The following is a 55,750-nucleotide window of genomic DNA, read 5'->3' as shown; positions in this document are numbered from 1 at the left end:
CCCACAGGGGGCTCTGTTTGGGGGTCTTCCACACCACCTGCGGGTCGGGGCGGATGAGCAGGGTCTCTCCCCAGCGTTCCAGCCGGTTGCCGTCGGTGGCATCCAGCAGTTCGTAGTCTTTCCAAGTATCTGCAGGGCGCATAGCGTCCTCCTTCCGTTTACTGCTTCAATGTTTCTTTATATAAAAGTCAGAACAGGCTCTGCTGGCCGTTTTCCTCGGCGCTGCCGGTCTCCGGGGCTTTCATGCCCAGATGCTCGTAGGCAAGGCGGGTGGCGCAGCGTCCGCGCGGGGTGCGGGTCAAAAAGCCCATCTGCATCAGATACGGCTCGCACAGATCCTCCAGCGTGACCGCCTCCTCGCCCAGCGCGGCAGCCAGCGTTTCCAGACCCACCGGCCCGCCGTTGTACATCTCGATGATGGCACGCAGCAGGCTGCGGTCCAGCTCGTCCAGACCCAGCGCGTCCACGTCCATCCGCTTGAGCCCCAGCAGCGCCACGTCCCGATCGATGATGCCGTCGCCCAGCACGGTGGCAAAGTCGCGGATGCGCTTCAAAAAGCGATTCGCCACACGGGGGGTGCCACGGCTGCACTTTGCCAGCTCATAAGCGCCCTCCGGGGTGATGGGCTGATCCAGAATGCCCGCCGACCGCATGATGATGCGGGAAAGCTCGTCCGGGCTGTACAGTTCCAGCTTGAGCAGCACGCCAAAGCGGTCGCGCAGAGGGCCGGTGATCTGTCCGGCGCGGGTAGTAGCGCCCACCAGCGTGAACCGGGGCAGGTTGATGCGGATGCTCTGGGCACTGGGGCCTTTGCCGATCATGATATCCAGCGCGTAGTCCTCCAGCGCGGGATACAGCACCTCCTCCACCTGCCGGGACAGGCGGTGGATCTCGTCGATGAACAGCACATCGCCCTCCTGCAGGTTGGTCAGCAGGGCAGCAAGGTCGCCGGGCTTTTCAATGGCAGGGCCGCTGGTGATGCGGATCTGCACCCCCATCTCGTTGGCAATAATGCCCGCCAGTGTGGTCTTGCCCAGACCCGGCGGGCCGTAGAGCAGAATGTGATCCACCGGCTCGCCCCGGCGCTTGGCGGCTTCCAGATAGATCTTCAGGTTCTGCTTGGCCTTTTCCTGCCCGATGTAGTCCTCCAGATGCTGCGGGCGGAGGTTATTTTCCTCACTGTCCGCCGGGGTCATGACGGGCTGCATCATTTTTGCGCCGTACAGCGCGGTATCGTCCTGCATTGCTTACCTCCTGCCTGCCATGCTGCGCAAGGCCAGCTTGATGATCTCTTCCACCGGCAGCGTGGCATCGATCTTTGCGATGGCCAGCGCCGCCTCGCTCTGGCTGTACCCCAGCGACACCAGCGCTGCAATGGCCTGTGCGCTGCTCTGGGTCGCGGGCGTGTCGGCGGCAGTGCCCGCCACATCCTCCAGTGAGATGCCGTCCACAAAGCCCTTGGCCACCTTATCCTTCAGTTCCAGCACGATGCGCTGCGCCAGCTTCGGCCCCACGCCGGAAGCGGCCTTAAACGCCTTGTGGTCCCCCGCCGAGATAGCCAGCGCCACCCGCTGCGGCTCCATGACGCTGAGGATGGCCAGCCCCACCTTGGGGCCCACGCCGGACACGGCAGTCAGCATCTCAAAGCAGGCCTGCTGCTCCTCGGTGGCAAAGCCGTACAGGCTCACATCGTTCTCGGTCACGCTCATCACGGTGTACAGGGTAGCTTCCTGCCCCACACCGGGCAGTGCCCCCGCCACACTGGCCGGGCACTGGGTATAGTAGCCCACGCCGCCGCAGCTGAGCACCACGGCGTTCAGGCTTTTTTTCACGATTTTTCCAGTCAGACAGTAGATCATAGAATCCTCTCAGTCAAGACCCGCCGCCCCGCAGGGCGGCTGTGGTATGCGGTCAGATGGGGCCCGCCACCCGGCGGGTGTAGCGGTTGAGCTGGTTGCCGTTGGTGTGGCAGAAGGTAATGGCCATGGCCAGCGCATCGGCGGTATCGTCCGGCTTTGGCACGGCGGGCAGATGCAGCAGCACCCGGGTCATCTCCTGCACCTGCTTTTTCACGGCCTTGCCGTAGCCGGTGACCGCCTGCTTGACCTGCATGGGGGTGTACTCGTAGATGGGCAGCCCCGCCTGCGCCGCCGCCAGCAGAATGACCCCGCGCGCCTCGGCTACGCCGATGACAGTGGTCTGGTTGTGCTGGTAGAACAGCTTTTCGATGGCAAGCACCTCGGGCTGCGTGCGCGCAATGACCTCCTTGATGCCGATATACACCTCGTCCAGCCGCCGCTCAAACGGCACGCCCGCGTCCGTGCACACCGCGCCGAAATCCACCGGCGCAAAGCGGTTGCCCGCATACTCCACCACGCCCCAGCCCACGATGGCGTAACCGGGGTCGATGCCCAAAACTCTCATGCTGCGTTCCCTTTCCGACACTACTCCTATTATAGTTTTCTATTATAGCACAACGTCTGGTTGGGGGCAACAAGAAAGCTGTCGCCCACCGCCCCAAAACCCGCGCTGCACCGCACAGAAGCCGGGTTTCGGGCTGCTTTTTCAAAAAAGTTTTACAATTTTTGAAAAAAGGCCTTGCTTTTTGGCATCGGGTATGGTATTATAATCTAGCTGATTTCGGCAAAACAGAATATGGACGGTTAGCTCAGCTGGTAGAGCATCTGCTTGACGTGCAGGAGGTCACAGGTTCGAGTCCTGTACCGTCCACCATACAGTTCGTACTCGAACCCGATTCTTTACGAAAAAGGGTTCGGGTACGTTTTTTGTTTACAGGAAGTCCTACGGCGAGAGTACGCAGAACGGTAAACGAGTAAAGGCAGGGTATCACCATGGCGGTGGTGCCCTGCCTTTTGCTTTGCGTCTCCCTATATTGCGCGTTTCAGGTCAATCGCTGCGTACGTCCGTACATGGTCGGTACGCACGTACGCAGGAAAAATGGCAAGTTCTTGCATATAGGGGTGTTCTTTCGGCTGGCGGTATGATATACTCGGCTCAACATAATAGTTGTAGACAAATGCAATTTTGAAAGTGTATCAATCGTATCTTAAATAAACGCACCATCTAAAAAGGAGGTCTTAGCTATGAAAAAAGCATCGAGCATTTGGGTTCGCAGAGGTGTTTTGATTCACCGCTTGCGTGGTCAAGGGTTGGCATTAGCTCTCCTATTAAAGCAAAAGCCGATGTCTGCTCCGCAAATTTGCTCATCCCTTTTGGAAAAGGAAATTCACGTTGACCGAAAGAAGATTGGGAAACTTTTGGCAGACCTTGAATGGTGGGGAATTGTTTCTAACGAGAATGGTATATACAGCTGTCAGTGTGCTGCGTTGGATGGTTTCCAAGAGAACTATAATGAAAGCCAACTGATTGATTTGATTGGGCTGACTCAAAACACTGTAAATGGCCAGTCTTTTTACAGTTCTGTGCCTCCAATGAGTGTTAGTTCTCGTGGGCCTAGCGGGGCATGATTTTCGGATAGTAAACAGCAGGGTTTGGGGCAGGCACGCCCCAACAAGAAGCTGTCCCAAAGGGGCAGAAAATTTTCAGGAATTGAAAATTTGTGGCCACGGGACGGTTCTTGCCCTCACGTTTTTGGGAAAAGGAGTTTTTATGGATATCGAAGTCAAACGAATGTCCCCTACTGCTGTTGAAATGCTTGACCAACTCAGTGCAGTCTGCAAACGGTTCGGCGTCGATTACTATGCAGCCTCCCAGAATCAGCGTGATCTGCTGGACAGCATTGCCCTGCACGAATACCAACTGAAGAAAGCACACGAACAAGGGCTGAAGCGTTCCGAAGTGCCGCCGTTTCTCGGTTTGAAGCGCTCTGACCGCAGCAACGATATGCCCGCCTGAAGGTTCGACTGCCGTTGACAATGCTCCACCACATCCCAAGACCATTCGGTCTGGGGATGTGGTGGGTACAGTACAGGACGATTCTTGCTCTCACCGTCAGTATCATCCGCCTTGCATTCGTAGTCATTTTGTGATACAATGATCCCGACAGGAGGTGTCTCGTATGATGCAGACATTCGTTCGCCCTTCCCGGGATCTGCGCAACCATTACGCCGAAATTTCGGAGATGCTCAAAGACCATGACCATGTGATCATCACGAATCATGGCCGTGGAGAATCGGTCCTCATCAACATTGAGGACTACGCCAAGTACGAGGAGTTTTTGCACCAGCGGTATGTTGCCGAGGCACTTGCCAAGGCAAAGCAGCAGGCGGCTGACCCCGACACGCAGTGGGCAGACCACGAAAACGTATGGGAGACGCTGGGCAAGCAGTATGACGTATAAGATCAAATATCTGCCCCTTGCTGTGCAGGACCTGAATGATATTGCCCGGTATTTGTCCGGTTTTTATCCGAAAACAGCCAGCCGCGTACTGAAAGAGCTGCGGGAGAAGATCACAAAATTAGGCGATACCCCGAAAATGTGCGAAGTCTACCGCCTTGACCCGGCTTATCGTAGGATGGTCGTTGACCAGTATCTGGTGTTCTACTGCGTCAACGATGAAAACAAGATCGTGGAGATTCACCGTGTGCTGCGAGGCGCTTGGAATCTGCCGCAGTATCTGGAATAAATCCAGGTTCGACTGCCTTGGACAATGCTCCACCAAATCCCCAGACCATTCGGTCTGGGGATTTTTTGTTGTCATTCGCAGCCCGGAACAGCAAGCCGGGAATTTCACTCTTATCGGGGGGTGTTCTTTCCTTGATGGGTGTGGTATACTCGGCTTAGCGCAACAAATCGGAATTGGGAGGCTCGAATCATGTGGAATGAATTAGGCATCAGCGGAGGAACCGCAATTGTTATTTTGATCGCGCTGTATTATGTTATCAAATGGGCAGTAAGAAACGGCATCAAAGAAGCTTACCGTGCTATCACGGGAGAGAAAACCAATGAAGATATCCAAAACGAAAAAGAACTGGAAGAACTCGGATCAGATTCAGAAGAGCAATAAAGCTGCACGCGTTCCCAGCAGGGTTTGGGGCTCCGCACACCCAACAAGAGCACTTCGGAAACTCGCAAGAGTTTGAGAGTCAACGCCCCTCTCCCGTCTTTAGGAGAAGGAGTTTTCATGGATATCGAAGTCAACCGTATGTTCCCTGCCGCCATTTCTCGATTTAAAACGCTCCGACCGCAGCAACGATATGCCAGTTTAAGGGTTCGGGTATTTTTTTGCACTATTGGGGCTCAATTATTTTAGGAGATTCTATGCTTGTCAAATTACGGGAATTTTTTCGAACAGCTTATAATTTTTTCAATCGCATCCGCCTGAAAAATACCGATGTCACTTTGATCGCCAGTAACTGCAATGGCTGCTGCATCCTACATGATCTCGGTTTGAAATTCAATTCACCCTTTGTAAATCTATGGGTCGAGCCTTCTGACTTTATAAAGCTCTGCGAAAATTTGAAGGATTATCTCCAATACGACCTTGTATTTATTACACCGCCCGAATCTGAAATCACTTACCCGGTTGCTTTGCTGAATGACGTCAAGTTATATTTCCAGCATTATTCTTCCAAAGAGGAAGCCGCTCTGGCTTGGGATCGCCGAAAAAGTCGAATAAATTCTGATGCTCTCTATTTCCTTTTTACAGACCGCGATGGATGCACCGAGCAAAATCTGTTGGACTTCGAGCAGTTGCCTTTGAAACACAAGGCTGTACTTTGTCACAAACCGCATCCTGACATTAAATCCGCCGTTTACATCAAAGGGTTTGAAAGCGAACCATGTGTCGGAATGTGTATGCGTTATCGGAGTCGCTTTTCTATCAGAAAATACTACGACGATTTTGACTATGTTGCATGGTTCAATCAAACTTAAACAGCAAAGAACAGCGCACAAAAAACCACATAAAGGAGAACCTTCCCCATGGAATACAAACGTTTTGGCAATAAGATCATTGTACGCATCGACAAGGACGAGGAGATCCTTGAACAGGTCAAAGAGCTTGCCCTGAAGGAAAACATCCGCCTTGCCGCTGTGCAGGCGCTGGGCGCCACCAACAGCTTCACGGTGGGCGTATATAATGTAGCGGAGAAGAAATACTACGCCAACACCTTCAGCGGCAGCTTTGAGATCGTGTCCCTGACCGGCACCATCAACACCATGAACGGTGAATTCTACACCCACCTGCACATGAGCGCCGGCAACGACAAGGGTGAGGTGTTCGGCGGGCATCTGAACCGGGCGGTGGTCAGCGCCACCTGTGAGATGGTGGTGGATGTTCTGGACGGCACGGTAGACCGCCAATACGACCCCATTACCGGGCTGAACCTGTTCAAGTTCTGAGTTTTGCCGTAAAAACGAACCAAAGCCGCTGCGCGATGTCTGCGCAGCGGCCTTTTGTTTATAGTTCTTCCCGCCGGGTGTAGGGCTCCATACCGTGGTCGGCGGGGTCGTAGGATTCCAGCACGGTCATGTAGTTTTCCTGAAAGTGGCACATCACCGTCTTTAGCATGCCGCTCAGCTGCCCCTTTACCGTGATGGTGGACAGGACAAAGTCTGCCACCAGCTGCACGGTATCCGGCTGCAATTCAAAGCACAGACCCACCGCCAGCATAGGGATGACGATCTGCTGCGCCTGCAGCGGCACCGCGCTGCCCAGCTTTTCCAGCACCGGGCGACTCAGCGCCGAGGCTGCCTGTACGCAGCGCTCCACCTTTTCCTGCGGGAAGCGCCGCATCAGCTCCATGCTGCGCAGCTGCGCCACCACGGCGGCATCGTCCCGTACGATGCCCCGGGTCACCTCCGCCTCCGAGCGGGTGTTGGCGCATTGCAGCATGCAGCGCATGGCGTCCTCGTAGTCCTCGTAGTAGGTCTGACGGTCGCAGAACAGATCCAGCATGGAGCGCAGCACGGCATCGGTCTCCTCGGAGACAGCCAGCCGCCCGAAGTCTATCGGCGTGCCCTCCATCCGTGCGCTGCGGTCGTTCAGCTTCTCCAGCTCCTCCGGGATGACCGTGGAGGGCAGAAAGCGGTCGTTGCCGTTGCGGTAAAAGCCCCACGCTGCGGGCAGGATGCGGGGGATGACATCGCCGCTGGAAACGATATTGAAGATGTTGCTGGTGCCCCAGTCCTTTTTCAGGCTGCCGTCTGCCGCGTGGTTGTTGTCAAAATCCTGCTGTAAATCGGGGCAGTCTGCCGCCGTCAGAGCTGCCGGGGCGGCAAAGGTATAGACGTAGGTGTTTTTCTTTTCCAGCTGCGGCAGCACGGCGGGCAGACGCGCTGCCACAAGGTTCGTCACGCCGCCGCCCCGGCTGAACCCGCCCATCCAGAGCTTCAAAATGCCCAGCGGCTGACGCTTTGCCGACGCCTGAACGTATCCGCGTATTTTTTCAACCAGCTGCCGCGCCGCCGTCACAAAGCCGGTATGGGCGCTGCCGGGCCCCGCATGAAGGTTGCCGGACCACTCGGCCCCGTAGCCGGAGCCGCGCAAAAACGCACCGATGATGGTCACCTGTCTGCCGCCGCGCACCAGCGTTTTGCGGGCGATGGCGCAGCCCACGGTGTCCGGGGTGTCGTTCAGGCTGTGGGTATAGTTGAACAGCTGCACCTCGGTAAAGCCAAGCTTTGCAAAGGCGTCCCGGATATGGTCGGCGCGGCCGACCTCGCCCTCCATCCAGTAGCGCTGGTCGCTCTCCCATGGACAGTCGGTGGCTGCCGCCATGCCCAAGGTGGCCAGCGCCAGCTGGTTGTCGTACTCCGTGGCAGGGTGGTCGAACAGGCTGTCGCTGTAATAGTAGTCGTGCCGCAGGTCAGCACCGCAGCGGTCGCTGCGGTACCACAGGGTATAGTAGTCGTCTGGCACAGCCCGGCCGACCAGCGCCGTAGCCGCCCCGGCCTGCGGCAGCGCCGCAGCGGGAGCCAGCGCCCCCGCCGCAAGGGTCACCGCAAGACCCTTACAAAAATCCCGTCGTTTCATGGTTCCATCCCCTCACATCCGCCTCTGCGGCCTGTACACCGCAGGCTTTTTTATAGTATAATCCTTTTTGCTGCTAGATGCAATTTTTACTTGCGGCGGCAGACGGGACGATTTGGAATGCCCTCCGCTTGCGCTCTGGGCATAATCAGCGGAAAGAATATTTATAATTTCGCGTTTGTCGCGCTCTGCGGAGCGCTCCAAACGCATTTTCACGGGAGGGGTCGTAAAGGCAAACAGCATTTGCAGTGCCGCTTTCTGCGAAAGCGCGGCGCTGCGGGATAGTAGGCTCGCCCCCTCAGTCACCTGCGGTGACAGCTCTCCCAAAGGGAGAGCTGGCGCGGGAGCGCCTGAGAGGGTTTGCTCCCCCGGGGGGAGCTGTCGCGCAGCGACTGAGGGGCTTTGAATCGGCGGAGCCGGAAAAAACGGTTAAAAGATTTTCACGCCGAACAGGCGTGAATCTTCAGTTTTTTTCGGTGCAGCCCACCCCTTTGGGGTTAAAAGGGGCGAGCAGCCCCTTTTTCGTGGCTCCAGCGCGTCGAAATCGCTGGCACTTTTCTGGTTCTCTTTTGGTGTCAAAAGAGAACATCCCTCGGCTACCACCTCCTACCCCACAGCGCTGTAACTACCGTTTGTCTTTACACTTCTCCATAAAAATTCAACCGGGAAGCTCCGCAGAACTTCCCGGTTGACAGATACAAGAATATTCTTTATTACAGCGAAAGATCCAGCTCGTGGCAGTATTCCACGATATGGTGGAACATCTGCTCCACGGCAGGGGCCATGGAGGCCGGGCGCTGCACGGCCAGACCCACCACGCGGTACTCCTCCGGCTCGATGGGGTACACCTTGACGGCGGCCTTGCAGTCCCGCAGCAGCATCCGCGGCATGATGGAGATGCCCAGCCCGGCCTCCACCATGGCAATGTTGGACTGGTCATCGATGACGTGGCAGCGGCGCTCGGTGCCGATCTTGTATTTCTTGAGGAACTGGCGCATCTCGGCGTCGGTGGCGTCGCACTGTACTACAAAGCTCTGGCCGTTCATCAGCGCCGGGGTCATTACGCCGTCCTGCGGCTCTGGCCAGTCCTGCGGCACGATGCACAACAGCGGCTCCCGGAACAGCTCGGTGAGGTTGAACTCCTCCCGGCAGGTGGAGGACAGGAAGGCGATATCCACCTGACCGGTGCGCAGCCATTCCTTGACATCGTCGTAGGTTCCCTGATATACTTCGATCTCGATCTGCGGATAATGCGCCGCAAAGCTTTTCAGCAGCCCGGGCAGCAGCGAGGCACACACCGAGTTGAATACGCCCAGCTTTACCTTGCCCTTTTCCAAGCCGTTCAGGCGGGCGATGCTCTGCTTCAGCGCCTCATCACTGTTGAGCACATCGCGGATAGAAGGATACAGGGAAGCGCCGTAACTGGTCATGGATACGCCGTTTTTGCCGCGGTTGAACAGGGCAAAGCCCAGCTCCTCCTCCATTACGGCAATGGCGTGACTGATGGCCGAGGGGGTCAGGTGCAGCTGCTGTGCCGCCTTGTTAAAGCTGCCCTGCCGGGCCACGGCATCAAAAATTTCGTAGGAAAATAGCGTCATGCCCAAAGCCTCCTTCCGTCTTTACTGGTTCGGAGACGCCCGATTCTCTGTGAATCTTTTTCATCTTTCATTTGAGATAGTTCAATTATCTTCTTGATTGTACTATCCTGCGCCTTTTCTGTCAAGCATTTTGCCCCGATTTTTGCACGCTCTGTGCAGATTTTGCCGCGATTTTTGCAGGAAATGCCGCCTTTCCTCCGTTATCGCTTTTATAACGTTTTTTATAACATGACCGAGGTGTTTTTATGACCACACTATCCCCGCGCCGCACTTTCAGCGGCACCGCTCTTAAAACCATTGCCTGCATCACCATGCTGGTGGACCACATCGGCGCGTCCTGCATCGAGGCGGGCATCCTTACGCCCGGGCTGGACGCCGGTGTCCTCTCGCAGGCCACTCTTTCCGCCTACCCGCTGTACCGGCTGGACATGGTGCTGCGCTTCACCGGGCGGCTGGCCTTTCCCCTGTTCTGCTTTTTGCTGGTGGAGGGCTTTGTGCACACCCACAACGTCAAAGGCTACCTTGGGCGGCTGGTGCTGTTCGGCCTAGTGAGCGAAGTGCCCTTTGACCTTGCGTTCTTCCGCACCCCCTTTTTCCCGGGCGCGCAGAATGTTTACTGGACGCTGGCACTGGGCGTGCTGGCCATGGCAGGACTCAAGCACTTTGAAAAGGAAAACGGCCTGCCCGGCTGGCAGGGCATCCTGTGTGCCGGGGGCTGCGCCGCGCTGGCGCTGGCTGCCAACACCGACTACAACGCCATCGGCGTGATCATCATCTGCGCGCTGTACCTCACCCGCACAAACCGCAAGCGGCAGTGCCTTGCGGGCGCAGCGCTGTTTTTGTTCGAGCTCACCGCCCCGCTGGCCTTTGTGCTGGTCTGGTTCTATAACGGACAGCGCGGCGCGTGCAGTCCGCTGCAAAAGAAGGCCTTTTACTGGTTCTACCCGGTGCATCTGCTGGTGCTGGCAGGTATCACGAACCTGCTGCTGTAAAGTTTTCCGGTTCAGCTGGCTCACCGCTGCAAGACGAAACGATTAGGAATGCCCTCCGCGTTGCTCTGGGCATATTCAGCGGAAAGATTATTTATAATTTTGGGGTTCTGAAAAGCCTGTGGGCTTTTCAGAACCCCTTTTTCACAGGTGGGGACGTAATGGAAAACGGCAGTTGCCCCTCATCCGACGCTACGCGCCACCTTCCCCCGGTGGGTGAAGGCTTTAGCGGTAGCGGTACAGTTTCCAGTTAACCCGTAAAGTTTCCGGGTTCGTCCGCTTCCGTTCCCGTAAAGTTTCCGGGGGCTTCCCCGGGGGGAGCTGTCGCGCAGCGACTGAGGGGCTATAAATGGAGAAGCGAAAAAAGCGTTAAAGCGATAGCGCCGACTGGCGCAGCGCTAGCTTTTTTGTGCTTCGACTTCTTCTTTAGGATTGTCAAGGGCGAGCAGCCCTTGGCCCGTTGCGGGGTGGGTGGAGTCCAGAGGTAGGGAGGGGGGAGTCGGAACACCCCTCCCTACCTCTGGCCCAGCGGAGCGTCTTTGCACGCCGAAAGCAATCAGAAACTTTCCGTCCTAACCGCAAACCTTCTCTCATGCCAAAGGCTCCCTCCCAGAGGGAGCTGTCAAAACCTATCGGTTTTGACTGAGGGAGTTCAGGCGCACCTTGGGGGAGCTGCCGAACGGAGTGAGACTGAAGGGGTCACAAAAAAGGAAAATCCCCCGCAGTTTTCATGAAACTACGAGGGATTTTCTTGGCGGAGTAGGAGGGATTTGAACCCTCGCGCCGTTGTTTAGACGACCTACGCCCTTAGCAGGGGCGCCTCTTCGGCCTCTTGAGTACTACTCCAGAGCAAAGTGCATTACACTTATTCAATAAAAAATGGCGGAGAGAGTGGGATTCGAACCCACGGTACGTTGCCGTACGGCAGTTTTCAAGACTGCTTCCTTAAACCACTCGGACATCTCTCCTTGTGGACACTCGCGTTACGCCGTGTCGAATGCCTACTTACTTTACCAGATTTACGCCGTTCTGTCAAGCCTTTATGCAAATTTTTTCTTTTTTCTGTGCGATAGCTGCACAACAGCTGCAATTATCACAACCTTTATTCGAAGTTTTTTTGGAATTTCTCTTTACAGAAACACCTTTTTGTTGTATAATAAAGCCAACATAAACCACCCATCGGGAAAAGGAGCATCATCATGTCGTTTTCAGAGCTATTGAAGCAGTGCCGCAAAAAGCAGGGCGTCAGCCAAGCGGAGCTTGCCTCCAGACTGGGGGTCACCCAGCAGGCTGTCGGCAAGTGGGAAAGCGGCAAGTCCTCCCCCGACCCCTCCACTGTGGCCCGCATTGCGGAGCTGTTGAACACCACGGCAGACTATCTGCTGGGGCTGTACCGCCCGGTCAGCAACGTTTCTGCCCCCGAGGAGCGCTTTTTCGGCAGCTACACCGAGAGCCTGATCCCGGTCATCGGCACGGTGAAGGCCGGCTACGGCGCACTGGCCTTTGAGGAGGACTACGGGCAAGAGTACGCCCGGGTAAAGGACCCCGCCAACTATTTTTATCTGGTGGTGCGCGGCGACAGCATGGAGCCCCGCATTCAGGACGGCGACCTTGCGCTGGTGCACAAGCAGGACACGCTGGAAAACGGTGATCTGGGCGTTCTGATCTACGGCGACGAGGGCGAGGGCACCCTCAAGCGCTACATCCAGCGCGGCAACTGCGTGGTATTGCAGCCCTTCAACCCCGCCTATCATGAAATGGTCATCAAGGGCGAGGAGCTGAACCACCTGCACATTGCAGGCCGCGTGGTAGAGACCAAGGCCAAGTGGTAAGCGGAACCCTCTCAGACGCCCCCTGTTTTTCATAAAGCCATCTGCTGTTTTGCGTATGGCTTTATTTTTTGACCCTTTTTCCCGGTTTTATCCCATTTGGAGGTGCATTCTGCATGGAACAGACCCTGATGGACAAGCTGACCATTCTGGCTGACAGCGCCAAATATGACGTTGCCTGCACCTCCAGCGGGGCGTCCCGCACCGCACGCCCGGGCACGGTGGGCAGCTGCTATGCCCCGGGCTGCTGCCATGCCTTTACCGCCGATGGCCGCTGCGTCAGCCTGCTCAAGGTGCTCATGACCAACTGCTGCTCCTTCGACTGCGGCTACTGCGTCAACCGCCGCTCCAACGATATCCCCCGCGCCACCTTTGCGCCCCGGGAACTGGCAGAGCTGACCATGGAATTCTACCGCCGCAACTATATCGAGGGGTTGTTTCTGTCCAGCGCGGTGCTGGGCACCCCGGACTATACCACCGAGCGGATGCTGGCGGTGCTGCGGCTGCTGCGGGGCGAATACCGCTTTGGGGGCTACATCCATGCCAAGGCCATTCCGGGCACAAGCCCGGAGCTTTTGCAGCAGCTGGGGTATCTGGCCGACCGTCTGAGCGTGAACGTGGAGTTGCCCAGCGAGCGCAGCCTGAACCTACTGGCCCCGGACAAGGGGCGGCACTCCATCTTCCGTCCCATGAAGCAGATCGCGGTATCCGGCGCTGCCAGCCGGGAGGAACTTACCCTTTACCGCCACGCGCCCAAGTTTGCCCCCGCCGGGCAGAGCACCCAGATGATCGTGGGTGCTTCGCCGGAGACGGACTACCACATCTTAAAACTGACCGAGGGAATGTACCACAAATACGGGCTGAAGCGGGTGTTCTACTCCGCCTACATTCCGGTAGCCGAGGACACCCGCCTGCCCACGCTGGACACAAAGCCGCCCCTTCTGCGGGAGCACCGGCTGTATCAGGCCGACTGGCTGCTGCGGTTCTACCAGTTCGAGGCGGACGAAATTTTAGATAAAGACAACCCCAACTTCAACCCCTATCTGGACCCCAAATGCAACTGGGCGGTGCAGCACTACGGGCTGTTCCCGGTGGACGTGAACCGCGCCCCCTTCGAGATGCTGCTGCGGGTGCCGGGCATCGGCCCAAAAAGTGCCCGGCGCATCTGGCGCGCCCGCAAGCAGGCGGCGCTGGGTCTGGACGAGCTCAAGCGCATGGGCGTGGTGCTCAAGCGGGCGCAGTACTTCATCACCTGCCGGGGCTTTTCCGGGGCGCACCCGGGACGCGGCAGTGCCGGGCGGGAGCGCATTACCCGGGCGCTCATCGACCCCAACGTATTCAGTGGCAGCTGCGAGCAGCTGAGCCTGTTCAGCCCGCCCGCTGTGGACAACCTCATCGGGCAGGGCGTACCGCCCCGGGCGGCTGTCCGCATGGTACGGGAGGAGGCGGTGCAATGTCTTGCCAAGGCACTGTAAGCCCCAAGGGGGCGCGCAAGCTGCACGATGCCGACGTGGTCTACCTGTATGACGGCAGCTTTGAGGGCTTTTTGTGCTGCGTATACGAAAGCTTTGCCCAGCACGAGCTTCCCTTTGCGGTGTGGACGCCCCAGCGGGAGACCGCCACCCTTTACCCGGTCAAGGAGATTACCACCGACCCCGCCGTTGCCCGGCGGGTGTTCGCAAGCTTTGGCAAAAAGCTGGGCGCAGAGACCGAGTACCTTGTCAGCCGGGATTTTCTCTCCGGGCAGGAGGACAAGGAGCTGCTGTTGCTCCGGTTTCTGCATCTGGCCTTTGCGCTGGGCCCGGGCACAGTCAAACGGGAGGGGCATCCGGTGGTCGCGCCCCTCTACGCCATGAAAAAAAGTCTGGACTGGGAGGTAGACAAGTTTCAGGGCTTTGTGCGGTTCGAGGAGCACGATGGGATGCTGGGCGCGGTCATCCACCCCAAAAATTATATCCTCCCCCTGCTGCGCCCGCACTTCTGCGGACGCTTCCCGGAGGAGGATTTCATGATCTACGATGCCGTCCATCAGGCGGTGCTGCTGCACGAGGGGCGCAGCACCCGGCTGCTGGAGCTGGCAGCGCCCTTGGAGCTGCCGCCGCCCAGTGCGCGGGAGCAGCAGTTTCAGGCACTGTGGACGCAGTTCTACAAAACGCTGGAAATCAAAGCGCGCCACAACGAAAAAGGCCGCATGACCCATTGCCCCAAGCGCTTCTGGGTAGATATGGTGGAGCTGAAGGAGGAATTACAATGAAAACAGGAAAAAAGTCCGGACGTTGGAAATATGCCGTCCCCGTACTGATTCTGGTACTGATTTTGGCACTGCTGGGGCTGCTCTGGAACAATGTGAATAATACGAGCAACTCCACGGACGAAATCTACCTCTACGGAGAGCGGCACGGCGAACAGTGGATCCTGAACCGAGAGTTGGAGATCTGGGGTGAATATTATAAAAAGGGAATGCGGGATCTGTTTGTGGAATACTCGTATGCAGATGCACAGTTCCTCAACCTGTGGATGCAGGCAGACGAAGACGAACTGCTGGAGCAGCAGATCAAGGACTGGGAAGGCTCAGCAGCCGGCACCGAGGTCAAAAAAAATTTTCTGAAGCAGATCAAGGAGAACTACCCAAAGACCGTGTTCCACGGCACCGATGTCGACCATACCTGGATGAGTACTGGCCCACGGTATCTGAAATATCTGAGAGCTAACGGACAGCAGGACACTGAAGAATATAAACGTGCGCAGGAAAACATCGTGCAGGGAAGGCAGTACTATAAGCTTTTGGAAACGGATAAAGAAGCTGCCGAACGGTACCGGGAGGACCGGATGGTGGAGAATTTCCAGCGCAGCTATCAGGAACTGGAAGAGGTGCACCATACCAACATCATGGGAATCTACGGGCGTGCACATATTGTTAACACAGGCTATTTGAATGCCGAATATTATATGGCAAAGCAGCTGAAGGAGAGCTACGGGGAAAAGCTTCACACCACAGACCTGATGCAGGAGCCGCAGCGAACCGACACACTGGAAGTCAACGGCAAGAGCTACACGGCTTCCTATTTCGGTGAGCAGGATATCTCGATGCTGAGCGGCTACAAGACCCGGAAATTCTGGCGACTGGAGGACGCATATGAAGATTTCAAGGTGCAGCCAACGGAGCAGGATATTCTGCCGTCTGACAATTACCCCGTCCGAATCGAGGCCGGGCAGGTGTTTGCCGTCGAATATCTGCTGTCGGACGGTTCGACCGAATGGCGGTATTACCGCTCGGACGGCACCATGCAGGACGGCCAGCTCATCACAATGCGGATAAAAATGGAGTAAGCCAGCTTTCTGCCCCGGCAAAGGATTTTTAGCCGAATTTTTACAAAGCGGTGCTGCTGCACGAGGGGCGCAGCACCCGGCTGCTGGAGTTGGCAGCGCCCTTGGAGCTGCCGCCGCCCAGTGCACAGGAGCAACAATTTCAGGCGCTGTGGACGCAGTTCTACAAGACGCTGGAAATCAAAGCGCGCCACAACGAAAAAGGCCGCATGACCCATTGCCCCAAGCGGTTTTGGGGCGATATGGTGGAGATGCAGGGGGAGTTGTAATTATTTTTCCTGTGCTTCCAGTGCGCTTTCCACGCCCTTGAGCAGATCCTCTGCCGGAATGCCGTACAGCCTTGCCAGTGCCATCAGGTTGGAGGTGTTCGGCTCTGAGGTGCCCGTCTCCCTTAATTAAAGATATTGTTGGGTAAAAAAGAAAGGTCAGTCGATTTTGCCGATGAAGCGGTAGTAGATTTCTACTTCCTGCTCACGGCTTCCGTCCTCGCCCTTGACAGCTTCGTGGACGGTTATTTTTTCAATTAGAGTGTTCAGAAGTTCGGCGGTCAGCTCCACAGGGTTGACATACTGTTTCATCAGGGCAATCCACTTTTCAGCATCCGCTGCGGTCTGTACGGCGGCTTCCATCGTTTCGTGAAGCTGTCTTATTTTTGTTTCAAGCTCCTTTTGCTCGTTCTGGTACTTCTCGGACAGCATATTGAAGTTATACTCGGTTATGCGTCCGGCAGACCAGTCCTCATACATTTTAGCAAACAGCCCGTCAACCTCGGCTTTACGCTTCTCTGCCTTTTTCAGCTCCGCAGCCTGCTTTTTCTTCGCAGAGTTTCTTTCCCTGTCGCTGGCATTGAGCAGGCGTTTCAGCAGCTTGTCCTCGTCTTTCTGTGCCAGCATAGACCAGTATTGCAGTCTTGCAAGCACATAGGCATACAGTACATCATAGCGGATATAGTGCATGGAACACTGGCGTAATCCCTGCCCGTTCTTGCTGCAATGGTAGTACCCGTATGGGTTCTTATTCTGCTTGTTTTCCCCATAGGCTAAAGACCATCCGCAGTCTGCACATTTTATCAATCCTGCGAAAATCTGTGTCGTACCGTTTCTGCGTTTCCTGCGTCTGCTTGCAATCAGCTCCTGAACTTTTTGGAACACTTCTTCAGAAATGATGGCTTCGTGGGTATTTTCCACACGATACCATTCTTCCTGCGGCTTCCGCACCTTTTTCTTGTTCTTGAATGAAATGTTGCTCTGCTTGTTGTGAATGCTGTGACCGATGTAGGTTTCCTCTTTCAAAATGCTCTTGACCTGTGCTATCGTCCACGCATAGGCTTTTTCTGCGGGCGCACCGGCGTAGATATTGGCGAAAGTCCCGTATCTTTCATAGTTCAGCCAGCCGGGGGTAGGTACTTTTTCCTCCACCAGAATCCGTGTAATGCTGGCGGCTCCACGCCCGTGTACAGCAAGGTCAAAAATCTTCTCTACAATCCAGCGTGTTTCCGGGTCGATCAGAAGATGACCTTTTTTGTCCGGGTCTTTTACATAGCCCAGCGGTGCATAGGCTCCATAGTGTGCGCCATTGGCAAATCTTGTGTGCATGGCAGCCTTGACCTTTTTGCTGGTCTGTCGGGCGTGCATTTCATTCAGGATGTTTAAGAACGGTGCAAGCTCGCTTTCTCCGTTGATGGTGTCCACATTGTCATTGATGGCAATGTAGCGTACTCCCTTGCTGGGGAAATAGATTTCCGTGTACTGACCGGTCAGGATATAGTTTCTTCCCAGACGGGATAAGTCCTTTGTGACAACGCAGTTGATTTTCCCGTCTTCGATGTCATCAATCATCCTTTGGAAACTTGGACGCTCGAAATTTGTCCCACTCCATCCGTCGTCAATGTACTCGTCTACAACGGTCAGCCCATGCTCTGCGGCATACTGTCTAAGCATCATGCGCTGGGTCTGGATACTGCCGCTTTCCCCCTGTAATTCATCGTCACGGCTCAATCTCAAATATAGTGCAGTGTTATAAATCGTTGTATTGTATGGTTGTTTCACGGTTAAAAATCCTCCTTCTAAAAGAAACAACCCACGCTTATACAATACTCGCTGGTACAAGTATATCATAAGCGTGGGCTGATTGACAGTCGTTATTCCGTATTTTTTCAGGAAGCGGCGGCAGCGTGCTGGATCACATCTTCCAGCAGGCTGTCAAGCGGCTTCCCATCCTGTGCGAAATGCTCCGATACCTTGATACGGACTTTCCCCATGACAAAATACTGGGTGCCGTCTTTTTCGGTAAGCAGGGTGCCGCTGTTTTTGTTATTGCTCTCGTTTTTGCTTTTTGCCATAGGCAGTTACCTCCATAAATGAAATATGCCCGACAAGGGAATGTCAGACAGGTGTACAGCCGCAGACTGTCTCCGTGTCAACCAAACCGTGTCAACCGGCAGAAAAGACTTTGAAAACAATCCATAGGCGCTCTATTATTACTTTTTACTTTTTCTTTGATTTCTTGGTTGACATGGTTGACAAAGGAGAGAAATGCCCCAAATATCAGGCTTTTCCCCGTCAACCGGCTGTCAACCAAAGCGTCAACCAAACTGTCAACCGGTGGCTTTTCAGAATGGAAGTTCCATTTGCCGGGCTTCTTCTTCCGTGATTTCCTGAAAACCGTCCCCCTCCGGCGGAGCTTGGTTGACACGCTCCCAGCCTTTTTGAGAACCGTATTTCTTATACCGCTTCGGGCTTTTGTAGGCTACCCAGCCCTGTATGATGCCGCCCGCAATGCCGGTATTCATAATCTCGCAGATTGCCCGTGTCTCCCAGTCTGCCGGGGAATTTAAGTTCCCCAGCGCTTCCTCATAAAGCTGCTTGGAACATACCCTGTCGCCGGTGTAGTCCTCCAAATAGGCGTAGATCATGCCGGCCTGTGTGTCTTCCTGCATAAAGTCCTGCTGGTGGGCGTTCAGGTATCGGTTCATTTCCATGCTGAATGACAGCTTATACTTCCCACTGCGATAAACCGTCATGGCTTCCGCCCACATCTGTTCGATATACGCCCTCGCCGCCGCTTCATCGTCCAGTATGTGAACCTCCGCCCGTTCCGGGTACACCGTCACGGGGAGAAAGCGCCGGTTGCCGGTGCGGTCACGGGGCAAAAAGTCCTGCCGGTTGGTCGTCCCTCCAAATACACATTGCCGCAGCCGGTCTGCCGGGTGTGTCTCATACGGCACTTTGTAGGTTTCTTTCTGGCGGCTTAAGAATGACTTGATTTCCTCAATACTCTTGGCGTTGGCTGTGGCAATCATCTCCGACATCTCGATAATCCAATGCCCTTGCAGCTTGCGGTACACATTTTCATCGTCCAGCTTCTTCAAATCGTCTGAAAACCATTCGTCCCTACCTGCCAGCAGCCGGAAAAAGGTAGATTTCCCGGCTCCCTGACCACCAACCAGACAGAGCATGACCTCAAACTTGCTCCCCGGTCTGAATACCCGCCGGATGGCTCCTATCAGGAACAGTTTCAAGGCTTCATAGGTGTATTCGTCCGTATCGGCTCCCAGAAAGTGATGCAGGGCGTAACGGATGCGCTCTGTGCCGTCCCATTGCAGGCTGTTCAGGTAATCCCTGACCGGATGGTAGCGGTTTTCATTGGCAACAATCTTGATGGCGCTCTGCACCTTTTTCTCGCTGGTAAGCCCGTAATTTTCTTCCAGATACAAAAGCAGGTAGTTCATGTCCATGTCGGTCAGCGTGGTACTGGTGCGCTCCCAGCCCAGCGGCTTCACAATGTCAATCTGCTCCGTCAAAAGGTTCAGGCGCAGCGCCCCACGAAACAGCGGGTCACGCTGGAACACCGTCAGGCAGTTTCGGATGCTGTTCTTCACGCCGCCTTTCTGCGTCCCCTCTAATGTCTCCCGGATTTCTGCTGGTGTCTGCGCCGGTTCCATTGTGTCCATCGTCTTTTTGACCGCTTCCTGCGTTTCCAGCGGCAATCTCTGAAATTCGCTGTTCAAGCCGCAGCACCTCCTTTCCCTGTGCGGCGATCAACGCCGCTTTTTCTTCTATTTCTCCGTATAACAAAATATCCAAAAGGTATTCTGTGTAGCTTATCCTCTGCAACGCTTCCACAAAAAGAGGATGCCAGATGGCATCCTGCGGCTGTGGGGCGTATGCTGTTTTCCAATGCTCCAACAGGCGCAGATAATCGCATAGCACCCGGAAACAATACCGTTCCGTTTCCTGAAATCTCTGCTCCGCTGATTTTTGTCGGGGCTGTGACCTGTTGTGACGCTTCCTATCTGGCGGCGCATTGCCGGATTTCTCATAGGAAACGCCGAAGTCCTCCGCAAGCCTGACCGCAGCTTCCCGTTTCCCCAATCCATGCAGCAAAGCGGAAAAGTCGATCACATCCCCGGAAGCCCCGCAGCCGAAGCAGTAAAAGCGGCTGTCCACTTTCATGCTGGGCGTGCGGTCATTGTGGAATGGACAGCAGACCATGCCGTTTCTCCCCACCCGGATTCCATAGAATGAAGCAGCCTGCCGGGTGGTAACAGACTGTTTCACCGCTTCAAATACATTCAAATGCTCCCTCCATAAAAATGCCGGCAGCGGTAAAGCTGCCGATTATATCATAATTCCATCTCGTGTTTCTTTCTCTGTACTTCCTGTGGCTGCTCCCTCCGGCGCAGTGCGGTATCTACGGCGTTCTGCACCTGCCGCAGCCGTATGACTTCCTCCCGGAGCGGCTTGTGCTGCGGAGACAGTTCGGCATACTCTGTTTTTAACTGTGCGTATTCCTGTTTCCATGCTTTCAGGGCAATGGGTTTTCCGTCCAGTTTTTCTTTCAGAATACGGCGGGCGGCATAAAACAGCCGTAACTCCGCATCGTGGGATGTTTCAAATTTCTCCCTCTGTTTCTTAAACTTGATATTGTTCAATTCCGTATGAATAGGTTTTAGCCGCTGGTAATTCTCGCCCTCCCGTATCAATTCCTGCAATTCCTTTATCCGGGCAGATTTCTTTTTCATGGAGCCGCTTAATGCTTCAAATTCTTCACTGACAGAGGAAAGACGCTCCTGCAAATCCTCTAATGTGAGCAGCTTGTTTTCCGTCAGATAATTGACGGCTTCGGCAAACTGCTTTAAGTTTCCGGTTCTGGCTTTATTGCTCCATGCCCCTGCGTTGCGCTGGTTGTAATAAGCGATCAGCAGGTCGGCAAGGCTCGGTGTCTGGGGTTTGGAAAGTTCTTCTTTTACCTCTGCCATCCAGACAAACAGGGCTTTGATCTTCTTCCTCACATCCTGCATGAGCCGGTTGGTGGCTTTAATCCAGCGGTTCAGTTCCCCTTTCTCGGTGCGGATGCCCTTTGCTTCCATCTGCCGGACATTAGCTCCCTCGTGGACAGTAGGTATCAGGTCAAGCCCCTGCCGCACATAGGAACGGTGGTCGATACGCACATCCAGCCCTTTTTCCTCAAATTTTGTATTAACGGCAGCCGCCCACTGCTCCCGCCAGTGTTCCAGCGTTTCCGGCTCATGCCAGTCTGTTGTATGGACAGCGTTAAACATATAATCGCCGTTTTTATCCCGGATTCGGTTTCCATCTTCATCAAGAAGATATTCCCGACGCTGTTTTTGTCCCCATGTGCCATCCGGGTTCAAAGGGCGCATGGTTGTCATCACATGAAAATGCGGGTTAGGGATGCCGCCGTCCTCTTTCTCCGGGCTGTGAAAAGCAAGGTCGGCAATCATGCCTTTTGTCACAAACTGCTCCTGTACGAACTTCCTCGCCAGCTCCATGTTTTCTTCCAGCGTCAATTCATTCTGCATGGCAATATCAAAGGAATAGGCAAGCTGTGCTTTTGGATGTTTCTCGCAGTTCTCCACAGCATTCCAGAGGGTCGCCCGGTCAAGATATATTTCCGGCGCATGGGGCGGCAGCATGATTTCCGAAGCGATCACGCCGCCCTTTTTGGTGTAGTCGCTGACTTCTCCATAGTAGCTGCTGTAAAGACGCTCCCCGGCTCGATAGGCTGCGCTGGCAATGGCGCTCTGACCGGCGCTGCGCTTGATCTGTGCGATTGAAAAATGATAAAGTGCTATCCTTAGTCACCGCCTTTCTCCTGCCCGGAAATACGGGCGTGGTTCTCTGTGGCAGACCGGATGAAATGCTCCGCCTGCGGCAGATTCAAAATGCTTTCCATGAGGGAATAAAATTCCGCTTCGGATAGCTCCTTTGTCTGTGGTGCAATGCTCTCAATAGCTGCCCCACGGGTAATCAGCCGGTGCGTCCTCTGTTTCCGGGAACCGCTTTCCAGATACGCCTGCCGGTTTTTCAAACGCTGCATTTTCCGTTTTTCCTGTTCCAGCAGGACAGTGGTTTTTTCATATTCCTGCTTCAACTGTTCCAAAGATTTTTCCATGTTCTCACATCCTTTGCTGATAAGATAAAGAAAGACCATCCGCAGACAGTCCGTGTGTCAGTGCTTCTATAAAACCCGATGAAAAGGGAAAACCGCAGAGCGGATTTCTCTTTGCGGCGGGTACACAGGGGATAGCCGCTTTAGCGGCGCAAGGGGGTGTAGCCACCTTGTCGGAGCGAAGCGAACGCAGACCTCGGATTGCTGATTTTATCAGCGGCAGAGGTAAGCTCCGCAGGACGCACGATACATGGTCTTTAGACTATGTATAGAAGTGCGCCCTTAGTTCCTAAGGGATTTTGCCGTTTCCGGCAGTCTTGTCCTTTTTCTTGGAACGCTTGGAAAGATACTTCGGGCAGTCAACCACAACCGCCCGGAAGCTCTGTTTACATTCGTGCTGGCATTTCCGGCACAGTTCGTTGTAAGTGATACGGCTGCGGTCATTTAAGAAGAAAGACCATTCCAACCGCCGCTTGTTACTCATTCTTGCCATAACCGGCTCCTTTCTCCGTTTCTATCTGATGTACGCAGATAGGCTGTTTTGATGTAGCGTCTCGGTATCATTTTTAAGTTTTTTTCCCTCTGTATGCCCCTTTGGAAAGTGCGGCAGTATTGCAAGTCAGGGAATGATACCTCACGCTTATTTGTCGCTTCCCGGTACGGTTTCGGAGCCTTTTGCCATCCATTCAAAGAAAGCAATTTTGCTGACCTTGATAAGTCTGCCCCTGCGGAACGCTGGAAAGCCGGGTGTGTGTACCAGCTCATAGGCGCTCGCTCTTGAAATTCCCATAATCCGCTGAATGTCCGCCACATCCAGAACCAGCGGTAAATCCTCGTAGCTGTTCAATCTCTTTTTATCGTTCATTCTGTTCCTCCCATAAATCAAATAGGTTAAAATGCTTCCTGTTGCCGTTCTCCCCAAAAGCCGTTTTCCTGCCCCATTCCTGCGGTGTTTCCCTGCATTGGTGCGCCGAATGCGTCACTTCTCCTGCCGGTCATATCCCTTTTGGACGGTCATTCACTTGTCAAGGTACTGTGCGGTACGAAATTACCAACCGCAATCATCATAGCGTACTATCCTTGACAAAACAATGATTCTGCGATACCATGAGTGTAACGGATATAACTGAATTATATAATTACCATAAACAAAGGCAGGGGATAGGGATGGAGAATCAGTTTATACGGCATGAGCCATGTTTTGAGAGGATTTTGTTTGTCCTGACGCTGGACAGGAAGAAAATGAAAGAGCGGATTTTGATTGGGGAAGAACAGCAGATCCGCTTCCGTCTGAACGGGAGCCAAAACGCAGAGGTGCTTTGTGATATGACACGCCCACTGGGAACTTTTTTGATAAACTTTGAGCGTGACACGGACAGAGACTGGAACTTATACGGGCTTTCTCCGCTGCGGCAAGCTCTCCACTCCAACCGATGGAAACAGCCGGAGCTGGAGCAGGCGGCAAGCGAATTTCTTTGGGAGAAATATCTTAGCAACGACCCTCTGAAAATGTATGTGGCGTTCCGTATCTGGAACAGCTATCTGCTTGCCAGAGAACCCCGTGACCGTAACGCTGCCTGTGACCGCTTCATGGATAAAATGAGCAGACTGACCGGGGTATTCCAAAACGAAACCATGAGCTTTGACAGGGAGACAGGAAAACCGAAACAATTTCAAGCTGGCAGCCTTTATTTCAAAGGCGCACCGTCAGAAGATACCCGGCTTGACCTCTGGTTCCCGGACAACCGGCGCACAGAAGAATGTGTGTCTGCCTATGCGTCCCTCTACCCGTTGATTACCTATTATCTGAACAGGCTGAATGACTGGGGGCTTTGCTTCCGGCGGTGCAAGGTCTGTGGAAAATATTTTCTGGCAAAGAGCCAGCGGTATGAGCTGTGCAGCGACAAGTGCCGAAAAGCACAGGCGCTTCAAAACAAGCGGGAATTTGACGAGAGGTCAAGAGAAAATAACTATGACCTGCTTTATAAAAATGAATGCCAGAACTGGCGCAACAAAATAAACCGGGTAAAAAATACCGCAGGCTTTCCGGCTGACCGTCTGGAAAAAATACAGGCTTCCTTTTCCGACTTTAAGAAAGAAGCCTTACAGAGAAAAAAGGCTGTAAAAACAGGAACGGCCAGCCCGAAAGAATTTACGGACTGGCTGTATCAGCAGAGTAATGTAATTGTTGAGCTGACCGAGATATGAAAAACTTTCTATCGTCAATTTCGCATTATTGCAATAACAGATTGCTTCTTCCATGAATGGTAATATTATCATCAAACTTTTGGAAGAACTATAAATGTCCGAGGTGCCTTTGATTTCGACAAAAAAACAGGCTGAATTGTTACAACGCTCGGACATTTCAAAAATTTTTTTGAGAAAAGGCGAAAAAGGCGGAGCAGCACACGCCGCCCCGCCGATCTCAAAAGGTCATTCCATCGCCCGCATTTGTTCAATCAGAGATTGTTTTTTCTGTCTGCGGACTGTCCATACAGACAAAATCAGCTCCATTCCGAACAATACCAGAATGAACAGACCCATTTCCAAAACCGGGAATTTGTAAGGCACTACTTTTCCGGCAAAAGCTCCTACACTAAATTTGCTGCAAGCAAAGATGGAAGCCGGAAGCCCAACGATCAGCGTCGCCAATGTTGCAAAGAATGCATAGCACAGCCCCTCGCAGATATTCATTTTACATAGCTGCTTTTGGGTCAGTCCGATGGAACGCAAAACACTGTTTTCCTGTTTTCTGGACATTTGATTAGAGAGGGTCGTGTTAATTAGGTTGATAACGCCAAAGAGGAATACCAGCCATGAAAGTACCTCCATACTGCCAAATACAAAAGAATTTATATTTTTTTCATACTCAATTACAGTGTTAATATCATCTAATGCAATATCCGTATGAGCGGATATAATATTTTTTAATTCATCCCTCACATGATCCGCTTTTTGGGGATCACTTACAATGCTCCATGAATAATCGAAAGAGGTGATTTCCGGGTGCAGTTCATGGAACAATGCTTCCGGTGCAAATTCCAATACACCGTCAAAGTGATGTGTTCCATGTCCATTATCCAGATTATTGTTAAACACCCCGGATATAGTAACCGGAATGGTTGATTTCCCGGAGATAAGTTCAGCTGTTTCTCCGACACCTATATGTTCACGGTTACTTGTTGCCGAATCAATTAGGATGCTGTGTGTATCCGTCGGCATAGTGCCCTCTATCAATGAAGCTTCAACCTTAGAATAATTTTGATCAGTCAGTATATCACACATACCACCATATTCAATTCCGTTGACGTTATAATTTATATGAAGGCTTTGCCTTTTTGCAATCACATCGGTTACACCGTCAATAGACAAAATTTCCTGTTTGAGTTCCTCATTCAGTGGATTTCCTGCTGCCATGACTTCTTGTTCTGACAACTTTGAATCCAGATAAACCTTATAGTCACCATCCGGGAACTCTTGTCTTGCAAGCGCCTCTGGGGAGCGCAGCAAAACAATGGAGGATACCACAAGCAGGATAATTCCGCCCAAACTCAAAGACGCTATAATAGAGATTGTCTTTTTGCGGTCACGCTTAAAATTCGCAATTCCCATTGAAACAGGATTGAGCTTGATATTCTTTTTCCGGCTGCGGATGTCCTTTTGCACCGGGGTAAAACGGACGGCTTCAATGGGGGAAATCCCTGCCGCGATTTTCACCGGCTTACGGATGGAAATAGACACCATGATCCAACTGCTTATGAGTGTCAGGGAAACCATAACGACATAGGAAACAGCGTTAAATCCCTTGGAAAACAGAAGAAAACCGCAGCATACGCCCAGCACTGTACCAACCAAAATTCCGATACTGCCGAGTTTGCGTCCCTCCCGCTTTACAATCCGCTTGATTTGCTTTGGCGTTGCACCAATCGTCCGAAGCTGTCCGTAGCTCCTGATTTTGTCATTGATGGAGATACGGAAGATACTCTGAATCACAATATAGCCGCCGATCAGAACAATAACAATCACACCAACAATCGGTAAAAAATCAAAGGATTTAGAAGCATAAGCAAAATACTTGTTGTTCATGCTGGGATTAGGAAGCTGATATTCCTCTGCAATCTCCCTGCAATAAGAGGTTATCAGTTCCTCGCCCAACTGGTCGCTGTTTTTGAAATGGACATAGGCGCGATACCCAGCCGGATCAAACCCTTTCCATTCTGTCAGGGCAGCTTTGGAAAGAATGATAGCGCAGGTATTCGCTTCTTTTTCATTTACGCTGTCCATAATGCCGGTAACGACATAATCACCATGAAAACTCTCGGTATCTAAGGTCACACTGTCCCCGATCTTGGCATTGTTTCCATAGGTGGAGAGAAAGTATTCGCTTACGACAACTTCATTTGCTTTTTGGGGCAGATTCCCCTCCAATAGCTTCATTTGGTCGCGCCCAATCTCCATCATTTCTGCGTCATTATATACATAAGAGGCATGATAGCCCTGTTCCGAAAGTTCCTCACCGAGCATATAGTAGCCGCCTACGCGCTCAAACTCCGGCAGTCCTTTCAGGGTTTCAATGTCGTTTTCCTCTACGCCCAGCCAGACCGCCTCATAAGTATCGACAACCTGATTGCGCTGCATTTGTGTCAGGGAAGTAGCTACAATTCCCGTAAAGCAGATCAGAAATGCCGCCAGCGCAACGGCGATCACTACCATCAGATTCCGGCGCTTCTCGCTTTGCAAACTTTTCTTTGCCAGCTTCTTTGTAATGGCGCTGGTATCATTTTCAAAAGGCCATGTCATAGCCTGCCACCTCCTTATTCCACAATCTTGCCATCCTCAATGCGGACAATCCGATCTGCAAGGCGGGCAATGTCGTTGTTGTGGGTAATCATCACAACAGTTTGCCGGAACTCCGCACTGGTACGCTTGATAAGCCCCAGCACCTCGGCGCTGGTCTTGCTGTCAAGGTTGCCAGTCGGCTCGTCGGCCAGCACAATAGCCGGTTTGGTAATCAGGGCGCGGGCAATCGCCACACGCTGCTGCTGTCCGCCGGAAAGATTGTTCGGCATATTTTTCAGTTTATCTTCCAGTCCCAGCAGGTGAACGATCTCGTCCAAAAACTTCTGATCCACCGTGTCCCCGTCCAGCTCCACCGGCAGGACAATGTTCTCATACACATTCAGAATGGGAACAAGGTTATAGTTCTGGAAGATAAAACCGATGTTGCGGCGGCGGAAGATGGTAAGCTGTTCGTCGTTCATTTTCGACAGCTCTTTGTCCCGGACAATCACATTGCCGGAAGTAGGGGTGTCCAGCCCGCCCATCATGTGAAGCAGGGTAGACTTGCCGCTGCCGGAGGTTCCCACAACGGCCACAAACTCGCCGTCATTTACGGAGAAGTTCACGCCGTCAAGGGCGCGGGTGATGTTCGGCTCTGTGCCGTAATACTTTTTCAGGTCGATAGTCTGTAAAATGCTCATAAAATTCAATCCTTTCTTTGTTTGTTGTAAATGTGGAACGCTGCTGCGCCGGTGGCCGCCAACTGCACCAGAATCAGCACAGCGAACAGACCGAAGCTCTCATAGTAGAACAATTCATCCCAAAATAGGAGAACATCACAGAGAGCAGTCAAGGCAACCGTCCAGCGGATGTGCCGGGCCAGCCATTGCCGGAACACCAGCACAAGGGCAACGGGCGGGACGATCAGCAGCGCCAGATTCAAAATCAAGGTCGGGGTCAGTTCCATTGCGTCGCCTCCTCACTTTTGTTGATAAGGGTATTGTAAAACCCAAATGTCCGCGAAATGTTACAGCGGCCAAAAATTTTCATTGAAAATCGGGGTGAAATGTTACAACACTCGGACATTTCAAAAATTCTTATGACAATTCCCGTATTTGATCTACCAGAGATTGTTTTTTTATCTGCCGAATTGCCAAATACGAGAAAAGCATTTGGACGGCAAGCATCAGTATAAAATAACTGAACATTTCAACTGTCGGAAAATGATAGCTTACTTTTCCAAAAATACTCATTGCACTAAAGACGGTGCAGAGAAGATACCCGATAAGAGTTCCGCATGATATGGAAAGAAGAAGCACCCCTAATGTATAGAACAAGCCCTCTATCAATAACATTTTTGAAAGCTGTTTACTGCTCAAACCAACCGCTTGCAAAACACCCAGTTCTCGCTTCCGGGTCAAGATGTTTGTTATCAGTGTGTTTAGCAGATTGATAATGCCAAAAACCCCGATAAACATAACAAAAATGTAGACTGGCATACGATAGTTCAATAGTTTTTCGTTGTATGCCTCTACCCAATCATTCAAGGTACTAACATAGAGGCTGGAAGTCGGTGGAATTATCTTTTGGATTTCATCTTTTGCGGCTGCCCATTTACTGTCATCTGTATCTACAATAAATTGATAATTGAGGTTTTCAATAGGAACGATCTTTGACAGCATTTCTAAAGGAATAAATAGCGTATCATATCCGCCATACGGGATATTAGCGTCCACAATTCCCATTACTTTTACTTCCAATGTTTGTCCGCCAACTTCAATCAGAAGTTCGTCCCCAATCGCTGCATCCCACCCAAAAGTTTCTTTCCACTGTGGGCCATTTTCAATAATAATGCCATTGTTTTTAAGTAGTTCCTGCAAATCTGCTGTACCATCAATCAAATATTGCTCAATCAATTTTTGAGAGCTTCGTGTATATGCGTCTGAAACAATCGGTTCAATATCTCCCGTTGGCATACGAACATTCAAAACGGTGCCTTGGTATTCTTTTATTTCTTCCACACCATCTATGTCCAAAATGGATTCTCTAAAATCTTCTGTAAGCAGATTCGATTTTTGGAGTTCTGAATATTGTTCGCTGTTATGTGCCTGTGGCCCGTAATCGCCTAATTCAAGGCGAATTTCTCCGTAAGGAAAACTCCTACGCGCCATCGCTAAAGGATCAATGGAATTAAAATATGCAGAGCTTGCCATCAGCAAAATTCCACATACCCCTAACGACAGAATCGTTAAGGCGGTTTTCTTTCTGTTCCTTGCAAAATTAAGAAAAGCTAAGTTTTTTGCGGATAGAGAACGATGTAACACTTTTGTACTGTTGGACATTACATCATTATTGCTCGCCATATAACGGACTGCTTCAATAGGCGTAACATGAGCAGCAATCTTGGCTGGCTTAATTACAGCAATCATAACGCATAAATACACAAACAGAGCTGTGACAGCGGCAATTACAAATACCATTAAAGTGTTCCAGCCTTGCGGGACAAGGACATATCCCGCTATTGCACCGGCTAATATTCCAATCGGAATACCAATTTTGGAAAGATGAAATCCCTCTCTAAAAACGATTCTTTTCATCTGTTTTCCAGTTGCCCCTATTGTCCGCAGTTTTCCATATTCTTTTGTTTTTCTGGCTATGGACACATAGAACAGACTGTAAATAACAAGGGTACACGCCAAAGCGATAATAAGACTGATAAATGCTATTACAGTGATATATTGACTGCTTCTCTGTTCAATGAGAGAAAAATAATATGTTGAAAACTGCATTTGCTCCGGCTGTATTTTCAATTCTCTGCACAATGTTGATAATTCAGCTTGTATAGCAGCCTTAGACCAACCATCAGATTCATTCAAACGGATATAAGCGGAGTATGCCGGTTCGCTGAGCTTGTTTTCAATATAGGACTGCGACACGAATACGGAATAATTTGAATTTTCGACAGGCAAAATACCACATAAGGTATAATCTTTTTCTCCATCTCCCAGATTTAACGATATAATATCGCCCACGGATTTGGACAATCCAGCTCTATCAAGAAACGCCTTTGTGATAGCAATTTCATTTGTAGATTTGGGCAATTCCCCCTCCAAATCAGGATATTTTGCTAATTTCATTAGTGTTTCATCCATTGAACGGACGGTTAATTTGTAGTCCCCATAAGATACTAAACCCAATAAATGACTTACACCCACTTGAACCCTACTGTCATTTACTAATTTTGTAATGGTATCATTATCGACTTCATTGATAATTGCTTGATAACGCCCAGCTGCATCATTTAATGATTTTCGCTGCGAAGCAAAAAAATACAAGGTCGTTGTCATTATCAAGCAGGTAGCTAAGGCAATCGTAATGATAATGAGGATGTTTCTACTTTTATCTGCTTTTAAGTTTCGTTTTGCCAACTTTTTTGTAATGGCGCTTGTATCGTTCTCAAAAGGCCATGTCATAGTTGTATCACCTCCATATTTGATAAGGCCATTGTAAAACCCAAATGTCCGCGAAATGTTACAGCGGCTAAAAAATTTCATTGAAAATCGGGGTGAAATGTTACAACGCTCGGACATTTCAAAAAAATTTACGGCGGGCAGCCGGGAATGGCCGTCCGCCGCGATTTATTTTGTAGGCAGCATAATGGAAAATTCTGAACCCTTGCCCGGCTCCGAAACCACTTTGATATAGCCACCCTGCCGCGTTACGATCTCGCGGGCCAGATACAGGCCAATGCCCACGCCCTGCTGTTCGTGTACTTCTTCCTCACGATAGAAGCGCCGGAAGATGGCGGCCTGATTGCTTTCGGAAATGCCCTTGCCGGTGTCGGTCACTTTGATCTCCACATACATTTCCCACAGCACCACCGACACAGCGATTTTCCCGCCTGCCGGGGTGTACTTCACCGCATTGTCCAGCAGGTTAAAGAGGGCTTCGGATGTCCACTTGCTGTCATGAGAAAAGGCCAAATCCTCCGGGCAGTCCACGGACACGGCGATTTCCTTTTTCTCCGCTGCATACACGATCCCACTCATGGCCTGCGCCACGGTATCAAAGAGGCGGCCCGGCTTCTTATCCAACTGGATCACGCCCGTTTCCAGCCGTGAGGTTTTCACAAGGGCCTGAAAGAGAAAGTCCAGCTTATCCGTCTGGCTGCGGATTCCCCGGATAAAGTCGGTGCGCTCCGCCTCGGTCATGGGCTTTTCCAGCAGGGTGTCCGTCGCCATTTTCAGATTGCTCACCGGCGTTTTCACCTGATGGGAAATATCTGATACAAGGGTCTGTAACTCCTGCCGTTCCTCGTCCACCCGGCGGCGGTTCTCCTGCATGATCTGGTAAAGCCTTGCCAGCCGGTGTCCGATTCTGGCAAGCTGGGTTTCGCTGTCCTCCGGGCGCTGGGGCGCTTCATTCCCGGCGATCATGTGGTCTAAAGTCTGGCACAGGTCAGCGGTAAACTGCGACAGCCGCGTTCCAAACGCCTGCGTCAGTACAAAAATCCCCACAAGGGCGCACAGCAGCAGCACCCCGCCCGTCAGCAGCACCGCCGTCTGTTTTGTCACAAAAAACAGGGCTATGGTGATCCCGGACATGGAGAGGGCAAGCCCTATTGCCACCCGGCCAAACAGCCGCTTTACCGAGAGGTTTTGAAACTTCATTTTGCCTCGCCTCCCGTCCATTGATAGCCCATGCCGTAAACGGTCTTGATGTAGGGTGCGCCGCCGTCGGCTTCAATCTTGCTGCGAATCCGGCTGATGGAGGTTGTCAGGGTGTGTTCGTCCACAAACCTTTCGTCTATATCCCACAGCTTTTCCAAAAGCTGCCCACGGGTCAGCACTTGCCGGGGATTTTTACGGAACAGGTTCAGCATTTTGTACTCCATCGGGGATAGGGTCAGGGGCTTGCCATTTAGGGAAGCCGTCTGCTCCGAGAAGTCCAGAAACAGCCGCCCGTCGTCGTAAATGTCCTTGGCCGGTTTGTGGTGTTCCAGCATGGCAAACATGGCTTTGATTTTCCGCTGCAAGGCCCCGATCACAAAGGGCTTTGTGATGTAGTCCACCGCGCCCACCTCATAGCCCCGTATCTGGTCGCTCTCCTGATCGTTGGCGGTTAGGAAAATCACGATGGTGTCCGGGTGTTGGGGCTTTATCAGCTTGCACAGCTCAAAACCATTTCCATCCGGCAGGTTGATGTCCAGCAGCACTAAATCAAATTCCCGCTGGCGGATGGCGGCGGCTGCGGTTCTGGCATTTAGGGCAGAAGTCACGCCGTAGCCGTCTGCGGTCAGGTTATAGTCTAACATCTTATTCAAAAAACTGTCGTCCTCGACAATTAAAATCTGCTTCATATCCTCACTTCCTTTGCTTTTTGCAGATAGTATAACAGGCAAATGTCCGAGAATTGTTACAAGGACAAATATATTTATCATTTTACAGCTTTTTTATGTGTACTGCAATTTTATAAAAGAAAGGACAGCAGTATCATCAAATTGCTGTCCTTGCGGTTTATTATAGCTGGTAGTGTATAAGCGTGGGTTCATCATATTTGGTGTGGTATCTTTAACTATGGGAAACTCCGTTTTCCCACTTGGACACTGCCTGACGGCTTACGCCGATGCTCTCGGCCACGAACTCCTGTGTCATCTTGCAGCGGGTGCGGTTCTCCTTGAGCATCTCGGAAAGTGACTTGCGCACGATTTTGACTTCCTCCGTGAGCTTCGGCGGCTTTTCCAGATTGCGGGCGATGCGCCAGAGCAGATAGATTGCCGCCACGATGGCGACCGGGATCAGGATCCGGAACAGGATATTGGTATAGCGGTAGAACTTTTCCAGCAGCAAAACTCTGCGAAGCCAGGCATCCGCCTGTTCCTTAGTCGCTTCCTGCGTTTCTACTTCTATGACCTTAAGCAGGGCAACAGCAGTTCGGTTCAGCAGGTTCATCATAGCGGGTTCCTCCTTTGGCATTTTCCGGTTGGATTTTCTGTGGCACGATTTTAGCACAAAAGCCCGGTTGCGTCCACCAACCAGAGCGCAAACTCCGGTTGCGGCGCGTATTTTTAGCCTATTCTGATAGATAATTCACAAAAACGTTGCATCTGCATCGTTGCAACGGGCAAAACCTATGGTATACTATAAGGGATATCCGGGCAGGCATTTCTGCCCCCCAACACCCCCGCTGCGGGGTCAACACAAAAGGAGTATTGTAGCGTTATGGTTCGCATTACTATGGAAGACGGCGGCATCATCGACATCGAGCTGAACGAAGATGTTGCCCCCATCACCTGTGAGAATTTTAAAAAGCTGGTCAAGGAAGGCTTTTACAACGGCCTGACCTTCCACCGTGTCATCCCCGGCTTTATGATCCAGGGCGGCTGCCCGCTGGGCACCGGCACCGGCGGCCCGGGCTGGAACATCAAGGGCGAGTTTGCCGCTAACGGCGTCAACAACCCCCTCAAGCACACCCGGGGTGTGATCAGCATGGCCCGCAGCATGAACCCCAACAGCGCAGGCAGCCAGTTCTTCATCATGCATCAGGATGCACCCCATCTGGACGGCCAGTACGCCGCCTTCGGCAAGGTGGTTGCCGGCATGGACGTTGTGGATAAGATCGCTGCTGTCCGCACCGACTGGAACGACAAGCCCACCACCCCGGTCAAGATGAAGACCGTGGAGCTCATCGAGGGCTAATTTTAAATGCAAAATAGCGGAACACCCTGCGGGTGTTCCGCTATTTTTTAACCCTCTCAGGCGCTCCCGCGCCAGCTCCCCCGAAGGGGGAGCCAAGTCATAAAGTCCAGCACTAAAGTGTTAGGACAAAAGAGGCCGTTTCTCATTGCGTCCTTCTTTGTGAAAAGGGGATCCCGGAGCGTCCGCAGACGCTCCGGGATCCCGAAATAAAAATCAAATTCCTTGAATCATGGCCAAAGCGCACGCGGCGGCCATTTCAAATCGTTTTCAGCAGCCTTCCTTTTCAGCCAGCTTGCGGCCCATGAGCACGCCCATGACCGAGGCCATCATCAGCCCGCGCGTCCAGCCGGAGGAGTCGCCCAAGCAGTGCAGGCCCTGAATGTTGGTATCAAGGTTCTCGTCCATCTTCACCTTGTTGGAGTAGAACTTCAGCTCCGGGCTGTACAGCAGGGTCTCGTTGGCGGCAAAGCCGGGCACGACCATATCCAGCATCTTGATGAACTCAATGATATTGGTCATGGCGCGGTAGGGCATGGCGGCGGTGATATCACCGGCCACGGCGTCCTTCAACGTGGGCTTCACGTTGGACTGTGCCAGTTCCTTCTGCCATGTGCGCTTGCCGTCCAGAATATCGCCGTAGCGCTGCACCATGATGTGGCCTGCGCCCAGCATATTGGTCAGCTCACCCACCTTCTGGGCGTAGGCGATGGGCTGGTTGAAGGGCTCGGTAAAGTTGTGGGACACCAGAATGGCAAGGTTGGTGTTCGGGCTCTTCTTTTCCTTAAAGCTGTGGCCGTTGACCACCGCAAGGTCGTTGTCGTAGTTCTCCTGCGCCACAAAGCCGCCGGGGTTCTGGCAGAAGGTGCGCACCTTGTTCTTCCACGGCTTCGGGTAGCCGATGAGCTTGGACTCATACAGCACCTTGTTCACCTTTTCCATCACCTCGTTGCGGCACTCCACGCGCACGCCGATGTCCACGGTGCCGGGCTTGTGGGCGATGTGGTGCTCTGCGCAGAGTTTTTCCAGCCAGTCTGCGCCGCGCCGTCCGGTGCCGATGACCACCTCGTCCGCATACACGGGCAGCAGGCTGTCGCCGTCCTTCAGCAGCACGCCCTTGCAGCCTTCCTCTTCCAGAATGATATTCTCGCACTCGGTATTGAAGCGCATCTCCACGCCGTTGTCTGCCAGATAGTTCTGGATAGCCAGATACAGCTCCTGTGCCTTCTCGGTGCCCAGATGGCGGATGGGGCAATCCACCAGCTTCAGACCCGCGTGGATGGCGTTTTTGCGGATTTCCTTGATGTCCTCACCGGTGTAGATGCCCTCCACATGGGGGTCTGCGCCGAACTCCAGATAAATTTTATCGGTGTAGTCGATGAGCTCCTGCGCAAACTCCTCCCCGATGAGGGTGGGCAGGTCGCCGCCTACCTCATAGGACAGGCTCAGCTTGCCGTCCGAGAACGCGCCCGCACCGGAAAAGCCGGTGGTGATGGCGCAGGTGGGGCGGCAGTTGACGCAGTGGCCTACCTCTGCCTTGGGGCAGTGGCGCTTTTCCACCGGCTTGCCCTTTTCCACCAGCAGCATCTTCTTTTTGCTGCCGTGGCGCAGCAGCTCCACAGCGGTAAAGATGCCGGCAGGGCCCGCACCCACGATGATCAGATCGTACTTTTCCATGATATTGTTCCTTTTTCCTTTCTATTTTGACAGGGGCTTACTTTCGCTCCTCCTGCTCCACGGTGGCGCTCTCGTCCACATGGTCCAGCTCTACGGCGGTAGCCTCTGCATCGGTGCGGGTCACGTCCGGGGCAACAACGCCATCGCCGTTCAGGTCCTCACCGGTGATGGATTCCAGCACGGACTGGGTCTCCGGGTGCAGCTTGGCAAAGCGGCGCACCGCAAGGATGGTGTACAGGGCGCTGAGCAGGTTGATGGCACCTTCCACGATCAGGATAACGCCGATGGCCATCACCAGCGTTTCCATGGCGCCGAAGGGGTTTGCGATCAGCACCACGCCCAGCACCACGCTGAGCACCGGCAGCAGCAGAAAGCCCTTCCAGCTGTCGTAGCCGCAGCGGCGCAGGTCCAAGGCGTTCTGCACCCGGCCAATGGCGTCAAAGATGACGAACAGGCCGAACACGATGGGCAGGATGCTTACCACGATATCGCTGCGCAGCAGCAGAAAAACACCCAGTGCAAGGCAGACAAGGCCGGAGATCAGGGTAAGCTGGCTCTGGAACACCCCGCGCTCCACCACAAAGTAGCGGATCAGCTGCACCGCTGCGCAGGCCAGCACCACGCCGCCCAGCGCGTAGCAGACGATGTTCAGCGCCGTGCCGGGCTTCATGACCAGAAAAATGCCCAGCCCGACGTACAGCAGGCTCATGAAGATCAGGTTCCACTTCAGCTTTTTTACCATAGAGATCACGTTCCTTTCGTTTGCAGGGCCGCTGCCCGCACCCGGGTCAGTGGTACAGGGGTGCGATGGTGGTCTTGTTGATACGGGCATAGAAGGCCAGACTCATCAGGATGCTGACGACTTCCGCAATGAGGAAGGCCCACCAGACATTGTTGACATTGCCGGTCTGTGCCAGCAGCCACGCCGCCGGCAGCAGCACGAACAGCTGACGGCAGACCGAAACGATCAGGCTGAAAACGCCGTTGCCCAGCGCCTGAAACACCGAGCTGAGCACGATGCTGACGCCTGCCAGCAGGAAATGCAGGCAGATGATGCGCATGGCCGGGATGCCGATGGCCAGCATGGCATCACTGGCGGCAAAGATGCTCAGCACCAGCCCGGGCGCGAACTGGAACACGCAGAAGCCCGCCAGCATGATGCCTTCGGCGTAGCACACCGACAGCTTGATGGTCTTTTTCACGCGGTCCGGCCTGCGGGCACCGTAGTTGTAGCCGATGATGGGCACCATGCCGTTGTTCAGGCCGAAAATGGGCATGAACACGAAACTTTGCAGCTTGAAGTAGACGCCGAACACCGCCACCGCCGTAGCCGAGAAGGCCATCAGGATCAGGTTCATGCCGAAGGTCATCAGGCTGCCCACGCACTGCATGGCGATGCTGGGCAGACCCACGGTGTAGATGCGGCCAATGGCCTTGGCGCTGGGACGGAAGCCTTTGAAGCTGATCTGGATATCTGGGTTTTTGCGGGTGTTGAAGTACAAGGTCATGCCTGCACCGCAGAACTGGCCGATGACCGTAGCCACCGCCGCGCCGGTGGTGCCGGACAGTGCCTCGCCGCAGTAGCCGAAGATGAAGATGGGGTCCAGAATGATGTTCACCACGGCACCCACCAGCTGGCTGATCATACTCAGATGGGTGCGGCCGGTGGCGGCCAGCAGCTTTTCGCCCATGGTCTGGGTGAAAATGCCCAGACTGAAGATGCAGCAAACCGACAGATACTGAATGCCCTGCTGCGCGATGACGGGGTCACTGGTCTGGGCGTAGAAGTAGGGCTTCATGCAGGTAAGGCCGATGACAAAAAACACCGCAAAGCTGCACAGGGAAAGGAAGATGCCGTTTTCTGCGGTGGTGTTGGCGCGGCCCTGGTTCTTCTCGCCAAGGCTCTTGCTCAGCAGGGCGTTCACGCCCACGCCGGTGCCCACGCCTACGGCGATCATGACATTCTGCAATGAAAAGGCCAGCGATACGGCGGTAAGGGCGCTCTCGCTGACATGGGACACGAACACCGAGTCCACCACGTTGTACAGCGCCTGCACCAGCATGGAGATCATCATCGGGATGCTGAGTTTCAGCAAAAGGGGATTGATCTCCATGGTGCCCATGATATTTTCCCGCACCTCGGCGGGTGCGGTCTGCGATTGATTTGCTTTCACGATTTCTCCTTGCCGGAAATGTGGGCAGGGCACAGAAGCGCCCTGCCCACGTTCTGTCGTTGTTTATTGGGTCTTGCTGGGGGTCACAGCGTCTTTTCCTTGGCGGCGGCTGCGTCTAAGATCATCTTTACGCAGGTCTCGCGGCCAAGGGCGGCGTTGATGGCCAGATCGTAGTTATGGGCATCGCCCCAGCGGTTCTGGGTGTAGTAGTTGTAGTAGGCCGAGCGGTTGCGGTCGGTCTTTTCCACCTCTTCCTTGATGCCCTTTTCGTCCTTGGCTTTTACCAGAGGGTTCGTCTTGGCGTACTGCAAGCGCCACTCCTTGGGTGCATACACGAACACCCGCAGCACGTCCTTGCGCTCCCGCAGAACGTAGTCACCGCAGCGGCCAAGGATCACGCAGGGGCCTTCCTCGGCCAGCTGCTTGATGATACGGCTCTGCAGAATGAACACCTGATCGCCCAGCGGCAGCTCGTTACCCATGGTGTACAGGCTGTACAGCAGGCTGTGGGTGTGCCGTTTCTCGCTGGCGGCAACAGCCTCCTCCGACAAGCCGGAGTTCTTTGCTGCCATGGTGATCAGCTCCTTGTCGTAAAGCTTGATGCCCAGCGCATTTGCCACGTCCTCTGCGATGTAGCGTCCGCCGGTGCAGTACTCACGGCCCAAAGTGATGATCGTCTTTGCCATAATGTGTTCCTCCTGTTTCATATATGCCCTGAAAAAGCTTACGGCTGTGCCGGGGCGTCCCCGGTCTGGCCATTGGCTTTGGGTTCTGTGCTGGCGGGCGCAGGCTTCGGCTTCGGCAGCCGTACCTCTGCTACCCGCATGGTGCCGGTCTGGTCCACTGCATACACACTGCAGCGCCCGCCTGCGGCCAGCAGCTCCGGCGGGAACTGTACCCCGCCATCCTCGGTGCGGGTACAGCGCAAAAAGGTGCGGTGGGCGGTGGTGGCGTGCGCCACGCCATCGTGGGGCGCGCAGGCGATCCAGCCGGAAAAATCCTCCGGCAGGTCTGCGGGTTCTCCCCGCCGCTCAAAGTAGTAAACGCCCGGCTCTGTGCCGGCGCGCAGGTCGCAGCGCAGCCGCCGGGGACGGTCGGCCTCGGCCTCCCGCTGCTTTGGCCGCAGGGCAATGGCCTTGCCGGTAAAGTAGCGCATAAAATCCACCAGCGCCATGGTGCAGTTCACTGCGCCGTTGGTATCGGCGGTAGGGTCGTTCAGCAGCACGAAGTCTGCCATTACGGCGTCATTGTGACCGAAACCGTGCAGCCCCATCCACAGCCGCACCGGGTCGCGCTGACCGCGCACCCGCCGCTCCACCTGCACTGCCACCGAGCAGCCGTCGTGGATCTGCTCCCGCAGGTCGGCAAGATCCATCCACGCCTGCCAGCAGGGGTAGCCGCAGCAGCCTGCGGCGGCTGCCGCAAAGGCGGTATTGCCGGTAGAGCGGGTGCTGCCGTCCTCCATGGCGTAGGCCACTTCTTCCGGCAGGATATCCTCGCCCCAGCGGTTCATCAGCGCCGCCATGACCAGCGGCAGGTCCATCTCCCGCCCAAAGCTGGGGTCGTGGGCGGAAAGGCAGTATTCCGGCAGATAGAGCCGCCGGTTCAGCGGGTGGCCGTTGTGCTTTTCCCACGCAAGGGGACGCACCGCCGCTGCCAGCAGACGCACCGCCGGGGTGACTTTATCGTTGTTGGTGGAAAGGTTCACCTGCAGCTGCACGCCGGTGCCGCCGCCCGGGGCGGCTACCGTGACGGTATCGCCCATCAAAAAGATCATGCCGTCCTCGCTCTGGCTGGACACGCTGCACCGGGGGTAATCCGGTGCCCACTTGCCAAAGCTCATCCAGCTTGTCCACGCCCCTGCTGCGTACACCCGGCAGCGCACCTCCACCATGGTGTCCCGGGGTGCGTGGGCGTTCCAGCTGACGTTCAGGTTGCAGAAGGCCGGCATGGCAAACTCCGGGGTGGTGTAGCTGCCGTACAAAAGGCTGCGCCCGGCCACACTGTCCAGCACCAGTGCGCCGTTTTCCAGCGCAAGGTTGTCCAGCTGCCCGCGGGAAAAGGTCTCTGTCCCCTGCAGCACAAGATTATTCCGTTGTTCCATGGGACATCGCTCCTTTCCGCAGTGTCAGCACTTATTCCTCCGGGGTGTCGTCGTCGGCGTAGTCCTCTTTCAGGGCGGCTTCCAACTCGGCGTCCTTCATTTTGCGGATGTTCTCCTCAATGTGGAACACCCGGTCAATATCGCCGTACACGATCTGGCAGGACACCTCGGTGACGAACCAGAAACCGAAGATCAGCATCAGGAAAAGCCCCAGCGGCATGCACAAGATCACCACGCCCCAGAACAGCACCTGCACGATGGCGGCAGCCAGTGCGTGGGGCAGAAAGGCGATCATGCAGTTGATGCTGTTTTTCAAAGTCAGGCTCAAAGGCTGCTCCAGCAGCACCACCTGCGGCCACATATAGGCAAACAGCATCTGGAACAGCACCAGATTGAGCACCGTAGCCACCCACAGCGGAACACCCACGTTGGTACCGTGGTACAGCATATTGAAGCAGAAATAGACGAGGAAAATTTGCAGCGTGACCACCACGGTGTACAGCACACCGGGCACAAGGCTGGCCTTGAAGTTGCGCTTGAAGGCCTTGCGGTAGGTCACCCACCAGTAGCCCGCCTCGTCGCGCAGCGCGCGCAGGACGGTATCGTACATGCCGGCCAGTGCGGGCCCGGCCAGCAGACCGCCCACGGCAGCGCTGCCCAGCATCACCGGCAGGCTGTTCTGCAAAAAGCCGATGTACACCAGACAGATGACCGGTGCAAACCCGATGCAGGTCAGCAGATTTGCAAGGAACATGCCGTTCATATCACGGCCTACAAGCTCAAAAAAGCGGCCGACGCCGGTCTTGCGGGGGGCGTCCTTTTCGACGCCCTTACCGGCCTTGAAATCATTGGCAGAAGGAAAAAGACCCATAGTAACTGCGGTACCTCTCTTACGTTTTTAACCGGCACCGCAGGCGTTTTGTCTGGAAAGTGCCATTGTGCTGGCTTTACAGATATAAATATACCCGTATTTTGTCAATTTTGCAAGACACAACTCGGTCGAATTGTAAAAAAACTTTTATCTCTCCCTTTTTTGTAGAAAGTGTGCTACAATGACAATGGCAGATTTTGCAAATAGGAGGAAACTATCATGAGCATTTTTCGCACCATTGCGATGTTCATTTATCTGTTCGGATACATGATCCTGCATTACGGCATCCTGCGCCGCGCCGAGCGCGCCGCAGCCGCCGGAGATACCGCCACCGTGGAGCAGATCGTGAACCAGCATATCCCCCGCTGGAGCCGGGGCATCTTAAAGGTGACCGGTGTTTCCCTGTCGGTGGAAGGGCTGGAGAACATCCCCAAAGACCGCCCCTGCGTGTTTGTGGCGAACCATCGCAGCTACTACGACATCCCCTTGCTGCTGGCCGGGCTGGAAAAGCCCCACGGCATCCTTGCCAAGGAAGAGCTGGAAAAGATTCCCCTGCTCAACCGCTGGATGAAGCTGCTGGGCTGCGTGTTCGTGCAGCGTGACGATGTACGCGCCTCGGTGCGGGCACTGAACGATGCCACCGCCATCGTAGAGGGCGGCCGCAGCTTTGTCATCTTCCCCGAGGGCACCCGCTACAAGGGCGAAGAGGGCGGCGCAGGCGAGTTCAAGGCCGGTGCTTTCCGTATTGCCGTCAAGACCGGCGCCCCGGTGGTGCCTGTGGCTGTGACCGGTGCCCGCGCCCTGTTCGAGAGCAATGGCAACCGCTGCCGCCCGGGCAGCGTGCGTATCAAGATCATGCCCCCCATCCAGACCGCCGGCATGAGCAAGGCCGAGCAGAAGCAGCTGCCCGATGCCGTGCGCCAGAGCATTCTGGCTGCGCTGAAGTAACAGCCTTTCCCGCCCGTTTCATCACACAGGAGAACTATTTTATGGCAAGCTACCGTTACGAACGCGACATTGACCCCAAGGATCTCAAGCCCCGCAAACAGCGGCAGTACAGCCGCAGGGAGCGCTGGGCAAACTGGTGGGACTACAACCTGAAATGGGTGCTGATCTTCGGCATTGCCGGTGCGTTCGTGGCGTACTGCTTTATCGGGCAGTATTTCCTGACCACCCACCCGGACTACAACATTGCGGTGGTAAGCCCCTACTACCTGCCCGAGGCCACCGTCACCGCCTTGCAAGAGCAGCTTGCCGCCTATGGCGAGGACTGCAACGGCGACGGCAAGGTGGTGGTAAAGCTGAACCAGTACACCATGGCCTTCAACAGTGAGGATTCGGACGCTTATCTGGATATGGCGGGCACCACCAAGCTTTCCACCGATATCCAAAGTTCCCTCAGCTCCATCTTTATCCTCTATGACCCCGCAGGCTTCCAGCAGACCACCGGCACGTTGCGGTATCTGGACGGCCATCTGCCCAAGTCCGATGCCGACAGCGACTGGTGGAACATGGTCTACCGCTGGACGGACTGCCCGGTGCTGACCGGGATGGAGCTGGGCAGCTACACCTCGGACGCGGTGCAGAGCGCCAGCGGCGACAGCCAGCAGCTGCTGGCAGATTACTATATCGGCATCCGGGGCGCATGGCTGAAGGAATCCGCTTCCCTGCTGGAAAACAGCGAGCCCCTTTGGGCAAACCTGACCGCCGGAGCTGTCTCCACCGCCGGGGAGGGGCAGTAAGATGCGCTTCCGCATCAAAGCCGGCGGCCCCGCCGCACGGTTTACCTTTGACCGCACCCCAAAGCCCCAGCCGCCCGCGCCGCCTGTCCTCCGCGCCGCAGACCTTGATAACCCCTACGGGCGCTATTACGGCAAGGCCCGCAGCTGGGAGGATATTTTGAAGAATAAAAACAGTGATTGAGAGGCTCTCTGGTCGTCGCCGCAGGCGATGACCAGAGAGCCTCTGTTTTCTATTTTCGTCTTTTTACCCATAGCTGATTTGAAATTTTCTCCACCCTCAAATGGAGGGCGGTTTGTTGTTTCTCTGTCCCGGTTATGGTATACTTACTAGGTATCCCCGCAAAAACCGACCAAAAAGGATGTGACCCCCATGGACGCACTGGAACAAGCCCGTGCCGAGATCGACACGGTGGATGCGCAGCTGGCTGCGCTGTTCGAGCGCCGGATGGCTGCTGTTTTGCAGGTGGCCGAATATAAGCGGGCGCACGGCCTGCCCATCTACGATGCCGCCCGGGAGGCCGCCGTGCTGGAAAAGGCCGCAGCCCGCATCCAGCAGCCTGCGCTGCGCCCTTACTATAAAGACCATGTCCAGCACATGATGGACATCGCCAAGCAATACGAGGCCGCTGTGCTGGGGCGCAACCGCGCCGCCTATCAGGGGGTGGAAGGGGCGTTTGCCCACATCGCCCTCAAGGCGCTGTTTCCCCACGCCGAGGCTGTGAGTTACGCCACATGGGACGAGGTGTTCGAGGCCGTGGCCTCGGGCGAAGCCGCCCACGGCGTAGTGCCCTTTGAAAACAGCCACGCCGGGGATGTTTCCGCCGTGCTGGACCTGTGCTATAACCACCCGGAGCTGTGGGTGGTGGATGTGTACGACCTGCCCATCTCCCAGAACCTTCTGGTGCTGCCGGGCACCCAGCTTTCCCAGCTGCGCACCGTGTACAGCCATCAGCAGGCCATTGCCCAGAGCGAGACCTTTTTAAAGCAGTTCCGTCTGCCCGCCACCGCCATGACAAACACCGCCATGGCTGCAAAGTTCGTGGCAGAAAGCAAAGACCCGACAAAGGCCGCCATTGCCAGCGCCGAGACTGCCGCCCTGTACGGGCTGGAAATTCTGGTGTCCAACATCAACACCGACGGCGACAACACCACCCGGTTCATCGTGCTCAGCCGCGATAAGCCCACGGCGGGCAACCGGTTCTCCCTGCTGTTCACGGTGGACAACAAACCCGGCAAGCTGGCGGAGGTCATTCAGGTCATCGGTGCAAGCGGTTTCAATATGGAGTCCATCAAGAGCCGCCCCATGCCGCACGTCCCCTTTGAATATTATTTTTATGTAGAGCTGGTGGGCGATGCCGCCGCCGGCGAGACCGCCGCGCTGCTGCGCGAGCTTGACCGCACCTGCCGGACGGTGCGGCTGTTAGGAGTGTATACAAAATGAGTGATTTTATCGGAACCAAGCTGACCATGAATCTGGGTGAGCGCAGCTACGACATCATCGTTAAGCGCGGCTCGCTGGAAAACCTGTATCAGTTCGCCCGGCTGGACCGCCGGGTGGCGGTGGTCACCGACAGCGGTGTGCCCGCACAGTACGCACAGATGGTAGCCGACCAGTGCAAGGACGCCACCATCATCACCGTGCCGCAGGGCGAGGCCAGCAAGAGCTTTAAAATTCTGGAGACCGTGCTGCGGCAGATGCTGGACTTCGGCATGGGGCGGGGCGACCTTGTGGTGGCCGTGGGCGGCGGCGTGGTGGGTGACCTTGCCGGTTTTGCCGCTTCCATCTATATGCGCGGCATCGACTTTATCAACTGCCCCACCACCACCCTTTCCATGATCGATTCCTCCATTGGCGGCAAGACCGCCGTGGATCTGGGCGACACCAAAAACATCGTGGGTGCCTTCTGGCAGCCCAAGCTGGTCATCGTGGACCCGGACACCCTGTCCACCCTGCCCCGCCGCCACTTCATCAACGGTCTGGCCGAGGCGGTCAAGGCCGGGCTTCTGGCCGACCCGGAGCTGTTCTCCATCTTTGAAAAAGAGGACGTGGACGACCGCATCGGTGATATCATCTGCCGCAGCCTGCGCTTTAAAAAGAGCATCGTGGAGCAGGACGAGACCGAGCAGGGTATGCGCAAGGCGCTGAACTTCGGCCACACCATCGGCCACGGCATCGAGGCCGTGAAGGGCATCAAGGGACGCCGCACCACCGGCCTGTTCCACGGCGAGTGCGTGGCGCTGGGCATGCTGCCCATGATCGAATCCAAGGCTTTACAAAAGCGGGTGCGCGCCGTGTACCGCCGCTTAGGCCTGCCCACCCGCACCGCCTACGATAAGGAAAAGGTGCTGGCTGAGATGCTGCACGACAAAAAAGCGCAGGGCGGGCAGATCACCATCATCAAAGTGCCCGGCCTTGGCTGCTGGCGCGCCGAGACCATCCCTGTGGAGGGGCTGCGCCCGCTGCTGGGCATGGAGGACTGACCCATGAAAAATACCTTTGGCAGCGACCTTTCGCTGACCATCTTCGGCGAGAGCCATGGCCGCGCCGTGGGTGCGGTGCTGGACGGCATGGCCGCCGGTGTGCCGGTAGATGAGGGCTTTCTCGCCGCCTGCATGGACAAGCGCCGCGCCCGGGGCGACGGCCTTTCCACCCCCCGTGTGGAGGCGGATGCGGTGCAGCTGCTGTCCGGTGTGGTGAACGGCCACACCACCGGCACCGCCATCGCCCTGATGATCGAAAACCAGAACACCCGCAGCGGCGACTACGCCAAGACCGCCGACCTTCTGCGCCCCGGCCATGCGGACTTTACCGCCTATGCCAAGTACCACGGCTTTCAGGACGCCCGGGGCGGCGGGCACTTTTCCGGCCGGGTGACCGCAGCCCTTGTGGCAGGCGGCAGCATCGTGCTGGCCGCACTGCAGCGGGCGGGCATTGATATCACCACCCACATCGCCCGGTGCGCGGATATTGCCGATACCCCCTTTGCGCTGGACGACCCCGCCGCCCTTGCGGCACAGGTGGGGACGCTTGCCAGCAAAGCCGAGGGCTTTGCGGTGCTGGACGCCGCCGTGGAGGAGCCCATGAAAGCCGCCATCCGCGCCGCCGGTGCCGAGGGCGACAGCGTGGGCGGCGTGCTGGAAACTGCCATCCTCGGTCTGCCCGCCGGGATCGGCGAACCCTATTTTGACAGCGTGGAGAGCGAGATCGCCCACCTTGCCTTTTCCATCCCGGCGGTCAAGGGCATCGAGTTCGGCACCGGCTTCGGCTTTGCCGGGCTGCGCGGCTCCGAGGCAAACGACGCCTTCCGCATGACGGCAGAGGGTGCGGTGGTCACCGCCACCAACCACAACGCGGGCATCAACGGCGGCATCGCCAACGGGATGCCGGTGGTGTTCCGCACCGCTGTCAAGCCCACCCCCAGCATCTACAAACAGCAGAATACGGTGGACTACATCGCAAAAAAGGACGCACAGCTGTCCATTCAGGGGCGGCACGACCCGTGCATCGTGCCCCGGGCCGCCATTGTACAGAGCTGCGCCGCCGCCCTTGCGGTGGGCGATCTGCTCACCGCCCGGTACGGTACACGGTGGATGACCGACCCCACCGGCTACCGGAAGGAGGACTGAGATGGAATACGGACTCATCGGCGGCAAGCTGGGACACTCCTACTCCAAGACCATCCATGAGCTGCTCTGCGGGTACAGCTACGAGCTGTGCCCCCTGCCCACCGAAGCAGACGCCCGCGCCTTTTTGCAGCGGCGGCAGTTCAAGGCCATCAATGTGACCATCCCCTATAAAAAGCTGGTGATGGAATACTGCTCCTTCATCGACCCCCGCGCCCGCGCCATCGGCGCGGTGAACACGGTGGTGAATAAAAACGGCCTGCTCTACGGCTACAACACGGATTATCTGGGCTTTGCCCACCTGTGCGAAGCCCACGGCGTGGAACTTGCAGGCAAGACCGTGCTCATTTTAGGCACCGGCGGCACCCACAATACCACCCGCGCGGTGGCGCTGGACAAGGGCGCTGCCAAGGTGCTGACGGTCAGCCGCACCCCCGACCCGGAAAAGGGCGAGCTGAGCTACGCCGAAGCCGTGTGCAGCGGCGCACAGGTGGTGTTCAACACCACCCCCGCCGGGATGTACCCCAATGTGGGCGTGTGCAGTCTGGACGTAGCCGCCATGCCCGGGCTGGAAGCCGTGGTGGACGTGGTCTATAACCCCAACAAGACGGAACTCATTCTCCGCGCCGAGGAAGCCGGTGTGCCGGTAGCCGTAGGCGGGCTGGAGATGCTGGTGGCACAGGCGGTGTATGCCGCCGAATACTTCCTTGGCCGCAAGTTCGAGGACGTCCCGGGCGAGGTGCGGCGCATCACGGCCGCGCTGCGCCGCGAGACGCTGAACATCGCCCTTGTGGGCATGCCCTCCTGCGGCAAATCCACCCTTGGCCGTCTGCTGGCAAAGCAGCTGGGCAGACCCCTTGTGGATCTGGACGAGGAGATCGTCAAGGCAGACGGGCGCAGCATCCCGGATATCTTTGCCGCCGAGGGCGAAGCGGGCTTCCGGGCAAAGGAAGCCGCGCAGATTGCCCGATTCGGCAAGGAAAAGGGGCTTGTGCTCTCCTGCGGCGGCGGCGCGGTGAAGCGGGCAGAGAACGTCCGCGCTCTGCGCCAGAACGGCGTGGTGCTGTTCATTGACCGGCCGGTGGAAGCGCTGGCTGTGGGCGGCAACCGTCCGCTTTCTTCCAGCGCCGAGGCGCTGCGCACCATGGAGGCTCAGCGCCGCCCGCTGTACCTTGCCGCCGCAGATGCGGTGATTTCTAACACCGGCACGCTGGCCCAGACGCTGGCAGCTGCACAGGAGGCACTGGATGAAATTTTTGATTCTTAACGGGCCAAACATCAATCTGGCGCGCTGGTCTGAGCCCGGCGTGCCGGGCGAGGTGGACTACACCGGCCTGATGGACTATGTGCAGGCGGGCTGCGACCAGCTTGGCATCGAGACCGACATCTGCCAGTCCAACCACGAGGGCGACCTCATCGACGAGATCCAGTCTGCCCCCGGGCGGGTGGACGGCATCGTGCTGAACCCGGGCGGCTACGCCCATTACAGCGTGGCTATTCTGGACGCGCTGCGGCTGTGCAGCGTGCCCGCCGTAGAGGTGATGCTGGACGCCCCGGACGAGCGCGAGCCCTTCCGCAAAACAGACGTGGTGTCCTTTGGCTGTCAGGGACATTTTATCGGCGAAGGCCCGCAGGGCTACCTGCACGCCTGCATCTGGCTGGCGCAGCTGCTGCGCACCGACGGCTCCTCTAAGGCGCATATCGTGATGTAAAATAAACAGGAAAGGAACGACCTCCCATGATCATCTCCACCAAAAAAGGTACTCCCAAAGAGGAGCTGGAAAAGATCGTTGATAAATTCGAAAAACAGGGTCTGGACGTGACCCTGATCACCGGCAAGGACTACAACGTGTTCGGTCTGGTGGGCGATACCACCAAGATCGACGAGCGGGACGTGCTGGCAAACCCGTGGATCGATAACGTTACCCGCGTGTCTGCGCCCTATAAGCGCGCCAACCGCCTGTTCCACCCCGCAGACTCGGTCATCGACTGCGGCGGCGTAAAGATCGGCAGCAAGGAAAAGATCGCCGTTATGGCGGGCCCCTGCAGCATCGAGAACGCCGAGCAGGCTCTGCGCATCGCGCAGGGGGTCAAGGCGGGCGGCGCGGCACTGTTCCGCGGCGGTGCCTACAAGCCCCGCACCTCTCCCTACGCCTTTCAGGGTCTTGAGACCGAGGGCATCTTAGATATGGTAAAGGCCCGCGAAGCCACCGGCCTGCCCATCGTTTCCGAGCTGATGAGCGAGGACCGCATCCCGGAGTTTGAGGAGTATGTGGACGTGGTGCAGATCGGCGCACGCAATATGCAGAACTTCCAGCTGCTCAAGGCCGTGGGCAAAATGCACAAGCCTGTGCTGCTCAAGCGCGGCCTGTGCAACACCATCGAGGAGTGGATCATGAGCGCCGAGTACATTATGGCCGGCGGCAACGAGCAGGTCATCTTCTGTGAGCGCGGCATCCGCACCTTTGAAAAATACACCCGCAACACGCTGGATCTTTCCGCCGTGCCCATCATCCACGAAAAGACCCATCTACCCATCGTGGTAGACCCCAGCCACGCCACCGGCAAGGCCAATCTGGTGGAGCCGATGATGATCGCCGCCGTGGCCGCCGGTGCGGACGGTCTGGAGGTAGAGGTACACTACGACCCCCAGCACGCATGGAGCGATGGCGCACAGTGCCTGACCCCGGACGCCTTTGCACAGGCTATGGCAAAGTGCCGTCAGGTGGCTTGGGCTATCGGCCGGGAGATGTAAACCGTTTACCCCCTCAGGCGCTGACGCGCCAGCTCCCCCAAGGGGGCGCCTGAAGCGCTGCCCGGGGGAAATCTTCAAAAGGATAACACCGCTATGCTAGTAACCATCAGACCTGCCCCCGGCGGCATCGGGGGTGTGATCGCCGCACCGCCCAGCAAAAGCATGGCGCACCGCGCCGTGCTGTGTGCCGCGCTGGCCGTGGGGCGCTCCCATATCACCCATCTGGAATTCAGCAAGGACATCTCTGCCACCCTGTCCGCTGCCGCGCAGCTGTGCGCCGCCGTGGACACCGGCGCAGACGATGCCACTGTGCAAGGGCTTGGACATTTTCTGCCCCTGACCGCCCCGGTGGACTGCTGCGAAAGCGGCAGCACCCTGCGGTTTTTGATTCCCATTGCCAGCCTGACCGGCCAGCCGGTCACCTTTACCGGGCGTGGGCGGCTGATGGAGCGCCCGCAATCCATATACGAAATGTTATATCGTGAGCAGAATCTACGATTTGAGCAATTCCCCGCCGGGCTGACCGTGGAGGGCGCACTGACCCCCGGGGACTATCGGCTGGCGGGCAACGTGTCCAGCCAGTTCATCAGCGGGCTGCTGTTCGCGCTGCCGCTGCTGCCCGGGGATAGCACCCTGCACCTTATTCCCCCGGTGGAGAGCCGCAGCTACATCGACATGACCCGCGCCGTGCAGGCCGCCTTTGGGGTGCACAGCCGCTGGCTGGACGAAACCACCCTGCTGCTGCCCGGCGGGCAGCAGTACCACCCCTGCGACTACAACGTGGAGGGCGATTACAGTCAGGCTGCTTTCCCGGCGGTGCTGGGTGCAGTGTGCGGCGGGGTGACCATCACCGGCCTTGCGCCGGACACCCTGCAGGGCGATGCTGCCATTCTGGACATCCTGCGCCGGTGCGGCGCGGTGTTCACCCGCAAAGGCGACAGCGTCACCTTTGCAAAAGCACCCCTGCACGGGGTGGACATCGACCTTGCGGATTGCCCCGACCTTGGCCCCGTGCTGATGGTGCTGGGACTGCTGTGCAAGGGCACCACCGTCATCCGCAACGCCGAGCGGCTGCGCCTGAAGGAGAGCGACCGCATCGCGGCTATGGAGGCTGAGCTGCGCGCCTGCGGCGGCGTACTGGAAAGCGACGGCGGCACCATCACGGTGCACGGCTGTGCGGAGCGTCTGCACGCCCCTGCCGCGCCCCTGCACGGCCACAACGATCACCGGGTTGTCATGAGCCTTGCGGTGCTGGCTGCCGCCGCCGGGCTGCCCCTGACCGTAGACGATGCCGAAGCCATCCAGAAGAGCTGGCCCGGCTTTTTTGCAGATGCAGCGCCGCTTGGCGTGGAGGTTCAGAAAGAAACTTCCGATTAAAGCTACCATTACAGCTGCCGCTTCCCGCTGCGGCCCCTCTTGTGAAAATGCTTTTGTCGCGGCCCGCAGGCCGCGACAAAAGCGAAATAATATAAATCATTTTCCGCTGAATATGGCCAGAGCATCGCGGAGGCCATTCCAAATCGTCCACCCAAAAGCCGCTGCACAAAGCCCTGCGCAGCAGCTTTAAACAAAATCACGATTTCCATGCGTGGAGGTAGAAGATGCTTGATAAAACAAAACGTTATCTCGTAGTGGGTCTGGGTCTGCTGGGCGGCAAGTACGCGCTGGAGCTGACCCGCGCCGGCTTCCATGTGGACGGCATCAACCGCAGCGAGGGCCATTTGCAGTACGCGCTGGAGCACGGCTATATCGCCGGCGGCAAGACCCACGATTTTGAGGACCTTGTCCGGCAGGCCGACCATATCATCTTTGGCCTGTACCCCACCGCGCTGCTGGACTGGTTTGGTACCTACGGCCACCTGCTCAAGCCCGGGTGCATCTTTACGGATGTTTCCGGCGTCAAGACCGGCCTTGTGGAGCCGGTGCAGGCACTGTGCCCGGCAGGGGTGGAGTTCATTGCCAGCCACCCCATGGCAGGCCGCGAGACCTCCAGCGTAGAGCACGCCGCCGAGGTGAATTTTGCCCCGGCAAACTTCATCATTACCCCCACCGAGAAGAACACCCCGGCGGGCATCCAGTGGGCAGGGGAGCTTGCCGAGGTGCTGGGCTTCAAGCATATCTGCACCCTGACTGTGCAGGAGCACGACCGGATGATCGGCTATGTCAGCCAGCTGTGCCACGCCATTGCCGTAAGCCTGATGTGCGCCAACGACAACTCCTCGCTGTGCGAGTACACCGGCGACTCCTTCCGCGACCTGACCCGCATTGCACGCATCAACGACAAAATGTGGGCAGAGCTGTTTTTGTGGAACAAGCAGAACCTGATCAGCGAGATCGACCAGTTCGATTCCGCTTTGCAGGAGATGCGCGCCGCCCTTGTGGCGGACGACCGGGACAAGCTGGAACAGATGTTCCGCCTTTCCACCCAGCGCCGCGCCGCCTTTGACAAAAAGCTGCCGGAATAAACCGTGACGGAGGTATTGCCCCATGCCCAAGCAGGAAGGACAGAAATCCAAGCTGGTAACGCTGCTGCGCATCCTTGAGCAGCGCACCGACGAGAACCACCGCCTGAACGTGCCCCAGCTGGTGCAGCTGCTGGAAAATCAGGGCATTCTGGCCGAGCGCAAGAGCATTTACAGCGATATCGACACCCTGCGCAGTCTGGGCTACGACATCCAGCTGCAGCGCGGGCGCGGCGGCGGGTACTGGATGGCCAGCCGTGCATTCGAGCTTTCGGAGCTGAAACTGCTGGTGGATGCGGTACAGTCCAGCAGCGTCATCTCCGCGCGCACCAGCAAGCGCATCATCCACAAGCTGGAGGCCCTCTGCTCCGACTACGAGGGCACCCAGCTGCAGCGTCAGGTGTATGTGGACGGACGCCCCAAGACCGACAGCCAGACCCTTTTGTACAGCATCGACGCCCTGCACACCGCCATCAACCGGGGGTGTCTGGTGCAGTTCCGCTACAAGGGCAGCAGCGCCGTGCGCACCGTAAGCCCGTGGCAGCTGGCGTGGGAAAACGGCTGCTATTACCTCATCGCCTATCAGGACGAAAAAGCGCCCCCGGTGCGCCACTACCGGGTGGACCGGATGGCCGGGGTGCTGGTGCTGGACGAGCCGCGCCGGGGCAAGGAGTTCTTCCGCACCTTTGATCTGCCCGCCTATCTGCGCAAGCACTTCAATATGTTCGGCGGCACCGAGTACCGGGTCACCCTGCGGTGCGCTGCCGACCTTGAGCCGATCATGCGGGAGCGCTTTGGCCGCGAGCCGGTGTTCTGCCCGGAGGAGGACGGCCACTTCCACTTTGACGTGCCCATCTGTGTCAGCCAGCAGTTTTTCGGCTGGGTGTGCGGCTTTGGCGGCAAGGTAGAGGTCACCGCCCCCGCCGCCGTCCGCGCCCAGCTGCACGAGATGGTGCAGGGGCTGGCGGAGCAGCATGAATAAATAGAAAGGGTTCCGGAAACGCCCGCGGGCGTTTCCGGAACCCTTTTTTCCTAATAATTTTTCCTTATTCCTCAAATTCCAGATCGCTGGGCTGGATGAGGTCAAGGGGAGCGGCGGGCTCGGCGATAAGGCGGCGGCTCTGGTTGAAGATGGCCTTTTCCAGCGTGTTGCGCGCCAGACGGCCATTGCCGGCGGTGCGGCTGTCCAGCGCCTGACGGCGCTTATAGTAGCCCAGCAGCGGGAAGGTGCAGCCCTCGGCAAGGCGGTAGCCCTTGCCCTTTGCCAGCACGGTGGTGATGTCCAGCAGCTCGTCTGCGGTGTAGTCCGGGAATTCGATCTTGTTGGGGAAGCGGCTGGCAAGGCCGCTGTTGGCGGTGAGGAACACTTCCATTTCCTTGGTGTAGCCCGCAAGGATGACCACCAGCTCGTCCCGGTGATCCTCCATGCCCTTTACAAGGGTGTCGATGGCTTCCAGTCCGAAGCTGTCCTGCTGGCCGCGGTACAGGCTGTACGCCTCGTCAATGAACAAAACGCCCCCCAGTGCGCTCTCGATGACGCTGTTGGTCAGCGGGGCGGTGTGGCCGGTGTAGCGCCCCACAAGGTCGGCGCGGGTCACCTCCACCAGCTGCCCGCCCTTGAGTGCGCCGATGGCCTTGAGGTACTTTGCCACCAGCCGGGCAATGGTGGTCTTGCCGGTGCCGGGGTTGCCGGTAAAGATCATGTGCATGGACAGGCTTGCGGTCTTGAAGCCCGCCGCCGCGCGGCGCTGCTGCACCTGTAAATTGTCTGCCAGACCGAACACATACTCCTTGACCGGGGCAAGCCCCACCAGCGCATCCAGCTCGGCGCGGATCTGCTCCACTGCGCCGGTGCAGGCCACCGGCAGCAGGCTGAACAGGTCTGCCGGGGCGGCACCGTTCAGCGCAAATTGCAGCCCCTCGGGCGCGGCGGTCAGCGCCACCGTGCCGGACAGCTTTGCATCGGTCTGCAAGCAGTACTCGCTCAGGGCGCGGAAGATGCGCTCGCAGCAGTCTGCCAGCCCCTCTGCGCCTTTTTCCTTAGAGCACTGCGCCGCCACATAGTCCCGCACCTCCGCCCCGGCGGCGAGGGTCAGCCCCAGACGGCTGTTCACCCGCTGCGCCAGCGCGTTCAGCTGCTGCGCCGCCAGCGCCGCCAATGCCTCCGGGGTGAAGGAGACGGTCTGGCACACATCCCCTACCGCTGCCACAAAGGGCGCGCCGAACTTATCCGCCAGCGCCTCCCGCCCCTTGCGGGAGAAGAAGATCAGGTACTTGCCGCAGGGGTCGATGCGGCTGACCGCGCCGGGGGCAAGCGCCGTACCGGCTTCCACCAGAATGCCCTCTTTGTTCACCAGATACCGGCTGGACAAAGGCGCACTGCCCTTGACCGCGAGGTCGGAGAGGATGCGCAAAAAGCCGGGGTGGCAGCTCTCGTAGTGCTCAAACACCACGATCTCGCCCGGGGCGTGCAGGGCGGCGTAAAGGTCCTGCAAAAACAGCTTTTCCGCGCCGGGGTCGGGGTAGAGCGCAAGATCCATCACCGCCATCCGGTCGCTCTGCAAAAGCCCCCGCGCCGCCATGATGCGGGCGGTCTCGGCCAGTGCAAAGTGCCGTCCCGTGCCCGGTGCACCCCACAGCAGGATCACGTTGCGGGCGGCTGCGCCCTCTGTGCCCAGCACAAAGGGGCGGCGCATGGCCCGCACCACGCTGTCTACAAAGGCATCCTGCCCGAGGACGGTCTTTTTCACCTCGGCGGCAAGGCCTTCAAAGCTGCCCAGCTGCTCCGGCTTTGTGTCTGCCGTGCCCTTTGCCAGCAGGCCGTCTGCTTCCATATCCCGCAGCATCTGACGGCTGTCCTCCAGCGCCGTCTGCACCCCGGCATCCTGCGCTTTCAGCCGGGCGTTCTGCTGTTTGAGTAAGGCGTCCAGCTGCTTTTGCTGTTCCAGCAGCGCCGCGTTCAAATCTGGCAAGCCGTTGCCCGCCGGTTTTTCGGGCTGCGGCTTTTCCGGCTGCGGCTGCGCGCCGCCGAACTTCAGTTTGCCGCCCGCGCCGAACACGCCGTTCATCAAGCTTTCCCAATCATCGGTATATGCCATGGTGCTGCCCTCCATCGGTGTTTTTTCTTCCAGTATAGTGAACTGCGCGGCATTTTGCAAGCATAAAAAAGCTCCCCCTTTCGGGGGAGCCGGATGGGTTCTGCGCTGTTTTCTCAGCCCTTGCAGCCCTGCTCTTCCCAGTCGCCGAAATCCTTGGCATCGGCGATCTTGGTGGCATCGAACTTGCCGCTCTCGTCCTTGGGGGCAACGGCGGGGCCGGCCTCCACGGGGTTGGCGTTCGGGGCTTCGGGGTCGTACACCGGGCGCTGGGCGGCGGTCTCCGGCTGGGTCTGGGGTGCGTTCTCAGCAGGGGCGGGTGCTTCCGGTGCGGCTTCCTCAGCAGCAGCTTCTGCGGCGGCATCGGCAGCCTTGGCCTCTTCCTTGGCCTCGGCCTCTTCGTAAGCCTCGGCGGTCTTTTCGGCCTCCTCGGCGTCCTTTTCGGCTTCCTCCGGGAACTCGACCTCCTCCACATGGAGCGGGTCTTTCTGGTTCAGGATCTTGTCCAGCACCACGATGGCAGCGCCGGTGACGGCCACGGCAGCAGCCGTGCCAAGAATACGGAACAGAGTTTTCATACCAGAACCTCCTTGTGATAAATAAACGTTAAGAGAACGTTACGACCTCTTCTAAGGGCTTTTCGGCGGGCTCTACCGACACAGCGGTCAGCACCGGGCCCTTGCCCCGGTAGATGTTGTGGAACTTATAGCCCACCTTGGCGGTCACCCGCACCCATGCGCGCTGCTCCAGCGCCTTGTAGCCATCGTAGCTGCAGGGGAAGCCCACAAACTGGATATCCTGCACGCAGCAGGTCATGGCAAAGCGGCCGGGCACAAAGCTGTTTTTACCGGCGCGGTTGGTCTGGCAGACCTGTGCCAGAAAACGCACTGTCTTGCCGGTGTACTTCTGGGGCTCGTCCTGACAGTCCATGTACCAGATGCCGAAATCGTCATCCGGGATGTCGATGGGGTCGGCGTTGATATCAAAGGGCAGCGGGTCGGGGATATCGTCGTAGGCTACACTGCCGTCCTTGAACTCGTAGGCGATATCGCACTTGCGGGAAGCCTGCCGCACCAGCTTGTGCAGTTCCTGCCGGGCGTCATCGTTGTTCACGGCTTCGGCGCGGTTGAACACGATCAGCTCGCTGCGGGCGATCTTGTCCAGCATCAGGCTGCGCATGGAGTTGTCGCGGGCGTAGGTCAGGGCGGTGGTGCCGTCGGCAGTGGCAATGCACTGGTACACCAGCCAGTTCTCGGGCAGGGCATCCGCTAAATCCTGCAGCAGCCACATTCCGTTGTACTCGATGACCACGCGGCCTGCGTCTGCTTCCTTACCCAGCTTTGCAAGGTTCTGGGGGTTCAGCTCGGACTTATCCTCCAGCACCTTCACGGTCACGCCGGGGAAGGCGAACTTCTTCTCGTTATACTCCTCTTCGCCCTCCTCGCAGATCAGCAGCAGGGTCTTGTCGCCGGAGTCGAAATTGGGGTCTTCAAAGGTCTCCTGAATAAACTTGGTCTTGCCGCTTTCCAGAAAGCCCACAAACAGGTAGACCGGGATCTCTTTTGCCATAATAAATGGTTGCTCCTTCTCTCAATGATTTCTGCCGGAAGGGGTTCTCAGCAGCCGAACAGCTGGGCGATGGCGGTCTCGTTCAGCTTGG

At 56.2% G+C, this 55,750-nt stretch carries 58 protein-coding genes and 3 tRNA genes (2 of these 61 running past the window's edge); 28 read left to right on the top strand and 33 right to left on the bottom strand.

Annotated features, from left to right (window positions below; genetic code table 11):
- The 4 genes in view from MTP39_RS01545 to ruvC are tightly spaced (at most 52 nt apart) and all read right to left on the bottom strand, a layout consistent with a single transcriptional unit that may run on beyond the window.
- On the bottom strand, positions 1-142 hold the 5' portion of the coding sequence (locus tag MTP39_RS01545) for a class I SAM-dependent methyltransferase (RefSeq protein ID WP_249241184.1). Its footprint begins 734 nt before the window's first position; only the first 142 of its 876 coding nucleotides appear in the window; its start codon is at positions 140-142; its stop codon lies beyond the left edge, outside the window.
- Between the two features lie 46 nt (positions 143-188).
- Positions 189-1,244 carry a Holliday junction branch migration DNA helicase RuvB gene (gene ruvB / locus MTP39_RS01540; RefSeq protein ID WP_117949904.1) on the bottom strand — a complete coding sequence of 352 codons (1,056 nt, stop codon included), beginning with the start codon at positions 1,242-1,244 and terminating at the stop codon, positions 189-191.
- Positions 1,245-1,247: 3 nt separating this feature from the next.
- A complete protein-coding gene (gene ruvA / locus MTP39_RS01535; RefSeq protein ID WP_117527021.1) occupies positions 1,248-1,859 on the bottom strand; it encodes a Holliday junction branch migration protein RuvA in 612 nt (203 codons plus the stop codon).
- A 52-nt stretch (positions 1,860-1,911) separates the two neighbouring features.
- On the bottom strand, positions 1,912-2,424 hold the full coding sequence (gene ruvC / locus MTP39_RS01530; RefSeq protein ID WP_249241183.1) for a crossover junction endodeoxyribonuclease RuvC: 513 nt from the start codon (positions 2,422-2,424) through the stop codon (positions 1,912-1,914).
- A 233-nt stretch (positions 2,425-2,657) separates the two neighbouring features.
- On the opposite strand from ruvC, the gene MTP39_RS01525 reads away from it, so the two are divergent.
- From MTP39_RS01525 to MTP39_RS01490, 8 genes are all read left to right on the top strand, one after another.
- Positions 2,658-2,733: transfer RNA gene (locus MTP39_RS01525), tRNA-Val, on the top strand.
- 371 nt (positions 2,734-3,104) lie between these two features.
- On the top strand, positions 3,105-3,488 hold the full coding sequence (locus MTP39_RS01520) for a hypothetical protein (protein ID WP_249241182.1): 384 nt from the start codon (positions 3,105-3,107) through the stop codon (positions 3,486-3,488).
- 142 nt (positions 3,489-3,630) lie between these two features.
- The gene (locus MTP39_RS01515) at positions 3,631-3,876 is read left to right on the top strand and encodes a hypothetical protein (protein ID WP_249241181.1); all 246 of its coding nucleotides are present in this window, start codon (positions 3,631-3,633) and stop codon (positions 3,874-3,876) included.
- A 163-nt stretch (positions 3,877-4,039) separates the two neighbouring features.
- A complete protein-coding gene (locus tag MTP39_RS01510; protein ID WP_249241180.1) occupies positions 4,040-4,321 on the top strand; it encodes a type II toxin-antitoxin system prevent-host-death family antitoxin in 282 nt (93 codons plus the stop codon).
- Positions 4,311-4,607, top strand: coding sequence for a type II toxin-antitoxin system RelE/ParE family toxin (locus MTP39_RS01505; RefSeq protein WP_249241179.1), 297 nt, complete (start codon positions 4,311-4,313; stop codon positions 4,605-4,607). The genes MTP39_RS01510 and MTP39_RS01505 overlap by 11 nt, the downstream gene beginning before the upstream one ends.
- A 189-nt stretch (positions 4,608-4,796) precedes the next feature.
- Positions 4,797-4,988, top strand: coding sequence for a DUF6019 family protein (locus MTP39_RS01500; RefSeq protein WP_249241178.1), 192 nt, complete (start codon positions 4,797-4,799; stop codon positions 4,986-4,988).
- A 254-nt stretch (positions 4,989-5,242) separates the two neighbouring features.
- Entirely contained in the window at positions 5,243-5,857 is a 615-nt protein-coding gene (locus MTP39_RS01495) for a DUF1919 domain-containing protein (RefSeq protein WP_249241177.1), read from the top strand.
- 48 nt (positions 5,858-5,905) lie between these two features.
- Entirely contained in the window at positions 5,906-6,325 is a 420-nt protein-coding gene (locus MTP39_RS01490; RefSeq protein ID WP_249241176.1) for a PPC domain-containing DNA-binding protein, read from the top strand.
- Between the two features lie 58 nt (positions 6,326-6,383).
- On the opposite strand, the gene MTP39_RS01485 is transcribed toward MTP39_RS01490, so the two are convergent.
- Positions 6,384-7,958 carry a lipase family protein gene (locus MTP39_RS01485; protein ID WP_249241175.1) on the bottom strand — a complete coding sequence of 525 codons (1,575 nt, stop codon included), beginning with the start codon at positions 7,956-7,958 and terminating at the stop codon, positions 6,384-6,386.
- A gap of 710 nt (positions 7,959-8,668) precedes the next feature.
- On the bottom strand, positions 8,669-9,553 hold the full coding sequence (locus tag MTP39_RS01480; protein ID WP_249241174.1) for a LysR family transcriptional regulator: 885 nt from the start codon (positions 9,551-9,553) through the stop codon (positions 8,669-8,671).
- Between the two features lie 245 nt (positions 9,554-9,798).
- Between MTP39_RS01480 and MTP39_RS01475 the strand changes: the two genes are divergently transcribed.
- Positions 9,799-10,545: a TraX family protein gene (locus tag MTP39_RS01475; protein ID WP_249241173.1), complete on the top strand. Its 747-nt coding sequence runs from the start codon at positions 9,799-9,801 to the stop codon at positions 10,543-10,545.
- Positions 10,546-11,294: 749 nt separating this feature from the next.
- On the opposite strand, the gene MTP39_RS01470 is transcribed toward MTP39_RS01475, so the two are convergent.
- Together MTP39_RS01470 and MTP39_RS01465 are read right to left on the bottom strand one after the other, a co-directional pair.
- Positions 11,295-11,388: transfer RNA gene (locus tag MTP39_RS01470), tRNA-Ser, on the bottom strand.
- Between the two features lie 34 nt (positions 11,389-11,422).
- Positions 11,423-11,510: transfer RNA gene (locus tag MTP39_RS01465), tRNA-Ser, on the bottom strand.
- A gap of 231 nt (positions 11,511-11,741) precedes the next feature.
- Here MTP39_RS01465 and MTP39_RS01460 point away from each other — a divergent pair.
- The 5 genes from MTP39_RS01460 (at position 11,742) to MTP39_RS01440 (ending at position 15,967) form a co-directional block, all read left to right on the top strand.
- A complete protein-coding gene (locus tag MTP39_RS01460; protein WP_055186311.1) occupies positions 11,742-12,374 on the top strand; it encodes a LexA family protein in 633 nt (210 codons plus the stop codon).
- Positions 12,375-12,487: 113 nt separating this feature from the next.
- On the top strand, positions 12,488-13,846 hold the full coding sequence (locus MTP39_RS01455) for a putative DNA modification/repair radical SAM protein (RefSeq protein ID WP_249241172.1): 1,359 nt from the start codon (positions 12,488-12,490) through the stop codon (positions 13,844-13,846).
- Entirely contained in the window at positions 13,825-14,625 is an 801-nt protein-coding gene (locus MTP39_RS01450) for a TIGR03915 family putative DNA repair protein (RefSeq protein ID WP_249241171.1), read from the top strand. Before MTP39_RS01455 ends, MTP39_RS01450 begins: the two co-directional genes overlap by 22 nt.
- Positions 14,622-15,701 (top strand): hypothetical protein, encoded by a 1,080-nt coding sequence (locus MTP39_RS01445; protein ID WP_249241170.1) that lies wholly within the window; start codon positions 14,622-14,624, stop codon positions 15,699-15,701. The genes MTP39_RS01450 and MTP39_RS01445 overlap by 4 nt, the downstream gene beginning before the upstream one ends.
- Before the next feature lie 50 nt (positions 15,702-15,751).
- Positions 15,752-15,967 (top strand): DUF4130 domain-containing protein, encoded by a 216-nt coding sequence (locus MTP39_RS01440; RefSeq protein ID WP_249241169.1) that lies wholly within the window; start codon positions 15,752-15,754, stop codon positions 15,965-15,967.
- 156 nt (positions 15,968-16,123) lie between these two features.
- Here MTP39_RS01440 and MTP39_RS01435 read toward each other — a convergent pair whose 3' ends face one another.
- From MTP39_RS01435 to MTP39_RS01400, 8 genes are all read right to left on the bottom strand, one after another.
- Positions 16,124-17,815, bottom strand: a complete 1,692-nt coding sequence (locus MTP39_RS01435) for a recombinase family protein (RefSeq protein ID WP_005936058.1) — start codon at positions 17,813-17,815, stop codon at positions 16,124-16,126.
- A 38-nt stretch (positions 17,816-17,853) separates the two neighbouring features.
- On the bottom strand, positions 17,854-18,039 hold the full coding sequence (locus MTP39_RS01430) for a hypothetical protein (RefSeq protein WP_004849804.1): 186 nt from the start codon (positions 18,037-18,039) through the stop codon (positions 17,854-17,856).
- Positions 18,040-18,309: 270 nt separating this feature from the next.
- Positions 18,310-19,650 (bottom strand): virulence-associated E family protein, encoded by a 1,341-nt coding sequence (locus MTP39_RS01425; RefSeq protein ID WP_249242078.1) that lies wholly within the window; start codon positions 19,648-19,650, stop codon positions 18,310-18,312.
- Positions 19,535-20,275 (bottom strand): CHC2 zinc finger domain-containing protein, encoded by a 741-nt coding sequence (locus MTP39_RS01420; RefSeq protein ID WP_024730557.1) that lies wholly within the window; start codon positions 20,273-20,275, stop codon positions 19,535-19,537. Before MTP39_RS01420 ends, MTP39_RS01425 begins: the two co-directional genes overlap by 116 nt.
- A 47-nt stretch (positions 20,276-20,322) precedes the next feature.
- Positions 20,323-21,795, bottom strand: a complete 1,473-nt coding sequence (gene mobQ, locus MTP39_RS01415) for a MobQ family relaxase (protein ID WP_217285477.1) — start codon at positions 21,793-21,795, stop codon at positions 20,323-20,325.
- A gap of 2 nt (positions 21,796-21,797) precedes the next feature.
- The gene (locus tag MTP39_RS01410; protein ID WP_008816380.1) at positions 21,798-22,115 is read right to left on the bottom strand and encodes a DUF3847 domain-containing protein; all 318 of its coding nucleotides are present in this window, start codon (positions 22,113-22,115) and stop codon (positions 21,798-21,800) included.
- Between the two features lie 286 nt (positions 22,116-22,401).
- A complete protein-coding gene (locus MTP39_RS01405) occupies positions 22,402-22,605 on the bottom strand; it encodes a hypothetical protein (RefSeq protein ID WP_004614949.1) in 204 nt (67 codons plus the stop codon).
- A 147-nt stretch (positions 22,606-22,752) separates the two neighbouring features.
- The gene (locus MTP39_RS01400; protein ID WP_005362423.1) at positions 22,753-22,977 is read right to left on the bottom strand and encodes a helix-turn-helix domain-containing protein; all 225 of its coding nucleotides are present in this window, start codon (positions 22,975-22,977) and stop codon (positions 22,753-22,755) included.
- A gap of 302 nt (positions 22,978-23,279) precedes the next feature.
- On the opposite strand from MTP39_RS01400, the gene MTP39_RS01395 reads away from it, so the two are divergent.
- Positions 23,280-24,320: a DUF6076 domain-containing protein gene (locus MTP39_RS01395; protein ID WP_008816376.1), complete on the top strand. Its 1,041-nt coding sequence runs from the start codon at positions 23,280-23,282 to the stop codon at positions 24,318-24,320.
- A gap of 225 nt (positions 24,321-24,545) precedes the next feature.
- Here the strand turns inward: MTP39_RS01395 and MTP39_RS01390 are convergent, their stop codons facing one another.
- From MTP39_RS01390 to MTP39_RS14070, 7 genes are all read right to left on the bottom strand, one after another.
- A complete protein-coding gene (locus MTP39_RS01390) occupies positions 24,546-26,912 on the bottom strand; it encodes an ABC transporter permease (protein WP_249241168.1) in 2,367 nt (788 codons plus the stop codon).
- 14 nt (positions 26,913-26,926) lie between these two features.
- Positions 26,927-27,592 (bottom strand): ABC transporter ATP-binding protein, encoded by a 666-nt coding sequence (locus MTP39_RS01385; RefSeq protein WP_071422048.1) that lies wholly within the window; start codon positions 27,590-27,592, stop codon positions 26,927-26,929.
- A gap of 5 nt (positions 27,593-27,597) precedes the next feature.
- Complete coding sequence (locus tag MTP39_RS01380; RefSeq protein WP_009244706.1) at positions 27,598-27,858, bottom strand: hypothetical protein; 261 nt, start codon at positions 27,856-27,858, stop codon at positions 27,598-27,600.
- Positions 27,859-27,988: 130 nt separating this feature from the next.
- Complete coding sequence (locus MTP39_RS01375) at positions 27,989-30,364, bottom strand: ABC transporter permease (protein ID WP_033143517.1); 2,376 nt, start codon at positions 30,362-30,364, stop codon at positions 27,989-27,991.
- A gap of 165 nt (positions 30,365-30,529) precedes the next feature.
- Positions 30,530-31,561 (bottom strand): sensor histidine kinase, encoded by a 1,032-nt coding sequence (locus MTP39_RS01370; RefSeq protein ID WP_173703787.1) that lies wholly within the window; start codon positions 31,559-31,561, stop codon positions 30,530-30,532.
- Entirely contained in the window at positions 31,558-32,250 is a 693-nt protein-coding gene (locus MTP39_RS01365) for a response regulator transcription factor (protein ID WP_249241167.1), read from the bottom strand. The genes MTP39_RS01370 and MTP39_RS01365 overlap by 4 nt, the downstream gene beginning before the upstream one ends.
- 211 nt (positions 32,251-32,461) lie before the next feature.
- Complete coding sequence (locus tag MTP39_RS14070; protein ID WP_442899409.1) at positions 32,462-32,845, bottom strand: helix-turn-helix transcriptional regulator; 384 nt, start codon at positions 32,843-32,845, stop codon at positions 32,462-32,464.
- Between the two features lie 267 nt (positions 32,846-33,112).
- Here MTP39_RS14070 and MTP39_RS01355 point away from each other — a divergent pair, with 267 nt between their 5' ends.
- Positions 33,113-33,589, top strand: coding sequence for a peptidylprolyl isomerase (locus MTP39_RS01355; RefSeq protein ID WP_249241166.1), 477 nt, complete (start codon positions 33,113-33,115; stop codon positions 33,587-33,589).
- Positions 33,590-33,856: 267 nt separating this feature from the next.
- Here the strand turns inward: MTP39_RS01355 and MTP39_RS01350 are convergent, their stop codons facing one another.
- The 6 genes from MTP39_RS01350 to MTP39_RS01325 form a co-directional block, all read right to left on the bottom strand.
- Entirely contained in the window at positions 33,857-35,263 is a 1,407-nt protein-coding gene (locus MTP39_RS01350; protein WP_005921675.1) for an NAD(P)/FAD-dependent oxidoreductase, read from the bottom strand.
- A gap of 37 nt (positions 35,264-35,300) precedes the next feature.
- A complete protein-coding gene (locus MTP39_RS01345; RefSeq protein WP_249241165.1) occupies positions 35,301-36,005 on the bottom strand; it encodes an HdeD family acid-resistance protein in 705 nt (234 codons plus the stop codon).
- Positions 36,006-36,051: 46 nt separating this feature from the next.
- Positions 36,052-37,437 carry an MATE family efflux transporter gene (locus MTP39_RS01340; protein WP_249241164.1) on the bottom strand — a complete coding sequence of 462 codons (1,386 nt, stop codon included), beginning with the start codon at positions 37,435-37,437 and terminating at the stop codon, positions 36,052-36,054.
- A gap of 83 nt (positions 37,438-37,520) precedes the next feature.
- Entirely contained in the window at positions 37,521-38,123 is a 603-nt protein-coding gene (locus MTP39_RS01335) for a cytidylate kinase-like family protein (RefSeq protein WP_217285469.1), read from the bottom strand.
- Between the two features lie 38 nt (positions 38,124-38,161).
- A complete protein-coding gene (locus MTP39_RS01330) occupies positions 38,162-39,541 on the bottom strand; it encodes a hypothetical protein (RefSeq protein WP_249241163.1) in 1,380 nt (459 codons plus the stop codon).
- A 31-nt stretch (positions 39,542-39,572) separates the two neighbouring features.
- The gene (locus tag MTP39_RS01325; protein ID WP_249241162.1) at positions 39,573-40,412 is read right to left on the bottom strand and encodes a DUF624 domain-containing protein; all 840 of its coding nucleotides are present in this window, start codon (positions 40,410-40,412) and stop codon (positions 39,573-39,575) included.
- Between the two features lie 219 nt (positions 40,413-40,631).
- Here MTP39_RS01325 and MTP39_RS01320 point away from each other — a divergent pair, with 219 nt between their 5' ends.
- The 12 genes from MTP39_RS01320 to MTP39_RS01265 all read left to right on the top strand — a co-directional run bounded on the left by MTP39_RS01320 (position 40,632) and on the right by MTP39_RS01265 (position 51,977).
- The gene (locus MTP39_RS01320) at positions 40,632-41,360 is read left to right on the top strand and encodes a lysophospholipid acyltransferase family protein (protein WP_249241161.1); all 729 of its coding nucleotides are present in this window, start codon (positions 40,632-40,634) and stop codon (positions 41,358-41,360) included.
- A gap of 41 nt (positions 41,361-41,401) precedes the next feature.
- Complete coding sequence (locus MTP39_RS01315; protein ID WP_249241160.1) at positions 41,402-42,154, top strand: hypothetical protein; 753 nt, start codon at positions 41,402-41,404, stop codon at positions 42,152-42,154.
- A 1-nt stretch (position 42,155) separates the two neighbouring features.
- Entirely contained in the window at positions 42,156-42,335 is a 180-nt protein-coding gene (locus MTP39_RS01310) for a hypothetical protein (protein WP_005921658.1), read from the top strand.
- Positions 42,336-42,524: 189 nt separating this feature from the next.
- The gene (locus tag MTP39_RS01305; RefSeq protein ID WP_249241159.1) at positions 42,525-43,595 is read left to right on the top strand and encodes a bifunctional chorismate mutase/prephenate dehydratase; all 1,071 of its coding nucleotides are present in this window, start codon (positions 42,525-42,527) and stop codon (positions 43,593-43,595) included.
- Positions 43,592-44,635 (top strand): 3-dehydroquinate synthase, encoded by a 1,044-nt coding sequence (aroB, locus tag MTP39_RS01300; protein ID WP_249241158.1) that lies wholly within the window; start codon positions 43,592-43,594, stop codon positions 44,633-44,635. Before MTP39_RS01305 ends, aroB begins: the two co-directional genes overlap by 4 nt.
- A gap of 3 nt (positions 44,636-44,638) precedes the next feature.
- A complete protein-coding gene (gene aroC, locus MTP39_RS01295; RefSeq protein ID WP_249241157.1) occupies positions 44,639-45,781 on the top strand; it encodes a chorismate synthase in 1,143 nt (380 codons plus the stop codon).
- A gap of 1 nt (position 45,782) precedes the next feature.
- Positions 45,783-47,045 (top strand): shikimate kinase, encoded by a 1,263-nt coding sequence (locus MTP39_RS01290; protein WP_249241156.1) that lies wholly within the window; start codon positions 45,783-45,785, stop codon positions 47,043-47,045.
- Positions 47,026-47,490 carry a type II 3-dehydroquinate dehydratase gene (locus tag MTP39_RS01285; RefSeq protein WP_015537199.1) on the top strand — a complete coding sequence of 155 codons (465 nt, stop codon included), beginning with the start codon at positions 47,026-47,028 and terminating at the stop codon, positions 47,488-47,490. Before MTP39_RS01290 ends, MTP39_RS01285 begins: the two co-directional genes overlap by 20 nt.
- Before the next feature lie 26 nt (positions 47,491-47,516).
- On the top strand, positions 47,517-48,533 hold the full coding sequence (gene aroF, locus MTP39_RS01280) for a 3-deoxy-7-phosphoheptulonate synthase (protein WP_015537198.1): 1,017 nt from the start codon (positions 47,517-47,519) through the stop codon (positions 48,531-48,533).
- A gap of 93 nt (positions 48,534-48,626) precedes the next feature.
- Positions 48,627-49,910, top strand: a complete 1,284-nt coding sequence (aroA, locus tag MTP39_RS01275; RefSeq protein ID WP_249241155.1) for a 3-phosphoshikimate 1-carboxyvinyltransferase — start codon at positions 48,627-48,629, stop codon at positions 49,908-49,910.
- A 224-nt stretch (positions 49,911-50,134) separates the two neighbouring features.
- Entirely contained in the window at positions 50,135-50,998 is an 864-nt protein-coding gene (locus tag MTP39_RS01270) for a prephenate dehydrogenase (RefSeq protein ID WP_249241154.1), read from the top strand.
- A 22-nt stretch (positions 50,999-51,020) separates the two neighbouring features.
- Positions 51,021-51,977, top strand: coding sequence for a helix-turn-helix transcriptional regulator (locus MTP39_RS01265; RefSeq protein WP_249241153.1), 957 nt, complete (start codon positions 51,021-51,023; stop codon positions 51,975-51,977).
- A gap of 64 nt (positions 51,978-52,041) precedes the next feature.
- Here the strand turns inward: MTP39_RS01265 and MTP39_RS01260 are convergent, their stop codons facing one another.
- The 4 genes from MTP39_RS01260 to MTP39_RS01245 form a co-directional block, all read right to left on the bottom strand.
- Positions 52,042-54,108: an AAA family ATPase gene (locus tag MTP39_RS01260; protein ID WP_442899408.1), complete on the bottom strand. Its 2,067-nt coding sequence runs from the start codon at positions 54,106-54,108 to the stop codon at positions 52,042-52,044.
- A gap of 98 nt (positions 54,109-54,206) precedes the next feature.
- On the bottom strand, positions 54,207-54,668 hold the full coding sequence (locus tag MTP39_RS01255) for a hypothetical protein (RefSeq protein WP_249241151.1): 462 nt from the start codon (positions 54,666-54,668) through the stop codon (positions 54,207-54,209).
- Positions 54,669-54,696: 28 nt separating this feature from the next.
- The gene (locus MTP39_RS01250) at positions 54,697-55,659 is read right to left on the bottom strand and encodes a TIGR03943 family putative permease subunit (RefSeq protein WP_005921643.1); all 963 of its coding nucleotides are present in this window, start codon (positions 55,657-55,659) and stop codon (positions 54,697-54,699) included.
- Between the two features lie 47 nt (positions 55,660-55,706).
- A protein-coding gene (locus MTP39_RS01245; protein ID WP_249241150.1) for a GTP-binding protein crosses the window boundary here: on the bottom strand, positions 55,707-55,750 show its 3' portion. It continues 1,246 nt past the right edge of the window; the window shows 44 of its 1,290 coding nt (coding positions 1,247-1,290); its start codon lies off the right edge, out of view; its stop codon occupies positions 55,707-55,709.

It is taken from the genome of Faecalibacterium sp. I3-3-33 (assembly GCF_023347295.1).
GTDB lineage: Bacteria > Bacillota > Clostridia > Oscillospirales > Ruminococcaceae > Faecalibacterium.
Note: the sequence above shows the minus strand (reverse complement) of the source record. Positions and strands in the feature narration are given on the sequence as shown.

Excerpts from the sequence above, each read along its gene's own strand:
- MTP39_RS01370 (WP_173703787.1), bottom strand. The coding sequence starts at position 31,561 with ATGAAGTTTCAAAACCTCTCGGTAAAGCGGCTGTTTGGCCGGGTGGCA.
- MTP39_RS01475 (WP_249241173.1), top strand. The coding sequence starts at position 9,799 with ATGACCACACTATCCCCGCGCCGCACTTTCAGCGGCACCGCTCTTAAA.
- MTP39_RS01250 (WP_005921643.1), bottom strand. The coding sequence starts at position 55,659 with ATGGCAAAAGAGATCCCGGTCTACCTGTTTGTGGGCTTTCTGGAAAGC.
- MTP39_RS01425 (WP_249242078.1), bottom strand. The coding sequence starts at position 19,650 with ATGGACACAATGGAACCGGCGCAGACACCAGCAGAAATCCGGGAGACA.
- MTP39_RS01495 (WP_249241177.1), top strand. The coding sequence starts at position 5,243 with ATGCTTGTCAAATTACGGGAATTTTTTCGAACAGCTTATAATTTTTTC.
- MTP39_RS01285 (WP_015537199.1), top strand. The coding sequence starts at position 47,026 with ATGAAATTTTTGATTCTTAACGGGCCAAACATCAATCTGGCGCGCTGG.
- MTP39_RS01515 (WP_249241181.1), top strand. The coding sequence starts at position 3,631 with ATGGATATCGAAGTCAAACGAATGTCCCCTACTGCTGTTGAAATGCTT.
- aroF (WP_015537198.1), top strand. The coding sequence starts at position 47,517 with ATGATCATCTCCACCAAAAAAGGTACTCCCAAAGAGGAGCTGGAAAAG.
- MTP39_RS01335 (WP_217285469.1), bottom strand. The coding sequence starts at position 38,123 with ATGGCAAAGACGATCATCACTTTGGGCCGTGAGTACTGCACCGGCGGA.
- MTP39_RS01350 (WP_005921675.1), bottom strand. The coding sequence starts at position 35,263 with ATGGAAAAGTACGATCTGATCATCGTGGGTGCGGGCCCTGCCGGCATC.
- MTP39_RS01450 (WP_249241171.1), top strand. The coding sequence starts at position 13,825 with ATGTCTTGCCAAGGCACTGTAAGCCCCAAGGGGGCGCGCAAGCTGCAC.
- aroA (WP_249241155.1), top strand. The coding sequence starts at position 48,627 with ATGCTAGTAACCATCAGACCTGCCCCCGGCGGCATCGGGGGTGTGATC.
- ruvA (WP_117527021.1), bottom strand. The coding sequence starts at position 1,859 with ATGATCTACTGTCTGACTGGAAAAATCGTGAAAAAAAGCCTGAACGCC.
- MTP39_RS01355 (WP_249241166.1), top strand. The coding sequence starts at position 33,113 with ATGGTTCGCATTACTATGGAAGACGGCGGCATCATCGACATCGAGCTG.
- MTP39_RS01315 (WP_249241160.1), top strand. The coding sequence starts at position 41,402 with ATGGCAAGCTACCGTTACGAACGCGACATTGACCCCAAGGATCTCAAG.
- MTP39_RS01520 (WP_249241182.1), top strand. The coding sequence starts at position 3,105 with ATGAAAAAAGCATCGAGCATTTGGGTTCGCAGAGGTGTTTTGATTCAC.
- MTP39_RS01505 (WP_249241179.1), top strand. The coding sequence starts at position 4,311 with ATGACGTATAAGATCAAATATCTGCCCCTTGCTGTGCAGGACCTGAAT.
- MTP39_RS01455 (WP_249241172.1), top strand. The coding sequence starts at position 12,488 with ATGGAACAGACCCTGATGGACAAGCTGACCATTCTGGCTGACAGCGCC.
- ruvB (WP_117949904.1), bottom strand. The coding sequence starts at position 1,244 with ATGCAGGACGATACCGCGCTGTACGGCGCAAAAATGATGCAGCCCGTC.
- MTP39_RS01485 (WP_249241175.1), bottom strand. The coding sequence starts at position 7,958 with ATGAAACGACGGGATTTTTGTAAGGGTCTTGCGGTGACCCTTGCGGCG.
- MTP39_RS01490 (WP_249241176.1), top strand. The coding sequence starts at position 5,906 with ATGGAATACAAACGTTTTGGCAATAAGATCATTGTACGCATCGACAAG.
- MTP39_RS01310 (WP_005921658.1), top strand. The coding sequence starts at position 42,156 with ATGCGCTTCCGCATCAAAGCCGGCGGCCCCGCCGCACGGTTTACCTTT.
- MTP39_RS14070 (WP_442899409.1), bottom strand. The coding sequence starts at position 32,845 with ATGATGAACCTGCTGAACCGAACTGCTGTTGCCCTGCTTAAGGTCATA.
- MTP39_RS01255 (WP_249241151.1), bottom strand. The coding sequence starts at position 54,668 with ATGAAAACTCTGTTCCGTATTCTTGGCACGGCTGCTGCCGTGGCCGTC.
- MTP39_RS01395 (WP_008816376.1), top strand. The coding sequence starts at position 23,280 with ATGGAGAATCAGTTTATACGGCATGAGCCATGTTTTGAGAGGATTTTG.
- MTP39_RS01380 (WP_009244706.1), bottom strand. The coding sequence starts at position 27,858 with ATGGAACTGACCCCGACCTTGATTTTGAATCTGGCGCTGCTGATCGTC.
- MTP39_RS01265 (WP_249241153.1), top strand. The coding sequence starts at position 51,021 with ATGCCCAAGCAGGAAGGACAGAAATCCAAGCTGGTAACGCTGCTGCGC.
- MTP39_RS01435 (WP_005936058.1), bottom strand. The coding sequence starts at position 17,815 with ATGATATACTTGTACCAGCGAGTATTGTATAAGCGTGGGTTGTTTCTT.
- MTP39_RS01385 (WP_071422048.1), bottom strand. The coding sequence starts at position 27,592 with ATGAGCATTTTACAGACTATCGACCTGAAAAAGTATTACGGCACAGAG.
- MTP39_RS01325 (WP_249241162.1), bottom strand. The coding sequence starts at position 40,412 with ATGGGTCTTTTTCCTTCTGCCAATGATTTCAAGGCCGGTAAGGGCGTC.
- MTP39_RS01320 (WP_249241161.1), top strand. The coding sequence starts at position 40,632 with ATGAGCATTTTTCGCACCATTGCGATGTTCATTTATCTGTTCGGATAC.
- MTP39_RS01480 (WP_249241174.1), bottom strand. The coding sequence starts at position 9,553 with ATGACGCTATTTTCCTACGAAATTTTTGATGCCGTGGCCCGGCAGGGC.
- MTP39_RS01405 (WP_004614949.1), bottom strand. The coding sequence starts at position 22,605 with ATGGCAAGAATGAGTAACAAGCGGCGGTTGGAATGGTCTTTCTTCTTA.
- MTP39_RS01260 (WP_442899408.1), bottom strand. The coding sequence starts at position 54,108 with ATGGAGGGCAGCACCATGGCATATACCGATGATTGGGAAAGCTTGATG.
- aroB (WP_249241158.1), top strand. The coding sequence starts at position 43,592 with ATGAGTGATTTTATCGGAACCAAGCTGACCATGAATCTGGGTGAGCGC.
- MTP39_RS01460 (WP_055186311.1), top strand. The coding sequence starts at position 11,742 with ATGTCGTTTTCAGAGCTATTGAAGCAGTGCCGCAAAAAGCAGGGCGTC.
- MTP39_RS01270 (WP_249241154.1), top strand. The coding sequence starts at position 50,135 with ATGCTTGATAAAACAAAACGTTATCTCGTAGTGGGTCTGGGTCTGCTG.
- MTP39_RS01510 (WP_249241180.1), top strand. The coding sequence starts at position 4,040 with ATGATGCAGACATTCGTTCGCCCTTCCCGGGATCTGCGCAACCATTAC.
- ruvC (WP_249241183.1), bottom strand. The coding sequence starts at position 2,424 with ATGAGAGTTTTGGGCATCGACCCCGGTTACGCCATCGTGGGCTGGGGC.
- MTP39_RS01430 (WP_004849804.1), bottom strand. The coding sequence starts at position 18,039 with ATGGCAAAAAGCAAAAACGAGAGCAATAACAAAAACAGCGGCACCCTG.
- aroC (WP_249241157.1), top strand. The coding sequence starts at position 44,639 with ATGAAAAATACCTTTGGCAGCGACCTTTCGCTGACCATCTTCGGCGAG.
- MTP39_RS01500 (WP_249241178.1), top strand. The coding sequence starts at position 4,797 with ATGTGGAATGAATTAGGCATCAGCGGAGGAACCGCAATTGTTATTTTG.
- MTP39_RS01330 (WP_249241163.1), bottom strand. The coding sequence starts at position 39,541 with ATGGAACAACGGAATAATCTTGTGCTGCAGGGGACAGAGACCTTTTCC.
- MTP39_RS01365 (WP_249241167.1), bottom strand. The coding sequence starts at position 32,250 with ATGAAGCAGATTTTAATTGTCGAGGACGACAGTTTTTTGAATAAGATG.
- MTP39_RS01400 (WP_005362423.1), bottom strand. The coding sequence starts at position 22,977 with ATGAACGATAAAAAGAGATTGAACAGCTACGAGGATTTACCGCTGGTT.
- MTP39_RS01410 (WP_008816380.1), bottom strand. The coding sequence starts at position 22,115 with ATGGAAAAATCTTTGGAACAGTTGAAGCAGGAATATGAAAAAACCACT.
- MTP39_RS01390 (WP_249241168.1), bottom strand. The coding sequence starts at position 26,912 with ATGACATGGCCTTTTGAAAATGATACCAGCGCCATTACAAAGAAGCTG.
- MTP39_RS01345 (WP_249241165.1), bottom strand. The coding sequence starts at position 36,005 with ATGGTAAAAAAGCTGAAGTGGAACCTGATCTTCATGAGCCTGCTGTAC.
- MTP39_RS01290 (WP_249241156.1), top strand. The coding sequence starts at position 45,783 with ATGGAATACGGACTCATCGGCGGCAAGCTGGGACACTCCTACTCCAAG.
- MTP39_RS01375 (WP_033143517.1), bottom strand. The coding sequence starts at position 30,364 with ATGACATGGCCTTTTGAGAACGATACAAGCGCCATTACAAAAAAGTTG.
- MTP39_RS01305 (WP_249241159.1), top strand. The coding sequence starts at position 42,525 with ATGGACGCACTGGAACAAGCCCGTGCCGAGATCGACACGGTGGATGCG.
- MTP39_RS01445 (WP_249241170.1), top strand. The coding sequence starts at position 14,622 with ATGAAAACAGGAAAAAAGTCCGGACGTTGGAAATATGCCGTCCCCGTA.